Source organism: Shewanella sp. 4_MG-2023 (assembly GCF_030548015.1).
GTDB lineage: Bacteria > Pseudomonadota > Gammaproteobacteria > Enterobacterales > Shewanellaceae > Shewanella.
The window spans coordinates 1-57,671 of the sequence record NZ_JAUORL010000011.1; the positions used below are offsets into that span (position 1 = coordinate 1).

55 protein-coding genes, 1 tRNA gene and 1 pseudogene (1 of these 57 running past the window's edge) are annotated in these 57,671 nt (G+C 42.9%); 36 read left to right on the plus strand and 21 right to left on the minus strand.

What is annotated here, in order from left to right; all coding sequences use genetic code 11:
- Both Q4546_RS07880 and Q4546_RS07885 read right to left on the minus strand, forming a co-directional pair.
- Window positions 1-160: pseudogene (locus tag Q4546_RS07880) on the minus strand (IS256 family transposase); the annotation flags it as partial.
- A 73-nt stretch (window positions 161-233) separates the two neighbouring features.
- Window positions 234-791, minus strand: coding sequence for a hypothetical protein (locus Q4546_RS07885; protein WP_102475426.1), 558 nt, complete (start codon window positions 789-791; stop codon window positions 234-236).
- A 1,282-nt stretch (window positions 792-2,073) separates the two neighbouring features.
- On the opposite strand from Q4546_RS07885, the gene Q4546_RS07890 reads away from it, so the two are divergent.
- Genes Q4546_RS07890 through cydX form a run of 3 tightly spaced genes read left to right on the plus strand, consistent with a single transcriptional unit; the run spans window position 2,074 to window position 4,924 of the window.
- The gene (locus Q4546_RS07890; RefSeq protein ID WP_102438741.1) at window positions 2,074-3,630 is read left to right on the plus strand and encodes a cytochrome ubiquinol oxidase subunit I; all 1,557 of its coding nucleotides are present in this window, start codon (window positions 2,074-2,076) and stop codon (window positions 3,628-3,630) included.
- Window positions 3,631-3,645: 15 nt separating this feature from the next.
- The gene (gene cydB / locus Q4546_RS07895) at window positions 3,646-4,785 is read left to right on the plus strand and encodes a cytochrome d ubiquinol oxidase subunit II (protein ID WP_102438739.1); all 1,140 of its coding nucleotides are present in this window, start codon (window positions 3,646-3,648) and stop codon (window positions 4,783-4,785) included.
- A gap of 13 nt (window positions 4,786-4,798) precedes the next feature.
- Window positions 4,799-4,924, plus strand: a complete 126-nt coding sequence (gene cydX / locus Q4546_RS07900; RefSeq protein WP_102438737.1) for a cytochrome bd-I oxidase subunit CydX — start codon at window positions 4,799-4,801, stop codon at window positions 4,922-4,924.
- 126 nt (window positions 4,925-5,050) lie between these two features.
- Here the strand turns inward: cydX and Q4546_RS07905 are convergent, their stop codons facing one another.
- The 3 genes from Q4546_RS07905 to Q4546_RS07915 form a co-directional block, all read right to left on the minus strand.
- On the minus strand, window positions 5,051-5,533 hold the full coding sequence (locus tag Q4546_RS07905; RefSeq protein WP_303446061.1) for a DM13 domain-containing protein: 483 nt from the start codon (window positions 5,531-5,533) through the stop codon (window positions 5,051-5,053).
- Window positions 5,534-5,661: 128 nt separating this feature from the next.
- Window positions 5,662-5,910: a hypothetical protein gene (locus Q4546_RS07910; RefSeq protein ID WP_198589939.1), complete on the minus strand. Its 249-nt coding sequence runs from the start codon at window positions 5,908-5,910 to the stop codon at window positions 5,662-5,664.
- Window positions 5,889-6,098 carry an ATP-binding protein gene (locus tag Q4546_RS07915; protein ID WP_241901017.1) on the minus strand — a complete coding sequence of 70 codons (210 nt, stop codon included), beginning with the start codon at window positions 6,096-6,098 and terminating at the stop codon, window positions 5,889-5,891. The genes Q4546_RS07910 and Q4546_RS07915 overlap by 22 nt, the downstream gene beginning before the upstream one ends.
- A gap of 141 nt (window positions 6,099-6,239) precedes the next feature.
- On the opposite strand from Q4546_RS07915, the gene Q4546_RS07920 reads away from it, so the two are divergent.
- Complete coding sequence (locus Q4546_RS07920; RefSeq protein ID WP_102519877.1) at window positions 6,240-7,133, plus strand: LysR family transcriptional regulator; 894 nt, start codon at window positions 6,240-6,242, stop codon at window positions 7,131-7,133.
- A 50-nt stretch (window positions 7,134-7,183) separates the two neighbouring features.
- Here the strand turns inward: Q4546_RS07920 and Q4546_RS07925 are convergent, their stop codons facing one another.
- From Q4546_RS07925 to Q4546_RS07935, 3 genes are read right to left on the minus strand one after another with little or no spacing between them, the layout of a single operon-like run.
- The gene (locus tag Q4546_RS07925; protein ID WP_102475424.1) at window positions 7,184-7,750 is read right to left on the minus strand and encodes an LUD domain-containing protein; all 567 of its coding nucleotides are present in this window, start codon (window positions 7,748-7,750) and stop codon (window positions 7,184-7,186) included.
- A 1-nt stretch (window position 7,751) separates the two neighbouring features.
- A complete protein-coding gene (locus tag Q4546_RS07930; protein ID WP_102438728.1) occupies window positions 7,752-9,134 on the minus strand; it encodes a lactate utilization protein B in 1,383 nt (460 codons plus the stop codon).
- A gap of 11 nt (window positions 9,135-9,145) precedes the next feature.
- Complete coding sequence (locus tag Q4546_RS07935; RefSeq protein ID WP_076540150.1) at window positions 9,146-9,889, minus strand: (Fe-S)-binding protein; 744 nt, start codon at window positions 9,887-9,889, stop codon at window positions 9,146-9,148.
- A 374-nt stretch (window positions 9,890-10,263) separates the two neighbouring features.
- Between Q4546_RS07935 and Q4546_RS07940 the strand changes: the two genes are divergently transcribed.
- Window positions 10,264-10,737 (plus strand): LysR family transcriptional regulator, encoded by a 474-nt coding sequence (locus Q4546_RS07940; protein WP_198589297.1) that lies wholly within the window; start codon window positions 10,264-10,266, stop codon window positions 10,735-10,737.
- Between the two features lie 175 nt (window positions 10,738-10,912).
- On the opposite strand, the gene Q4546_RS07945 is transcribed toward Q4546_RS07940, so the two are convergent.
- The gene (locus Q4546_RS07945; RefSeq protein ID WP_303446062.1) at window positions 10,913-13,987 is read right to left on the minus strand and encodes an efflux RND transporter permease subunit; all 3,075 of its coding nucleotides are present in this window, start codon (window positions 13,985-13,987) and stop codon (window positions 10,913-10,915) included.
- Complete coding sequence (locus Q4546_RS07950) at window positions 13,984-15,102, minus strand: efflux RND transporter periplasmic adaptor subunit (protein WP_102475420.1); 1,119 nt, start codon at window positions 15,100-15,102, stop codon at window positions 13,984-13,986. The genes Q4546_RS07945 and Q4546_RS07950 overlap by 4 nt, the downstream gene beginning before the upstream one ends.
- A gap of 247 nt (window positions 15,103-15,349) precedes the next feature.
- Here Q4546_RS07950 and Q4546_RS07955 point away from each other — a divergent pair, with 247 nt between their 5' ends.
- Both Q4546_RS07955 and Q4546_RS07960 read left to right on the plus strand, forming a co-directional pair.
- Complete coding sequence (locus tag Q4546_RS07955; protein ID WP_303446063.1) at window positions 15,350-15,991, plus strand: TetR/AcrR family transcriptional regulator; 642 nt, start codon at window positions 15,350-15,352, stop codon at window positions 15,989-15,991.
- A 169-nt stretch (window positions 15,992-16,160) separates the two neighbouring features.
- The gene (locus Q4546_RS07960) at window positions 16,161-17,120 is read left to right on the plus strand and encodes a DUF6268 family outer membrane beta-barrel protein (protein ID WP_133126422.1); all 960 of its coding nucleotides are present in this window, start codon (window positions 16,161-16,163) and stop codon (window positions 17,118-17,120) included.
- A gap of 105 nt (window positions 17,121-17,225) precedes the next feature.
- On the opposite strand, the gene Q4546_RS07965 is transcribed toward Q4546_RS07960, so the two are convergent.
- The 4 genes from Q4546_RS07965 to Q4546_RS07980 all read right to left on the minus strand — a co-directional run bounded on the left by Q4546_RS07965 (window position 17,226) and on the right by Q4546_RS07980 (window position 22,845).
- Window positions 17,226-17,786 (minus strand): chalcone isomerase family protein, encoded by a 561-nt coding sequence (locus Q4546_RS07965; RefSeq protein WP_102438720.1) that lies wholly within the window; start codon window positions 17,784-17,786, stop codon window positions 17,226-17,228.
- A 61-nt stretch (window positions 17,787-17,847) separates the two neighbouring features.
- Complete coding sequence (locus Q4546_RS07970) at window positions 17,848-18,327, minus strand: DUF2947 domain-containing protein (protein WP_303446064.1); 480 nt, start codon at window positions 18,325-18,327, stop codon at window positions 17,848-17,850.
- Window positions 18,328-18,593: 266 nt separating this feature from the next.
- The gene (locus tag Q4546_RS07975; RefSeq protein ID WP_303446065.1) at window positions 18,594-20,156 is read right to left on the minus strand and encodes a PAS domain-containing methyl-accepting chemotaxis protein; all 1,563 of its coding nucleotides are present in this window, start codon (window positions 20,154-20,156) and stop codon (window positions 18,594-18,596) included.
- Window positions 20,157-20,535: 379 nt separating this feature from the next.
- Window positions 20,536-22,845, minus strand: a complete 2,310-nt coding sequence (locus Q4546_RS07980; RefSeq protein ID WP_303414351.1) for a peptidase U32 family protein — start codon at window positions 22,843-22,845, stop codon at window positions 20,536-20,538.
- A 125-nt stretch (window positions 22,846-22,970) separates the two neighbouring features.
- On the opposite strand from Q4546_RS07980, the gene Q4546_RS07985 reads away from it, so the two are divergent.
- Window positions 22,971-23,633 (plus strand): glutathione S-transferase, encoded by a 663-nt coding sequence (locus Q4546_RS07985; protein WP_102519873.1) that lies wholly within the window; start codon window positions 22,971-22,973, stop codon window positions 23,631-23,633.
- Window positions 23,634-23,770: 137 nt separating this feature from the next.
- On the opposite strand, the gene Q4546_RS07990 is transcribed toward Q4546_RS07985, so the two are convergent.
- Complete coding sequence (locus Q4546_RS07990) at window positions 23,771-25,183, minus strand: endonuclease/exonuclease/phosphatase family protein (RefSeq protein ID WP_303446066.1); 1,413 nt, start codon at window positions 25,181-25,183, stop codon at window positions 23,771-23,773.
- Between the two features lie 466 nt (window positions 25,184-25,649).
- Between Q4546_RS07990 and Q4546_RS07995 the strand changes: the two genes are divergently transcribed.
- Window positions 25,650-26,231, plus strand: a complete 582-nt coding sequence (locus tag Q4546_RS07995; protein ID WP_102519872.1) for a protein disulfide oxidoreductase — start codon at window positions 25,650-25,652, stop codon at window positions 26,229-26,231.
- A 106-nt stretch (window positions 26,232-26,337) separates the two neighbouring features.
- Here the strand turns inward: Q4546_RS07995 and Q4546_RS08000 are convergent, their stop codons facing one another.
- The 3 genes from Q4546_RS08000 to Q4546_RS08010 all read right to left on the minus strand — a co-directional run bounded on the left by Q4546_RS08000 (window position 26,338) and on the right by Q4546_RS08010 (window position 28,202).
- Window positions 26,338-26,670 (minus strand): YegP family protein, encoded by a 333-nt coding sequence (locus Q4546_RS08000; protein WP_102438708.1) that lies wholly within the window; start codon window positions 26,668-26,670, stop codon window positions 26,338-26,340.
- 209 nt (window positions 26,671-26,879) lie between these two features.
- Window positions 26,880-26,955, minus strand: a tRNA-Arg gene (locus Q4546_RS08005).
- A 56-nt stretch (window positions 26,956-27,011) separates the two neighbouring features.
- A complete protein-coding gene (locus Q4546_RS08010) occupies window positions 27,012-28,202 on the minus strand; it encodes a flagellar assembly protein T N-terminal domain-containing protein (RefSeq protein WP_303446067.1) in 1,191 nt (396 codons plus the stop codon).
- A gap of 272 nt (window positions 28,203-28,474) precedes the next feature.
- On the opposite strand from Q4546_RS08010, the gene Q4546_RS08015 reads away from it, so the two are divergent.
- Both Q4546_RS08015 and Q4546_RS08020 read left to right on the plus strand, forming a co-directional pair.
- The gene (locus tag Q4546_RS08015; RefSeq protein ID WP_102440681.1) at window positions 28,475-29,179 is read left to right on the plus strand and encodes a FlgO family outer membrane protein; all 705 of its coding nucleotides are present in this window, start codon (window positions 28,475-28,477) and stop codon (window positions 29,177-29,179) included.
- Complete coding sequence (locus tag Q4546_RS08020; protein ID WP_102475412.1) at window positions 29,176-29,631, plus strand: LPP20 family lipoprotein; 456 nt, start codon at window positions 29,176-29,178, stop codon at window positions 29,629-29,631. Before Q4546_RS08015 ends, Q4546_RS08020 begins: the two co-directional genes overlap by 4 nt.
- A 146-nt stretch (window positions 29,632-29,777) precedes the next feature.
- Here the strand turns inward: Q4546_RS08020 and Q4546_RS08025 are convergent, their stop codons facing one another.
- The 3 genes from Q4546_RS08025 to flgA form a co-directional block, all read right to left on the minus strand.
- Window positions 29,778-30,203, minus strand: a complete 426-nt coding sequence (locus Q4546_RS08025) for a flagella synthesis protein FlgN (protein WP_102440679.1) — start codon at window positions 30,201-30,203, stop codon at window positions 29,778-29,780.
- 74 nt (window positions 30,204-30,277) lie between these two features.
- Window positions 30,278-30,610, minus strand: a complete 333-nt coding sequence (flgM, locus tag Q4546_RS08030; protein ID WP_102440678.1) for a flagellar biosynthesis anti-sigma factor FlgM — start codon at window positions 30,608-30,610, stop codon at window positions 30,278-30,280.
- 72 nt (window positions 30,611-30,682) lie between these two features.
- Window positions 30,683-31,390 (minus strand): flagellar basal body P-ring formation chaperone FlgA, encoded by a 708-nt coding sequence (gene flgA, locus Q4546_RS08035; protein WP_102440677.1) that lies wholly within the window; start codon window positions 31,388-31,390, stop codon window positions 30,683-30,685.
- 319 nt (window positions 31,391-31,709) lie between these two features.
- Here flgA and Q4546_RS08040 point away from each other — a divergent pair, with 319 nt between their 5' ends.
- The 25 genes from Q4546_RS08040 to fliG form a co-directional block, all read left to right on the plus strand.
- A complete protein-coding gene (locus Q4546_RS08040) occupies window positions 31,710-32,630 on the plus strand; it encodes a chemotaxis protein CheV (RefSeq protein ID WP_102440676.1) in 921 nt (306 codons plus the stop codon).
- 141 nt (window positions 32,631-32,771) lie between these two features.
- On the plus strand, window positions 32,772-33,611 hold the full coding sequence (locus Q4546_RS08045; protein ID WP_102519869.1) for a protein-glutamate O-methyltransferase CheR: 840 nt from the start codon (window positions 32,772-32,774) through the stop codon (window positions 33,609-33,611).
- A 143-nt stretch (window positions 33,612-33,754) separates the two neighbouring features.
- Window positions 33,755-34,153, plus strand: coding sequence for a flagellar basal body rod protein FlgB (flgB, locus tag Q4546_RS08050; protein ID WP_076540181.1), 399 nt, complete (start codon window positions 33,755-33,757; stop codon window positions 34,151-34,153).
- A 2-nt stretch (window positions 34,154-34,155) separates the two neighbouring features.
- The gene (gene flgC, locus Q4546_RS08055) at window positions 34,156-34,572 is read left to right on the plus strand and encodes a flagellar basal body rod protein FlgC (RefSeq protein ID WP_102439333.1); all 417 of its coding nucleotides are present in this window, start codon (window positions 34,156-34,158) and stop codon (window positions 34,570-34,572) included.
- A gap of 24 nt (window positions 34,573-34,596) precedes the next feature.
- Window positions 34,597-35,394, plus strand: coding sequence for a flagellar hook assembly protein FlgD (flgD, locus tag Q4546_RS08060; protein WP_102439332.1), 798 nt, complete (start codon window positions 34,597-34,599; stop codon window positions 35,392-35,394).
- A gap of 75 nt (window positions 35,395-35,469) precedes the next feature.
- The gene (gene flgE, locus Q4546_RS08065; RefSeq protein ID WP_102439331.1) at window positions 35,470-36,834 is read left to right on the plus strand and encodes a flagellar hook protein FlgE; all 1,365 of its coding nucleotides are present in this window, start codon (window positions 35,470-35,472) and stop codon (window positions 36,832-36,834) included.
- Between the two features lie 269 nt (window positions 36,835-37,103).
- Window positions 37,104-37,847 (plus strand): flagellar basal-body rod protein FlgF, encoded by a 744-nt coding sequence (gene flgF, locus Q4546_RS08070; protein WP_076540191.1) that lies wholly within the window; start codon window positions 37,104-37,106, stop codon window positions 37,845-37,847.
- An 11-nt stretch (window positions 37,848-37,858) separates the two neighbouring features.
- Window positions 37,859-38,647, plus strand: a complete 789-nt coding sequence (gene flgG / locus Q4546_RS08075) for a flagellar basal-body rod protein FlgG (RefSeq protein ID WP_102439330.1) — start codon at window positions 37,859-37,861, stop codon at window positions 38,645-38,647.
- A gap of 24 nt (window positions 38,648-38,671) precedes the next feature.
- Entirely contained in the window at window positions 38,672-39,346 is a 675-nt protein-coding gene (gene flgH / locus Q4546_RS08080) for a flagellar basal body L-ring protein FlgH (RefSeq protein WP_303446091.1), read from the plus strand.
- 10 nt (window positions 39,347-39,356) lie between these two features.
- Entirely contained in the window at window positions 39,357-40,454 is a 1,098-nt protein-coding gene (locus Q4546_RS08085; protein ID WP_102439329.1) for a flagellar basal body P-ring protein FlgI, read from the plus strand.
- 17 nt (window positions 40,455-40,471) lie between these two features.
- On the plus strand, window positions 40,472-41,608 hold the full coding sequence (gene flgJ, locus Q4546_RS08090; protein WP_303446068.1) for a flagellar assembly peptidoglycan hydrolase FlgJ: 1,137 nt from the start codon (window positions 40,472-40,474) through the stop codon (window positions 41,606-41,608).
- A complete protein-coding gene (gene flgK, locus Q4546_RS08095) occupies window positions 41,608-43,530 on the plus strand; it encodes a flagellar hook-associated protein FlgK (RefSeq protein ID WP_102475409.1) in 1,923 nt (640 codons plus the stop codon). Before flgJ ends, flgK begins: the two co-directional genes overlap by 1 nt.
- 11 nt (window positions 43,531-43,541) lie before the next feature.
- On the plus strand, window positions 43,542-44,747 hold the full coding sequence (gene flgL, locus Q4546_RS08100) for a flagellar hook-associated protein FlgL (RefSeq protein WP_303446069.1): 1,206 nt from the start codon (window positions 43,542-43,544) through the stop codon (window positions 44,745-44,747).
- A 283-nt stretch (window positions 44,748-45,030) separates the two neighbouring features.
- Complete coding sequence (locus tag Q4546_RS08105; protein ID WP_303446070.1) at window positions 45,031-46,194, plus strand: flagellin; 1,164 nt, start codon at window positions 45,031-45,033, stop codon at window positions 46,192-46,194.
- Window positions 46,195-46,503: 309 nt separating this feature from the next.
- The gene (locus tag Q4546_RS08110; protein ID WP_303446071.1) at window positions 46,504-47,688 is read left to right on the plus strand and encodes a flagellin; all 1,185 of its coding nucleotides are present in this window, start codon (window positions 46,504-46,506) and stop codon (window positions 47,686-47,688) included.
- Between the two features lie 271 nt (window positions 47,689-47,959).
- Entirely contained in the window at window positions 47,960-48,355 is a 396-nt protein-coding gene (locus tag Q4546_RS08115; RefSeq protein ID WP_303446072.1) for a flagellar protein FlaG, read from the plus strand.
- 78 nt (window positions 48,356-48,433) lie between these two features.
- Window positions 48,434-49,801, plus strand: coding sequence for a flagellar filament capping protein FliD (gene fliD / locus Q4546_RS08120; RefSeq protein WP_303446073.1), 1,368 nt, complete (start codon window positions 48,434-48,436; stop codon window positions 49,799-49,801).
- A 101-nt stretch (window positions 49,802-49,902) separates the two neighbouring features.
- Window positions 49,903-50,235 (plus strand): hypothetical protein, encoded by a 333-nt coding sequence (locus Q4546_RS08125; protein WP_102519859.1) that lies wholly within the window; start codon window positions 49,903-49,905, stop codon window positions 50,233-50,235.
- A 6-nt stretch (window positions 50,236-50,241) separates the two neighbouring features.
- Window positions 50,242-50,646, plus strand: coding sequence for a flagellar export chaperone FliS (fliS, locus tag Q4546_RS08130; RefSeq protein ID WP_102439482.1), 405 nt, complete (start codon window positions 50,242-50,244; stop codon window positions 50,644-50,646).
- Between the two features lie 399 nt (window positions 50,647-51,045).
- Window positions 51,046-52,476, plus strand: coding sequence for a sigma-54 dependent transcriptional regulator (locus Q4546_RS08135; protein WP_102439483.1), 1,431 nt, complete (start codon window positions 51,046-51,048; stop codon window positions 52,474-52,476).
- A gap of 152 nt (window positions 52,477-52,628) precedes the next feature.
- Window positions 52,629-53,804 (plus strand): PAS domain-containing sensor histidine kinase, encoded by a 1,176-nt coding sequence (locus Q4546_RS08140; RefSeq protein ID WP_102439484.1) that lies wholly within the window; start codon window positions 52,629-52,631, stop codon window positions 53,802-53,804.
- Window positions 53,797-55,140, plus strand: a complete 1,344-nt coding sequence (locus Q4546_RS08145) for a sigma-54 dependent transcriptional regulator (RefSeq protein WP_303446074.1) — start codon at window positions 53,797-53,799, stop codon at window positions 55,138-55,140. Before Q4546_RS08140 ends, Q4546_RS08145 begins: the two co-directional genes overlap by 8 nt.
- Before the next feature lie 228 nt (window positions 55,141-55,368).
- Complete coding sequence (fliE, locus tag Q4546_RS08150; RefSeq protein ID WP_102439486.1) at window positions 55,369-55,710, plus strand: flagellar hook-basal body complex protein FliE; 342 nt, start codon at window positions 55,369-55,371, stop codon at window positions 55,708-55,710.
- 54 nt (window positions 55,711-55,764) lie between these two features.
- Window positions 55,765-57,459 carry a flagellar basal-body MS-ring/collar protein FliF gene (fliF, locus tag Q4546_RS08155; protein ID WP_303446075.1) on the plus strand — a complete coding sequence of 565 codons (1,695 nt, stop codon included), beginning with the start codon at window positions 55,765-55,767 and terminating at the stop codon, window positions 57,457-57,459.
- On the plus strand, window positions 57,449-57,671 hold the start of the coding sequence (gene fliG, locus Q4546_RS08160) for a flagellar motor switch protein FliG (protein WP_102519856.1). It continues 821 nt past the right edge of the window; the window shows 223 of its 1,044 coding nt (coding positions 1-223); the start codon lies at window positions 57,449-57,451; its stop codon lies off the right edge, out of view. Before fliF ends, fliG begins: the two co-directional genes overlap by 11 nt.

Below are 57,671 nucleotides of genomic sequence, written 5' to 3' on the forward strand. Positions count from 1 at the left end.
TATGGTGTTTCTCATAGCCCAGGTGGTCATCCATTTCGGCATTAAGAGCGGCTTCGACCGTTATCTTTTTGAGCATCAGACTGAATTGATTTAAGTCTTCTGGTGTTTTAATGCTTTTAACAGCTTCTTTAGCAAAAGCTTCAATATCTTTTTTGTTCATGAGTATTTGCCTATCCTTGACTCTCTATAGAGTACGTGTTGATAAGCAGTTACACAAAATTAGTTACAGTCTCTTAGCGGCAAATTGCGCTAATATCGCACCTTTTTCCTGTCGATTTAGAGTCCTTATCAAAGGCTATTTTAAGTTTTACCATTGAGTGTGTTACTGCTGCAGATAAGTTCACATTTTCAATCACGAAACAGCCTTTCGACTCGCATCTTTTATCAAAACCTATGTGTTCATCACCATGGGATCCTATTCCGTAGCTGTCAATAACGATAAAGGCGGGCGCGTTAAGTAGAATTTGCTCAATAGCATCACTGGTTAGCGCAGTATTCATAACGCCATAGTTTGGCGTGCCGTAACCATTTTGCTCAATGTTTGCGGTAAAAAGTACCAATGCTTTGTCTGCTAACGCTAAAGGCTCTAAATCATCCACTGACGGCATTTCGTGAGTACAATTTATAACAACGACATCGACTTCATACTGTGCTTCTAATGGCTCCGAATCGTAACAATCAATATGAGTACCTATGTGACCAAAAGCGCCGACGGCGTCAGACTGCTTTTTTGCCCATTCATAGGCAGGGTGGCCGCTTTCAATAACAAGGCTTAGCTTTTGTTCATGCATATGTCATCTCTTTAGGATTCATCGCCAACGAGTATTGGGCGGGGGCAACTAATGGGCAATATATAGATTATTATATGATTATATAAGCAGTAGTGTCCTAACTTATGTGTCCTAACTTATGTGTACTAACTTAGAGTTTATGGCTATGCATTGATTACTCTGTTGCAAGCGCCAATGATAAGCAAACTTTAAATTAGACAATAAAAAGCCCCTTAGAATATTAATCCTAAAGGGCCGATTATTGCTCTATGTTGCAAGAGCTGTTTTGCGCTAACAAAACATCAAGGGTAAACGTCCAACGGATTTAGCAAGCAATTGCATACTTAATGCGTCTTTAGTTTTATTGCTGCTAACACTCACCTAAATTGTAGGTATTGATGCTAGCAACAACATAATAGCGTTTAGTACGATTTGTGCATTTCAACAAAGATACGTTTGTAGCTGTTGATTACGCGATCAAATAATTTAGTCATCTTTTAAATCTCCACTCAGTAATAATTTCAAATTAGTAGAGTTGGGGATGTAACTTGAAATCCATTCTGTTCAAGTCCAATCGACCTTCTCTCAACACGGGGCGAATATTAAAGCCTGCCGATGTTTTTCTCAAACGAGTTAAATTAATCTAACGCATTAGTAAAACTAATGAGTGAGATGTGGCTGTCTGCTTTGTTTTTGAACTATTATTTTTATTTGTTATTTATATTCAATAGTTTAATTATTTAAATTAAAGCTGTAAGGGTTAAAATATATATCCCATGGTTTTGTTTTGATCTAATTTTGTTACTTAGGTTAAATTCATTAGCAAAACATGGATTAGGGAACACTATTTTAAAAAAATGTAAAAAAATCCCTAGCAATATTTGGAGTATTGGTCAATACATAAAAGTTGGTAGTTTGCGCTATTGCCCAAAACCCACAGAAAACCCATTAAGGGTGGCAAGTTTGATTGATTTGAATCAAATTTAGATGATATAAAATAGAGGTGTGCACCATTAATTATTTTTATAAGTAACTGTTTTTGCTGATTTTATGATTTTGGTGGGCTTGGTTTATTTGCGCTGTGTCACCCTTTGCTATCTTGGTGTGACAAACGTCTCACTATTGTGGTGCTAAGGCGAAATAAACTAAAAACGAAATTGAGTTACGGTAGTCTTAAAATAACAATTCATTAACCTGTTTTTTTGGGTGCTGCTTTAGATTAATAAATTTATTTCCTGCAATAACACTTTTGTTTTTGAGGAAGTCGACATGACATTTGGATGTACTGGGTAAGGAGTCGCCAATGATTATTGAAGAGGTTGTTGAACTGTCACGGTTACAGTTCGCGCTAACAGCCATGTACCACTTTATATTTGTACCTTTAACCTTAGGTCTAGCGTTTATTTTGGCTATTATGGAATCCGTTTACGTGATGACTAATAACCAAATCTACAAAGACATGACTAAGTTTTGGGGTAAGTTATTCGGAATTAACTTTGCTTTAGGTGTTACCACCGGTTTAGCAATGGAATTCCAGTTCGGTACTAACTGGGCGTATTTCTCACATTATGTGGGTGATATTTTTGGTGCTCCACTGGCGATTGAAGGCTTAATGGCTTTCTTCTTAGAATCTACCTTAGTGGGTATGTTCTTCTTCGGTTGGGATCGCTTTAGTAAGCGTCAACATTTAGCGGTTACTTGGTTAGTTGCTATCGGCTCTAACATGTCAGCTTTATGGATCCTGATTGCTAATGGTTGGATGCAAAACCCAGTAGGGTCAGTGTTTAACTATGAAACAATGCGTATGGAAATGACCAGCTTCGCTGAAGTACTGTTCAACCCTGTTGCGCAAGTTAAGTTTGTTCATACAGTCGCATCAGGTTATGTTGCCGGCGCGATGTTCGTCTTGGCAATTAGTTCTTACTTTATCCTTAAAGGTCGTGATTTACCGTTTGCCCGTCGCTCGTTTGCGATTGCTGCAAGTTTTGGTATGGCGTCAATCCTATCGGTAATGGTACTAGGCGATGAGTCTGGCTATGAAGTAGGTGAAGTACAGCGCGTTAAATTAGCGGCAATTGAAGCGGAATGGCACACTGAGCCAGCACCAGCGGCCTTTACTGCAGTGGGTTTCCCAAATCAAGAAACCATGCACACTGACTACGCGATTAAGATCCCATACGTAATGGGGATCATTGCAACGCGTTCTTTAGATGAGCAAGTGACTGGTATTATCGACTTAATCGACGAGCATGAAATTCGTATCCGTAACGGTATGATTGCTTACTCTTTACTAGAACAACTTCGCGCAGGTAATGAAACAGAGCAAATTCGTGCTGATTTTGAAATGACCAAAGGCGATTTAGGCTATGGTCTACTGCTAAAACGTTACACAGAAAATGTAGTCGATGCGACAGAAGAGCAAATTAAAGCTGCCGCTAAAGACTCTATTCCTAACGTTGCCCCTATGTTCTGGTCATTCCGTATCATGGTTGCGTGTGGCGTGATTATGCTATTGGTATTTGCTGCGGCATTCTGGCAAAGCACCCGTCATAAAATTGAAGAAAAACCATGGGTATTACGTGCAGCGCTATACAGCTTGCCACTACCTTGGATTGCAATTGAATGTGGTTGGTTTGTGGCAGAGTATGGTCGTCAACCTTGGACCATTTCAGAAGTCTTACCGACCTTTATGTCAGCATCAACGCTAACGCCAGGTGATATATGGTTCAGTATCATTTCAATCACTGTGTTCTACTCAATACTATTAGTGATCGAAATGTTCTTAATGTTTAAGTTTGCTCGTCTTGGCCCATCATGCCTTAAGACAGGTAGATATCATTTTGAAAACCAAGATGCTTAATCTGAGGACCTGATTATGTTTGATTATGAAATGCTAAGATTTATCTGGTGGGCTCTGGTTGGCGTATTGCTAGTTGGGTTTGCTGTGACAGATGGTTTTGATATGGGTGTGGGTGCGTTATTACCAATTATTGGTAAAGACGACACTGAGCGCCGTATCATGATTAACTCGATTGCCCCTCATTGGGATGGTAACCAAGTTTGGTTAATTACTGCAGGTGGTGCGTTATTTGCTGCTTGGCCAACAGTATATGCCGTGTCGTTCTCGGGTTTTTATGTGGCAATGATGTTGGTGTTATTCGCCTTATTCCTGCGCCCTGTTGGTTTTGATTACCGCTCAAAAATTGAAGATCCAAAATGGCGTAAGTCGTGGGATTGGGCCTTGTTTGTCGGTGGTTTTGTACCTCCATTAGTTATCGGTGTTGCTTTTGGTAACTTATTACAAGGTGTACCGTTTGAGTTCGATGAATACCTACGTGCAACTTATCAAGGTGGCTTACTAGGCCTACTAAACCCATTTGGTTTATTAGCTGGCTTAATCAGTGCACTTATGATGATGATGCAAGGTGCTTCATGGTTACAAATGAAAACCGAAGGTGAGCTACGTGTTCGCGCTGCTAAAGCATCACAAGTGTGTGGTTTGTTAGTGACAGTGTTGTTTGCTGCTGCGGGTGTTTGGTTAGTAAATGGTATTGACGGTTATGTGGTTACTTCAGTAATCGATACTGCTGGTCCTTCTAATCCAACGGCTAAAACTGTTGCTATAGAAGCAGGCGCATGGTTAGTTAACTATGACAAGTATCCTCTGACTATGCTGTTCCCAGCATTAGGTTTGTTGATGCCAATCTTGGTGATTCTAGCAAGTCGCTTTAACCGAAGTGGTTTTGCATTCTTATTTAGCTCACTAGCTATTGCAGGCATTATCGTGACATGTGGCGCATCAATGTTCCCATTCGTCATGCCTTCATCGCTTGATCCAAATGTGAGCTTAACGATGTGGGATGCAACCGCAAGTGAAATGACCCTTAATGTGATGACTTGGGCGGCGATTATTTTCGTACCGACAGTATTAAGTTACACCATTTGGACTTACTACAAGATGTTTGGTCGCTTAAACCGCGACTTCATTGAAAAGAACAAAGCATCACTTTATTAATTAAGGAGCCATTATGTGGTATTTCGCTTGGATTTTAGGTGTATTACTGGCCTGTGCTTTTGGCATCATTAATGCGCTTTGGCTTGAAAACACTGAAAACTTAGACCGTATTAGCGAGTCTGAAGCTAAAAATAAGTAAGTGTTTTAAGTTGTAAAATATCAAACCCTGCCTAGTGCAGGGTTTTTTATTGTTTAAAATTAGCTGATGGGTGAAATAAGGGAAGCAAGCTTACAAAGGTTGAATGAGTTATCGTTTTTAAAGCGCTTAAATAGACTGGTACTGGGCTGCGGTAATAAACTGACCAAAGCTTTCACACCAAATAATGATGGTGTTGTAAGTTGCGATATCCACCTCTTTTGGTATTGGCACTAAGAAATTGTTGAAGTTTTTGATGTCGGCAACTTGCACCATCGTTGATTTTAAACGGTTAAAATCCGCTTCTGTTTCTACAAACTCTTTGGCCAAATACACTTTAAAGTCAGGACCTGGTGACAGCTTGCCATTCAGTGCAATAAATTCATCGCCTAGGGTCACTTTGCCTTCGCCCCAATGCAATGCGTCGCTATCTTTGAGGTTACGGCTGAATTGACCTGTAAAGCGTTGCACTGAGTCAATTGACTGCACTTGCTCGCGACTTGGTGCATCTGGTGCAGTAAGAATAGGCAAAGCATAAATACCCGCGCCAAAGCCAATGGCGAGTACGAGTGCATGGGTTGAAAGCAGTGCGATAACGGTGCGTTTTTTCATTCTGTACCTGTTCTGTCATTAAAGTGGTAGTTAATCGTAACCTCATTATCAAATAAAGGGGCATGAACTTTACCGTTCATGCCCCTTATAACGACCTGAGTTAACAATCTTTTATTACAAACAAATGATTAAATTTTAAAGAAGTTAATCTTGGTTTTTAGCTCTCCTGCTAGCGCTGTTAGCCCGTCAGCGACTTCAACGGTTTCTCCGGCGCGCTCTTGCCCTTCATTGGCAAGGGACGACATCTGATGCAAGTTGCGGGTGATTTCATCAGCAACGGCGCTTTGCTGCTCTGTGGCGCTAGCGATACTGCTAGAGAAAGTGGCAAGTTCACCAATACTGGCTGTGATTTGACTTAACTGCTCACTGGTTTGCATTCCCTGTTTGGCTGAAACACCTTGTCTTTCTCGCTATCAGAAATACCTGGGCCGTTATCACTAATGATAAAACCGTTGGCGGTTAGCTCAACGTTAATGGCGGCATTAACGCCTGCGTATTTAGTGGCGTTTTCTAATAGATTATATATGGCCCGAAACAGCAGTGTGGCATCCCTTTGAATAGACAAGCGCAGGTTTTTTTATTGTTTTTTCCTTGTTCTAAATTAGTAGGCTGCTGATTCTCATTATTTCCCCAATAAGGCCCATAACCCACTAGGTGACAGAGGGACTTTTTATTACAATAGTTATTTCGCTACCAGAGAGTTGATATGTCCAATAATGCCGGTGCCGAGATTGCGCTAATCCATTTGTTTGTGCATTTAGTCAATGCGGGTAGTTTTACTCAAGTGGCCAAAGAGCTGCAAATGCCTGTGGCTACCGTAAGCCGCAAAATTTCGAAGCTTGAAGCCCACCTTAATACGCAGCTGATTATGCGTAGTACTCGGCGAATTCGCTTAACAGAAGAAGGCGGGGCATTGTTTGAACGCTATCAAGGGGTGATAGCGCAACTTGATGTGCTAAACCATCCATCGAAAGCGAAGCCCGAAGGTACCCTGCGTTTAGCTACGCCAATTTCTATTACCTCGATGTTGCTGATGGAAGCGATAACCGAGTTTTCTATCGCGTATCCTGATATTCAATTGCACATTAGCCAAAATAACCAGACCATTGATTTAATTGATGAAGGTGTTGATGTCGCCATTGTAGGCGGAGCGCAGCCAGATTCATCTTGGGTGTCTAAGTTATTTGGGGTGCTGCATTATGGTTTGTTTGCCGCGCCTAGTTATTTAGACAAAGCGGCAGCAGTGAGCCATCCTAAGCAGCTAGTTGAGCATAATTTAGTAAAAATGTGGCCGCTGTTTAATTGGGTTTTAATTCATAAACAGTTGGGGGAGTTTTACTATGAGGGCCCGGCAAAACTGACCTTATCGGATATTCACGGCGCGGTGAAAGCAACTGTAGCAGGAGCGGGGATCATGTATGGTCCCACTAAGTTTGTTGAGCAAGAAGTGGCATCTGGGGCGTTAGTGCCAGTGCTACCTCAGTGGCAGGGTGAGACCCGGCGTATTTCGCTGTTATACCATCAGCGCAGTCATCAGCCACTAAAAGTACAATTGTTTTTAGATTTTATGTTGTCAAAGTCAGCCTCTATATTTGGCTAGCAACTGAACTGTTGCTAGCCAAAAACAGGGTGTAGTTTGTCGATAGATACTTAAACTAAGTAAACATCTAAACTACAAGCCCCATGGGCACCGACGACTAAGGCTTGCTCAATATCGGCTGTCTTTGAAGGGCCTGCAATAAACACCCCAAATGACGGTACAGCACTATTAATTAACTTCATCGCTTGATGCATGTCTTGTACTATGTCATCGGCAGCAATGGTGATAATCAGGTTTTCACAGATAAACGGCGTCACTCGATGGCTTTGGGGTAACGATACCCAAATTGCGCCATTTTCAGCTACTGCTATCTCGCCTTTCAGTACGGTAAAGTCAATGTCTTGCATCGCATGGGCAGTGTCAGGCTGCTGACGGTTGCCGCTGACGCCATCAACCATTGATAACACTTGTTTACCTTGGCTGATCAGCTCATGGGTATAGCTGTTTAAGGCAGCAATACCACCTTGTTGAATCAGTTTACCGGCAACGGCGCTGAGGTTAGTGTTAAATGCACTGACTAAGTCCATATCTCGTAATGGGATATCGATAACTGGCATAGTGGCTGTTGCCACGGCAGATTTTTGCAATGCTGCCAAAATGGTATTTTTACTGGACATATTATTGGCCTCTATTACGTTTAAACCAAGCTTCAAAGCTCGACTTTGGTGCCTGTGGTAATTCGCGGTATTTACCCCAAGCGCCAGAAAATGGCTTTAATAAGCTATGGGGTAAAATACGTAATGATGTTCTTGCCGCGCTCATTGAGCAGTTCATCGCTGTGGTACTACTCATAAATTTACCGACTAATGGCATGTAATGCTTTTTGCCATAAGGTAAGCGGTTTTGCTCGGCTTTAATGCGGCGGTGGCGGGCAATAATTTTATCCAGCGGCACTTGTGTTGGGCAGACAAAGCTACAACTGCCACAGAGAGTACATCCCCAAGGCATAGAGTCCGTTTTGTCGTGCTGCGCGCCTACTGCAATCCCAATAGGGCCAGGGATGGTGTAGTTATAGCTATAACCACCAGAGCGGCGATACACAGGGCAGGTATTTAAACAGCCACCACAACGAATACACTTCAGTGACTCGGCTAAAATACTGTCTTGCATCATTGCGCTGCGGCCATTATCAACAATAATAATGTGCATCTCACCATCTGGCTTTGGCGCGTTGTAGAAAGACGAATAAGAGGTAATAGGTTGGCCAATGGCATTTCTAGCTAAGGTTCTTAATAGTACCCCAGCACTGTCTAAATTGGGCACGACTTTATCAATGCCCATAGAATGCAATTGCAGCGCAGGTAAGTTTGCCCCCATATCAGCATTGCCTTCATTGGTGCACACCATGACGCCACCTTGATCGGCAATGGCCATGTTGACCCCTGTCATTGCCGCATCAGCAGATAAAAATTGCGCTCTTAAATGGGCGCGAGCTGCGCGGGTCAGGTAAGTGGGATCAGACTCACCAGCAGTGGTGCCAAGCTTGTGGTGAAATAGTTCACCCACTTCTTCTTTTTTCATGTGAATAGCAGGCACCACAATATGTGATGGCGGCATACCGGCAAGCTGAATAATGCGCTCACCTAAATCGGTATCAATAACTTCAATGCCGCGCTCTTCAAGGTACGGGTTTAAATGACACTCTTCAGTGAGCATTGACTTTGATTTGACCAGCTTTTTGACATTGTGCTTTGCCAAAATACGATGGGCAATTTCATTATGCTCAGCGGCATCTTTAGCCCAATGAACCTGCACGCCATTTTCAAGGCATTTAGCTTCAAATTGCTCAAGATATTGGCCAAGGTTACTTAAGGTATGCAGTTTAATTTCAGAACCTAATTGGCGTAATTTTTCCCACTCAGGAATTTGCTTTGCAGCGCGATCGCGCTTTTCTCTGAGTAACCATAAGGCTTTTGAATGCCAATCGACGCGAGACTCATCGCGGCAAAAAATGTCGGCCTTTCTAGCGTGAGTCGCTTCAGATGAATGATTGTTTGACATAGCAAAGCCTCCTATAGAACTGAGTTAATGATTTGCGCGATATGGCGAGTTTGGATCGGTAATTGTTGGCGGCGGATCATGCCATCAAGGTGCATTAAACATGATGGGTCAAACCCCACAACAAATTCAGCTTGGGTGGCTGCGTGGGCTTGGGCTTTATCTTTGCCCATTTTTGCCGATACTGCGCCTTCGTCTACGGCAAAGGTGCCGCCAAAGCCGCAGCACTCATCACGGCGATCGGGATAGACAATGGTTAAGCCGTCAATATTTTGCAGCACTGCTTCGACTTTATTAAATTGTCTGCCCATGCTTTCGCTTGGAGTGGCAAGACTCAGCATTCTGATCCCGTGACAGCTCATTTGTAGGCTAACCTTGGTATTCAGAGGTTTCGAAAATTGCTTAATTGGGGCAATGTCATGTAAAAATTCGGTCAGTTCATACAGCTTGCTGATAACCTTTTGGGCTTCTGGGCTATTGTCAAACTCATGGAAATTTTCTTTTGCAGCCACTAAGCAAGATGCAGCAGGGCAAACAATGGCATCACACTCAACATTTTTAAAAGCGTTAAGTAGCTTCATGGTGGTGTTTCTTGCTTCGTTAAAGCAGCCTGAGTTGGTCATCGGTTGGCCGCAGCAAGTTTGACCTGAAGGCAATATCACTTCATGGCCAAGCTTTTCTAATAATTCAAGCGTAGCAACGGCGACTTCTGGCAGCATTTGATTGACGAGACAAGGTATAAACAGTGCAATTTTCATAGCATATTCTCTGTTAAGAATAAGAGTAACTGATAGGTCACAGCGCTAATTAAGGTCATAAAAATAGCGCTGTGACATTTAGGAGGATTAATGTACTGTTTTAAATTTGCAAAAAGTAGAGGTAAAAAAGCAAATGTGCGGGTTTACTTTCTCAAAAATGCAATAAGTAATCGATGAGGGTTAGGGCATTGCTAATTAAGTAATTGGTTTATAGTCGCTTTGCCAAATACCTGATGATTTTACTCTATGATCATTTCTGTTTGGTTTTAACAAGATGACTGTTGTTTAAGTGTCAAAAGTCACTTGCCTTGGTTCATGTGTGCGATTTTGTGTTTATCGCTTATGCTCTTAAGGTATCAACTTGGGATCTTGCTATGAACTACGATGTCTCTTTGCTCGACATAAAACTGTTTTTAATGACGCACCAGTTTGGCAATTTTTCTGAAGTTGCTCGCAGGCTAGATATGACGCCGTCTTCAGTGTCACGCAAAATGAATCAATTAGAAGAGAAGGTCGGTACTAAGTTACTGCACCGTCATACGCGGGCTATTTCATTAACTGAAGAAGGTATTGCTTTTGCTAAGCACAGTGCTGAGATTATCCGTCAGTATGATTTAGTATCTCAGCGGATAGAGCAAAAAGCTGATAGCCCCCGCGGCACTGTTAAAATTAGCGCGCCAGTGGCTTTTGCTCGGTTACATATTTCTCCTTTTTTATCCGAGCTGTTAGAGCTGTATCCACTCTTGAATCTGGAAATACATCAAACCGACAGTTTTATGGACCCCGCCCAAGAGGCCATTGATTTACTGGTGCGCATTTACTGGTACGTATTTACTGGTACGTATTAGGGGGGTGCCGCAAAACTCATCAATGCGGATGAAACAATTTGCCACCCTAAACTATGTCATGGCAGCAAGCCCAAGTCATTTTAAAATTACATTGTGAACCGAAATCCTAGAACAATTAAACATAAAAAACGGCGCTTAATAGCGCCGTTTTGTTATAGGTATAACCGCCTTTATATTAGACGCTTATTGGCTCAAGGCTTGGTTGCTGCAAGGCTTTTTTCTTCATTAATAATAGGTACATAGTTGGCACCCAAATTAACGATAACAAGGTGGTGAGTATGGTGCCGCCAGCAATCGCTATTGCAAAGGGAGGCCAGAAACCGCCGCCTGCGATAATCAGTGGCAAGAAGCCGCCAATGGTGGTGATGGTGGTTGAGCCAATATGTCTGCCGCAGCCGCTAACAATGTTGATGATGGTTTCAAGGTTGCCAAGTCTTGCCTCTGGCATGTCTTCAAGTTCTGCCAAAATAACGATAGCGGCATTAATGGCCAGCCCCATTAGGCCTAATAAGCCGATAATCACGGTAAAGCCAAACGGAAACCCAAACACATACACTGCCAGCAGACCAAGTCCTGCTGATTGAAATGCGCTTAATAAGATAATCGCAGTTAATCTAAATGAGTTAAAAGACAGCACCACTGTTGCCAGTAATAAGGTCACCACCACTACGATGTTTGACAGTAAATTGCCCACCGCTTCATTGCGTTTGGCGCTTTCACCGCCGATCTCGATATGGTAACCCGCTGGCAACTCAATTTGGGCGAGTTTATCTTTAACATCATTTAAAACTTTTCCGGGTAATACGCCACTGACAATGTAGGTTTCAATGGTGTTAACCCGCTCGCCATTGCGTCTTGGGATCCCGCCGCGACTGACATTGATTTCATTGTGGGAAATGGCTGACAGCGGAATAATATTGCCATTATTAGACAGTAAATTAAGCTCAGATAAACGAGTGGCTTGCTCTCTTGAGCTATCAGCTAACCGTACTCTTACTGGCAGCGATTCAGTTTGCTCTAAAATACTGCCGCCAATGATACCTGTGGTAGACATTTCAATTTGTTTGGCGATATCAGTTAAGCTTAAGCCGCTCATTAAGCTGGCATCTTCATTGATTTGCATCCACACCTTTGGTGAACCTGCACTTAAGGTGGCGCGGGTATGGATCACATCTTTGGTTTGCATAAACAAGCCGCGGGCCTGTTCACCTAGCTGAGTTAATACATCTAATGATGGCCCGTAAATGCGTAATTCAACTGGGGCGTTAAATGGTGGGCCCTGTTCTAGTTTTCTCACTAAAATTTGCGCTTGGGGAAAAGCATCATCAAACTCAGCTTGTAGCGATAAAATCAGTCGATTCGCCGCATCAAAGTCGGTCACTTTGACCATGGCTTGGGCGTAGTTAGCCGCCCCTTGTTGGCGCTGGGTCAGGTTGTAATAAAACGATGGCGTATTGCCGCCAATGACCCAAGTGCTCATTTCAACATCTTCAAGCGCCCGTAAACGCTGATCAATTTGTTCAACTTGCTGACGGGTATTGGCTAAGCTCACATATGGCGCTAAATAGACTTCAATTTGAAACATATCCCGATCCGATGGCGGGAAAAACTGCTCGGTCATTTTAGTTGAAGCAACAAAACCGACAACCGGCAAAATACCAATCAGCACAGCGGTGATCACGGGTCTTTTTAAGCCAATGCGTAAACTGGTTTGAAAAGCATGACTAAGACGCGGGAAGGCCATGCCTTTTTGATACCACGCCATAGACGCATTATCTTGGCTAAAACGCCCCGCCAAACCAGCAATGATGGTGTGTGAAATTAAGTATGAGCCCAGTAGAGCAAACATCACTGAAATGGCGATACCACCAACAAACTCACCTGCTGCGCCGGGCATTAAAACTATCGGAGCAAAGGCCAACATGGTGGTAATGGTTGAGCCCGCAAGCGGCAGCCATAAGTGGTGCAAGGTTTTACTCACGGCTTCAAGTTTATTTAAGCCTTGTTTGCGGCGCTGGGCAATAGCATCAACAATTACAATGGCGTTATCCACCATAATCCCCAGTGCCACCACTAAACCAGTGACTGACATTTGGTGGATGGGCAGTCCGGTGTACTTCATACAGGCGAGGGTAAACAAGGCCGTTAGCGGCAGTGATAATGCCACAATCAGCGCATTTCTTAGCCCAAGGGTGAGCATCAGTACCAGTAAAATAATCACAAAGCCTTGGATTAAATTAATGACTAAATCCCCTAGGCGCACACTGGTATAGCCTTGTTGATCAAACAGCCATTGCACTTGAATGTTAGCCGGTAAGTTAGCGCTAAAGTCATCGACCACTTGGCTTACTTGCGCTTGCCATTGATCAACTCGGTTATCGTCAAGCATTCGGGCCGACACCAATACCCCTTCAGCGCCATTAATCAGCGCAATGCTGGTGGCAGGTGTTTTAGGTTGACGGCTAATATTGGCGACATCACCTAGGCGAATGATCTGACCATTAGTATCAATTTTTAACGGCACTTGGCCCACGCGAGTGATTGAATCAAGCTCGCCTGATACTTCTATCAGCGCTTTAAAGGTAGCGTTATGGATTTCACCAGCTGATATTTTACTGTCTGCATTAGACAAAATAGCGGCAATAGCAGCGGGAGTTAATTTAAGTTGACTGATTTTATTGCCATCAAGCTCAACCAGAATTTCTTCATCTGGGGTGCCAGACAAGTTGACGAAGTCAGTGCCATTAAGTACCCGTAACTTGCTTTGCAGCTCTTTAGCATAACGCTTGAGTACGTCAGTTCGAATTGGGCTGTCGTTTTGCCACACTAAGCCTAAAATCGCGGTGTTGGCGTAACCTGTTTGGTCATCCAAAATGCTGTTTTGCGCCGGTAGCGGCAGTGTAGATTTACTGTCGGCGACTAAATCACGGGCTCGAGACCAAACCGGAGCTGTGTCAGTTACCGTGTCTTTAAGCTCTAACTGGATAACGGAAATGCCCGGGCGCGAGGTAGATTGCACTAGCTTTAATTCTTCTAAGCGGCGCAGTTGATTTTCTAACACTTCAGTGACCAAAGCTTCCACTCGCTCAGCCGATGCGCCGGGGTAATGAGTCACCACCGAAGCAAAGCGGTTGGTAATGTTAGGGTCTTCAGTGCGGGGTAAACTGCTAATGGCGCCTAACCCCGCCACCAATAGCAGGGCAATCATTAAACTTGCTAGCCTGCCATTTTCAACAAAGGCCTTAATCATAATGACCTCGCAACAGCTTGTGAGCTTGGGCTAACAATTTGGCCAACCACCAATTTATGTAAGCCCTGAGTGACTATGACATCATTTTTATCAATCGCGCCATTAATAAAGGCTTGTTGCTGGTTGGTGTAAATAATATCAACGTCGCGGCGCTCTAGTTGGGCTTGTCCGTCAGCATTTTTGGTGACCACAAACACATTCCATAAGCCTCGCATACCATCAGTGAGTGCGGAAATGGGCACCCAGTAACCGGCGCTATTGACCTGTTGTTGGTATTCAAGATAAGCGATTTCACCATTGATCATGCGGCTGTTATTGGGTAAGTCTACCCGCAGCTGCACAGTGCGAGTGACCGCATCGATTTCTGCGCTGATCCCGGCAATGGTGCCAGTGTAGGTTTGATTGCCAACAGTGATGTTGACGCTTTGATTGGTTTGCATGGTCATAGCGACCGTGTTTGGCACCCCAATATAAGCCTGCTGCTGGTTGTTACCAATTAAGGTAAACACCGGACTACCCAAGGCGATAACTTCGCCGATATTATGGTGACGCTTACTGATGTTGCCATCAAAAGGCGCCACTAATGTGGATTTTGCTAGCTTTAATTCGGTGGCATGAAGCGAGGCTTGTAGGCGTTTTTGATTGGCTTGCAGGCTGGCGACTTGCTGCTGGCTTTCATCAAACTGCTGCTGGGATACATACTGCTTTTTCTTCAGCTTAACGGAGCGATTAAAATTACTTTGCGCTAAATCTAAATCGGCTTGGGTTTGCAGTAGTGACGCCGCTAATTGTTGCTGCTCAGCCTGAAGTAATTGGGTATTAAGCTTGGCCAGTTGTTGCCCTTTAATGACGCTATCGCCACTATCAACAACAATGTCGCTTAATTTGCCCGCCAGTTCAAAGCCTATGGCGGTGGTATCGCTTGAGCGCACAATACCCGTGTATCGCTGCTGCTGAAGGTAACTGCTACTGGCATTAAGTGGCTGGGTCATCACATTAGGAATAGTCACTGTTGCCGTATTGGATATTGCGGCCTCATTACAGGCCGTTAACAAAATCAAACTGATGATAATGCCAAGCTTATTGACGCGACGCTGTACGGTGACTTTATTCATGGTGAACATTCCTATTGCTATTGCAACTTCCTTAATTTCAATAAAACCAAAGCTTAATAGCATTGACCAATTGAATACATCATGTGATGCTGGGCTAATAATGAACTAGACTGTCTAGTCTATTTGGGTTTTAGTTTATTTCTATAAAACTAGACTGTCCAGTCTAATTTGTGATTAAATGTTATTTATTGTTAAGGCGTGGTTGCGCTTATGGCGAAAACAAACATAAATACAAGAAGATGTGATTATGATAAATGAGGCAAACTCAGCACCGTGCAATCATGGTGCGGTGAAAACTCGTAGCGAACAAAAACGAATGCGGATTTTAGATGCAGCCATTGAGCTTTTTTGCGTGCAAGGTTTTCCTAATACCAGTATGGATTTGGTCGCGAAAAAAGCTGAAGTCTCTAAGCAAACGGTGTATTCACACTTTGGTTCTAAAGATGAGTTATTTGTCGCGGCGATAGAATCTAAGTGTGTGGTGCATCAACTGACCGGCAACTTATTAAGTGACTCACTCAATGCTGAGCAAACAATAGTTACCTTTGCGAAACAGTTTAGTGATTTGGTTGTGAGTGAAGAAGTATTAGCAGTTTTCAAAACTTGTCTTGCTCATGCTGATAGCCATCCTGAGTTATCAAAGCTGTATTTTGATGCCGGCCCTAAGCATATTTTAGCCTTGCTGGCGGATTACTTTACCGCGGTGAATCAGCACGGTGAGTATTATTTCCCCCAGCCCCATGACAGCGCCGTTCGCTTAAGTTTAATGCTTTTTGGTGAGCTGAAGCTGCGTTTAGAGCTGCGCCTAGATGCCACAGACTTAATGCCTAAACGGGCGCAATATATTGAAGATACCACGCAGATGTTTTTAAAAGCCCATCGAGTGTAGCAGCGGTAAGCTGGGTTATCGCAAACTGGCTTAGATAACATGGTTTTCAGCGCTGAAAAGTGTCATAAAATATTGAAATAGTGATCCAATTTAAAAGCGTTCCAGTATAGACGTTATGATTTATACCTGATAATTTCGATCGATATAATAATGAGAAAGGAAGCGATTAATGAAAACGATTTCAAGTTTGTCCCTCGTGCCAGAGCAAACTGCCTTTGAAGTTAAAAAGCGTTATTCAAAAAGGCTTTCTATTCCCTATGTTGCCAAGCTAGCAGCAGTGTCTAGCTTAGCGTTTAGCGCAACCGCTTCTGCCTACGATTACTCACCGTTTAAGTTTCATGTATCGCGCACTTCAACTGAAGCGGCTCAAGTCGGCAGCTCAGATACCGAACTGCAACGTGATGTATGGCGCATGAAGCTGTCGGCATCGATGCCTATTGGCAAAGAGTGGTCTATCGGCGCCAATGTCGGTTATGACAACCTCGATTATGGTTTTAAAAATGTTGGCGCAGGCCTACTGCAAGGTAACGTTACCCCTTGGAGTTCCATCAATAAATACAGTGCCGGTTTATCATTAAGTTATCGCCCTAATGCCCAGTGGATGTTTTTATTCGCACCGAAATTACAATATTCCTATGCTAATACGGCATCGTCTTCAGATGCGCAAAGTTATGGGGTTGTGGCTTCAGGTATGTACCGCTTTAAGTCAGGTAACATGCTTGGGGTTGGGGTGGCGTACTTAAATGATATCTCTGAAGTAAAAACCATTCCTTACCTAGCGGTAAAATGGAACATAACCGACAAACTGTCGTTAAGTAATCCATTCCAAGCAGGCTTTAGTGGCCCAGCAGGTTTGGAGCTATCTTATAAACTTGATGACAAATGGAATTTTGGTTTAGGGGCTTCAAGACGTACCGAGCGCTTTCTAGTGACTGATGCTGAGCAAACTATTGAAGTAGAAGAGTGGGTTAGTTTTATTCGTGCGGGCTGGAATATCAGCAAGAAAGTATCGATTAATGCCTATGGTGGTTACTTCTTTGCTGGTGAAATGGAGCTAAGTCAACCTAAGGTGTCTGATGATATTGAAAATCAAGCGGCAGCAGGTTTAGCCATTGATATTAAGTTTTAAGCTTTATTAACTAGCCTTTTGGCAAAGGTGTTACATAAAACTAGCTATAAAAGCGACCATCAGGTCGCTTTTTTGTGGCTGTGGATTAAGCGCTATTAACAGCGTTTATTTTGCCAACATGTTTTTGCGTAAGCTTTTTTGAGCAGGCTCATCGCCTAGCCAAATCTTGATTAACGCTTGTCTAAACGCTTCATTGGCAATTGTGGCTTGTTCTTGACCATTTTTAAAGCTGGTTACCCCAGCGTCTTTATGGGTGACAAAGGTAAATTGATCGCCTTTGCTGACTTCTTCGTTAAATAGTCCCATAAACGCATCAATACTGCTTTGAATGGATGCGCTATCGCCATTGGTGGCTGCATCAAAACCTTCGACAATGGCATCAGTCATTTTATCTGCGGTGATCATTCCAGAAGTGATATTGAGCCTAATCACTGATATCGGCTGGGCGATAACCGCATCTACATTGGTTGCAGGTGTTGCTAAGTACAAGCTGCCAACATATAAGTCCATAAAGAACTTGCTGCGCACCCCTGCGCCATTAAGGGCAAGCTGTTGCTCTGCAATCGTCATATTATCCGCCAGCTCAACACCTGAAACGGTTTTAGCTTCAGCCATTTGTGGTAACACTAACGCAGCGGTGAGGGCAATTATTGAAAGTCGTTTCATGGGCAACTCATTTTATAAAGTGTGATTTATACGGGCTGTATGCTGATTTTGCACAACAAGACTACGAACGCGTTCCTAGCTTATATTGGCCACTTTGCTCGAACATAATGGCTTGTTTCTTTTTCGGGGCGATCAAAATTGGACCATCATCGAAAAACAAAAAGGCTTTCCAGTTTTGAGCAAACACTGCCCAGGTGGTTTCGATGATTTGGTATTTTTCATAACAGAAAAATACTTGGGTATCGTCACTCCAGTCAATAAACTCAGCAATCGGTTCTGGCAGGGTATTATCTTCAGAGTCCCATGCCGCTTGCCAGTGCTCGGTTTGCTTCCAAGCATCTTGCTTAGCGGCCCAGTCACCCTTAGAAAATAATTCAGCACGATTACACTTATTACTTATCCATTGATTCCAAACCATCATGGCACTTTTGTCCGTTAACGGTTTGATTAATGCTTTGTCTTCATCAGCAACAGGCAAATCTTTATGGTTAAAAATCCACTTGCGCTTATACACATCTAGCGGGATGTAAGTGTGTGCCAAAAATAGCTCCTAGGGTTTAAAGGGTAATTAAGTGGCCAATTATAACTTTTCGCTATAAATAGTGCTAGCTATTGCCTAGCTTTGGGATAAGAACACAGAGAAGGGCTTTATTGAGGCTGGCTTGTTTTGGGAACAGCCTGTATTGCATCGCTTGATATTGAAACAGGCAGATTGAAGCAGGCTCATTACACAAGCTTGCCAAGAGGGGTATCATGACTTCAGTGCGCCCAATACAGCGCACTGAGATCAGTTTTCCCTATAGCGGCTTATAATTTAAAACGGCGAATAAGAGAGTGAAATACCTTGATGGTTTTTTCTAACTCTTCACTGGCATTGAGTGACTTATTGGCCGCAGAGCCCGTATCTGTTGCCCCATCAGCAATTTCAATAATTTGCTGGTTAATGTGCTCTGCAACAGCGCTTTGCTCTTCAACTGCTGAGGACATTTGAAAGGTCATATCGGTAATATTCGTCACCGCACCTTTTATTTTTTCCAGTGATGAGCGAGTTTTCTCAACTACTTCAAGGCCATTTTTAGTGGCAATTTCACCTTGGTGTGACATATCAACAGCGGCATTAGTACGAGCCGACAACTGCTTAATGACACTGTGGATTTGGTCGGTTGATTCACGGGTTTTTAAGGCAAGGGCGCGCACTTCATCGGCGACAACACTGAAGCCACGGCCTTGCTCTCCAGCCCGAGCCGCTTCAATGGCAGCATTGAGAGCCAGTAAGTTGGTTTGTTCAGCAATGGAGGAAATTAAATTGGCCGCTTGACCGATTTCTTCAGTTGAGGTGGCTAACTCTTTAATCGTAATAGCAATGCTGTCAACCGCATGACTTAGCTGGTGGATTGAGCTTAGGGACTCATCGGCCAGCGCTGCGCCAGAATCAACAAAGCTAATGGCATTTTCTGCACTGTGAGAGTTTTCTTCAATTTTTTGGGCGACTTCTTGAATAGCTTGGGACATCTGGGTGATAGCTGAGGCAATTTGTTGAGTCGCTACGCCTTGATGCTCTACCGCTGCTTGAGTCACTGACACTTGAGTTTTACTGATATTGGAAATTTTGTCTAAGCCACTAACTGACTCATCGATACGAGTTAATGCTGTGCGGCAGCGGGCTATTTCACTAATGAAAGCCATTTTAGCTTGGGCGCTGGTGCCAGTATCATCAAAGTAGGTTTGGGCAACAGTTTCATTGGCAAATGATTTAGGGCTAATTAATAGTAGTTTATTCCACTGACTAGCTTGTTGCTGCAAACTCCAGCCAAGGCTTACTAGTCCAGCGATTAAGCTGGCTGTAGCCGCGACGCTGTTACCTTGCCAAGCAAGCATTAAGGTGAGTATTAGTGAGGGCAGTATAATTGGTAATGCTTTAGTGAAGCCCAATTTTAGGCGACTGCGCAGCGATGATGCTGACTTGCCAGCATTGATGCGCGCATAAGCACTGCTCGCACGTAGTTTTTCATCGGGTTCAGCTTGCACACGTACCGACTCATAGCCCACCAGTTTATTACCATCATAAACTGGAGTGACAAAAGCACTCACCCAGTAATAGTCTCCATTTTTGCGGCGATTTTTTACCAGCCCCATCCATACCTTGCCAGACTTTAATGTCTGCCACATAGTTTCAAATACCGCTTTGGGCATATCTGGGTGGCGAACAAGGTTATGCGGCTGACCAATTAGCTCTTCTCGGCTATAGCCACTGGTGTCGATGAATGCTTGGTTACAGTGGGTAATAACCCCTTGTGGATCAGTGCTGGAAATTAATGCTTTATCAGGTGAGAACAGATATTCTTTATTACTTGTTATACGTGCTGTCATATTTTTTCTTATTATTTTGTGACTAAGATCAAGTAAACTTGGGTGGTGTGATTCTGACCTCACTTTAAGGTAAATGCAATTTAAGCAACAAATAATAACAGTGTAAATTCCGTAAGTTACGACGCTAAAATCGAGAAGGGATTTAAGGTGTATTAAAAGCAGCCATTAAAACAAGCGTTTAAATATTTTGATAACATTCAACGCGCGATTCAAATTGTTACATTTAACGTGGTAATATTTGGATTTTTTTAGCATTAGTTGCTGATTTTAAATACCTTACCTATCCCCAAAAATCATATTGTGAAGACAAAAAAGCCCTGATGTCGCGAGCTACATCAGGGCTTTGTTACTGTGTTATCAATAAATCAGCGGGTTGGTATTACAAACCGTTGATGTACTGATCAACCGTTGACTCTGGCACCATAGTGGCAAGCTCTGATTTAACGTTTTGATTGCCTTGTAGCAATTGCTCAAACTGTTTTATCAATGCCAGCTTGTCAGGTGAGACTCTATCGCCTGCCCCAATGTTGGTTAAATCAATCATGAAGCCGTCAAATAAATCAGCTAAATCGTCAACGATATCCATGTTCAAGAATTGGTCTTGATTATAAATACTTGGGTAGCCAGCTTTTTGCTTATCAATGGCAAAAGAGTCACCTTTTAAGTTTTTAATGCTGGTGGATTTATCACAAGACAGCATACAGCCATTATCAATACGTGGTTTTTCACAGCCAACACTTTGTTGGAAGAAGCATTGTCTGCTGGCCATTAACAAAATTGGATGATAAATGCTGTAAAGCATTTTAAAGTCTTTAGGTCGGGCTAATTGCTTCATTTGTTGGCGGTTAATTTCATTTGAAATAAACGCACCGCTACAATCAAAGCCTTCTTTTAAGGCTAATAAAGCGTATGAGTTGGTGGTATTTAAAAATGGTCCAGCAATCCATTTAACACCTAGCTTTTGGGCGTGATAAGCAATACCTGTATTGTTAGTTACGATAAGCTCAGGTTTTACTTGTTGTAAAATATTAAGCGCTGCATCGTAATCTTTACCAATCAATACTGGCGGGAACCATGGAATTAAGCGTGGGTTTTGCTTGAAGAATTCCACATATTTAGTGCAGCCACGTTTATAGGCATCTGGCAGTTTGAAATAAATATCAGCATCGGTTGCTTGGGCTAGTGCCACATCCGCTTCATCACAAATCAAAATAGATAACTGTGGCTGGGCTGTTTCAGCGTCAGCTTTTACTGCCACTTTAGGGTGGCGTTCAAGTTTTGGTAACTCAACCGTTGGGATCACTTCAATGCCATCGTTTAAATAAGCTAACAGCTGATTTTTAAGGGTGGTGATCTCGCGATATGGAATACTTAAGCCATCTGCTAAACCACTGCAATCTAAGCTGATTAATTCATAATTGGCGTTATTGATATTTTTAAAACGCTTTTCAATGGCTTCTTGGTCAACACTGAGTTTTTCGCTTGGCAGCATACTACTGCTTGAATGCAGCACTAAGGTTTGCTGCTCTGCCGAGGCCAGTTTACTGCTCATTTGTTCAGTGGTAACAGTCAGGCTTAAGGGCTGACCTTGTTCACTGGCAAAGGCCAATGATAGCTTGATTTTCTCAATACTTAAGTGGGCAATTTTATCATCCACAGAGGCATTAATTTGCTGCTTATCGATTTGCAATTGCTGCTGGGCATCGTGGATTTGCACCACTGAAATCGACTCACCTTTTTCTGCTTTTAATTGGTCAACCAAATGATTTTTAGAGTTATCCCGTGGGTTATCAATAAACATTGATTGGTTTAAATCGCCGCGTAAAAAGGCGTTGGTAAAGTCGCGGTTAAATACTTTATATAAGCGCTCGCCATCTTGGGTCAATTCACCTGTTTCAACATAGCCATCAATTTGCTTACGGAAACTATCAATCACAGTATGTACGTAACTGGCACCTTTAATACGGCCTTCAACTTTAAATGAATACACTCCAGCTTCAATTAACGCCGGTAGGTCAAAAAAGGCGGAGTTATCTTTAATGTTTAGCGGAAAATTATTACCTGATTCAGTGGTTTCATACTCTTCACGACAAGCTTGGCTACAGCGGCCTCGGTTACCTGAGTTACCCGCGCTGGCTGAGGTTGAGTAACATAAACCTGAAAACGCCACACATAATGAGCCATGGACAAACACTTCAAGGAGCATGTCATGTTCGCGGCCAACTTCAGCAAGAGTGGTGATTTCACGTAGGTTTAGTTCACGGGATAAATTCACCCGCTCTGCGCCTAAATGCTTTAAAAACGGGATTTGGCCTGCATTGTGGGTGGTTAACTGGGTTGAAGCGTGAATAGCTAAAGTCGGAAAATGTTTTCTCAGTACATACAGTAAGCCCAAATCTTGCACAATAACGCCGTCTAAGGTGGTATTTACCAACTTATTAAGTAACTTCATTAAGGTTTTAAATTCTTGCTCAAGAATAACGATATTCAAGGTTAAGAAGATTTCGCAGTCGTACTGATGGGCAAGTCGAATGATCCCAACCAATTGGTCAAAAGAAATATTAGCAGCGCGATTACGAGCGTTAAAGGTATCTAAGCCGCAATAAACAGCATCTGCACCAGCAATAATTGCGGCTTTAATCGCCTCGACATCACCGCCAGGGGCTAATAATTCAATCTTAGGTTTCATGTTTTAGACTTGCTCCGTTAATTTTAATGCAGGGATGTTACCCGTATATTTTACTAATGAATATGGTTAAAGTAGATAATTAATTAGCCAGTGTGCATATATGTAGTTGGGATTAACATATAACAATGAATAAAATCATAGACTTACCTGTACTCTATTCTCTAAGGAATTGCCCCTTTGCCATGCGAGCAAGAATTGCCATTTATAAGTCAAATCAGCCTATTTGGCTTAGAGATATTGTATTAAGTGACAAACCCGCTGAAATGTTAGCTGCTTCCCCTAAGGCCACAGTGCCGGTGATCGTGACCCCAAAAGGGCAGGTGATAGAAGAAAGTTATGAAGTGATGTTGTGGGCATTAAGCCAAAGCGATCCTGATGATTTACTGTTTGCCACTGACGCCGCTAAATTTGATTCGATGCTTGCGCTTATCTATCGTTTTGATAGTGAATTTAAGTCCTGCCTTGAAAACTACAAATGCGCCAAACGCTATAGCGAATCAAATATTGTGGAATGTCGTCTGGCCTGTGAAGTCTACGTACAACAACTTGAGCTGTTGTTATCCGAGCATGAATTTTTGTTTGCGGATCGTGAGAGTTTAGCTGATATCGCATTGTTACCTTTTATCAGGCAATTTGCCCGAGTAGAGCGGCAATGGTATTTGCAGTCGCCATATCCACATGTAAGAGCATGGCTTAATGCTTATCTGCAAAGTAAAATGTTCAGTAAAGTGATGACTAAATATCCTCTATGGCTTGAAAGCCGACAAGATGTAATATTTCCTGATTAACACTTTTAGCTGCTATTGAGCGCATAGTTAAAAACAAAAAGTTAAAACAAAAAGCCCGCAAATGCGGGCTTTATCTGTAGTTAACACAAGTGCTTAAAGCACTCATGTTAAACCAGTTGAGCTAATATAAGTGCTAATTAAAGCTCTACGTTAATCCACACTAAACGGTGATCAGAAGAAACAGACTTTCCACCGCCGCCATATTCACCAACGCGCTCATCATTCATCATTAAACGACCTTCTTCAAATGTCGCCGGCCAGAACACCCCTGAATCAGTGACATTCAAGTCACTTGAAGGGATAACGTGGTCTAAGCGTAAACCTGAAGTACTGGTTACCACGTCAGGGTACTTAGTGCCCCAGTTTGCTTCTTTACATTCGCCGTTAGACAAACACTCTGGTCCGCCTAAGCTACTTGGTGCGTAAATTCCGTGAGTAGCAAGTTGGTTAACTTGATCGCTATACATTAAGTCTTTAATGGTATCTAAATAGCCGTCACCGCTTTCTGGATCGGCATTTAGATCACCTAAGATAACGAATGAGGCGTCATCTTTAAGGCCACCTTTTTCGCCTTCGTCATCATAAATGTAACTACCATCTCCAGAGGTGTAATCGTCCCAGAACTTAATCTCAGCGCGGTTAAGTGATTTATTGTTATCCGTCAGCGTATCAAAAATAGGTGGTGTTGGGTGCGACATTAATAAGTGAATCACTTTATCGCCATCTGCTGTAGGAATAATAATAGGTGCATCAACATGGTTTTTAGATGACATTGGTCTTTCTGCCCAAGCTTCAGCAGTGTACCACTCATCGCCACAAGCCATTCCTTCCGGAATTGGATTGTTTTCATCGTCACAATTAATAATTGTTGGGTTAGTTTCACCAGGCATATCCTTCCATTTAAAATCTTGGAATGTGCGGATATTATCTGTATCAATTGGGTACTGAGACAATAAGCTGAATGCATATTGACCGTGGTAGAAACCGAAGCCCCAGGCGTCATCAGGTAGCGCCACTTTGCCATCACGGTTTAAATCGTGACCACTTAATAGGCCTGTATTAGTGGCGAAGTTTTCAAAATAACCAAACTGGATTGGCTCAAGGGCTTTAAATTCTTCAGACGTTGAACCTAAAGCATTTTGTGGCACAGTTAGGTAGTTTAAACGGAAACCTTGGATTGCTTGTTGGTTTTCTGCTGTACCATCGTTATTGAATTCACCCATCCATAAGATTGCAGGTCGTTCAGTTTGGATAATTGCTGCAACGTTACGAATTTGAATAACCTTTTCTGCCACAGCGAGTTCTTCGTCGCTAAGTGACTCATCGAACCATTTATTCATTAATTCATCTTGCTCAGCGACGGTTAACGCCATTTCAGCGACAAGATCTTCATAAGTAAAACGATCGAAAGACAAGTTATAAGCACCGATGCGTACATCAGTTGTTTCAGGTGCTGGTTCACCTGGATAGTAATTATTAGTTTCGTCATTGCAACCAGCAAGTAAAGCAACACTCACTGCCATGGCAGCAGCTGTTTTTAACACTTTCATTTTTAACCCCATTATTATAAATATATGCCTCCTTTCTTGGAAGCTAAGGGATTTTAAACACCTGAAAAGCTGGCTAACAAGTATAAATTGAAGCTGTGACTAGCTTGTTGCCACAGGGCTTTTTATTTTAAAGTTACGTTTCGCGCTTGGTGTTATTGTGTTTTTGTTTGGTTGTATTTGTTGGGGTTTATCAGCAGTAACTAAACTGATACATACTGACATTAGCTTTTAGTATGCTAGCGTATAAGCGAAACAAAGCGCTTTAATGAAAACTACTTTCACTTTTAGATGCTGACTTTAAAACCCAATGAGCTGCTAATTAATATTTTTTAGCTTATGTGACAATAAATAATGTAAATTTCCGGCTGCTTATTCAGCAGCGCGAACGATTTAATTAATGATTTTAGGTTGCACCATCAAGTGCCTGTCATTTCCCTATTTTGTAAAACATATAAAGAGGTAAATCATGAGTCGCTTGTTTTCTTCTGATAGCAAACAACATCAGAGCCAGCTAGATAGTAAGTTGCCAGATGCTAGTAACAAAGTGCCTTTAGGGAAAAAGATCTTCGGCTGGTTAAAGCAAATCGTCATACTGATTGTGTTCGTGATGGTCATTACGGGTTTAATGGATTTATGGCGCGGCAAAGACATTCAGCATGATAACTTACCTGAATTACAGGGAGTAACCCTTAAAGGTGAAAGGGTCGATGTATTGGCGATTAGCCAAGATAAGCCGGTGTTGGTGTATTTTTGGGGAAGCTGGTGCCCAATATGCCGCACAGTAAGCCCAGCCGTTGAAACCATGTCGGCTTATTATCCGGTGATCAGCGTGGCAATGGCGTCAGGCAACAATCATGAAATACAAGCTTACCTTGATGATAAAGGCTATAGCTTTGAAGTGATAAACGATCAGCAAAGTGAACTCAGTAATGACTGGTCGGTACAAGTCGCGCCAACCATTATGGTATTTAATAAAGGTAAACTCACATCCTATACAACAGGGATGACTAGCGTAGTGGGCCTGTGGTGGCGCATGCTGCTGGCATAATTTAGTTGTTGATAGCTAATCAGTTGTAGATAGTTAATCGGTTGTAAATAGTAAAAGCTCCCAAAGCAAAAGGTTCGAGAGCTTTTATTATGATATTTAAAACGAGTTAACAGAGATCTTTTATGGTGGTAGAGCTACCATTATCCATCACTGAACGAATACCATTATCTCGTGATGCGACACTGGCATACATCTGACTGGTACCAATAATTTGATGATTAGCCGCTTTAAGGTTGAAATAGGGCTTATCATTTTTAGCGGTTTCTTTAGTGAATTTATCTTCGCTTTGAGAATTGACTTGCACCGAGGCGATACCATTATTAGCGCCACTTTTAGCGGCATATAGCTCACTGGTCAGTATCACCTCGCCATTGCCAGCCTTTAATGCAAACTTGAACTGACCATTATTGCCTTTGCTTAACTCGAACCATCCAGACATAACACGCTCCTAATTACAGTGCACATAGTACATATAGTTAGTGCATACCAAAAATAGTATGCACATATGTTTTATGAAATTAAGTCTAGTAAAAAGAACGTTTAGCGGTAGCAACTTTAGTTGGAGTTTCAGCTATAAAATGGAAGGTGCTTGAGCGTTACAAACTTGAACTGAAAATCCGAAGGATAGCGAACGATCAATAAAAAATATGGTCTCCCCACAAGGACTCGAACCCTGATCGATCGCTTAGGAGGCGACTGCTCTATCCTGTTGAGCTATAGGGAGACTAAGCGCAATTATACAAGTTTTAATCTTGATTAAAAGGCTTTAAATTTAGTTGCTTAAATCTTAATCACGATATCTTGTATTTGAATATTCCCTGTTGCGTCTATGCCTTGTAATACTGCGGTGGCACTTTCTTCTGATACTTGATCAATGGTGACTGTTGCGCGGTTTGGTGTGGCAACGGCGCGCATTAAATTCACTCTGTCAGGGATGTTTTGTTGCAATACAATTTGAAAGCTATCACCGGCTCTCACATGGTGCTTACGGCCTAAGTTAATAATTATTCTATTGCCTTGTTTAGCCACAATTTGTCCCAGCAGTGGGCGACAATTTAGCAAATTATCAATGTCAGCAGTGCTTTGCTGCATAAGCTGGTTAACCGTTTGGCCATAGCTTGAGCGCCAAAAACGTTTAGTGGTGGGTGATACGGTTTCGTCACGTTCAAACTCCCACTGCGCCTGTGCTGAGTAATCTTTACTCCAGACTTTTTCACCGCTAATAGCGTGATACAAAGTTAACTTAAAGCTGATTTGTCTTTGTGGATAGCTTGTAAATAAGCCAAATAAAAGGCTAGAGCTGGGCTCGGTAGAGATATCAAGAATATCAGGTTGCAATATGTATTGGCTGTCGGTGATTTCGCCTAACCAACTTGGGATGCGATTACCTTTAAAATTGATTAACTCATTGCTGTGATCGAGTGCTTCATCGGCGTGAATGCGGGCAAAGCTATTATGGGAGTGACTATTTAGTAGCACGCCATACTGTTGTGATAGTGCTTGAGTAAAGTTTAATAACTGACCATAACGTAATTGAGCGCGATCTTGAATACTGGCCTGAGGCACCATTATTGCCGCTCTTAATTGCTGACCTCGGCATTGCTGAGCTGAGTCGTCTTGAAGATCTAATCTTAGTAATACAGTAATGTCAGTGCTGGTGAGCATTTCAGATACCAGTTCAATATTATTGTCTTGTCCTATATGACTAAACTGAAATGCATCTTGGCTTAACTGCCCCTGACCCGAGATGTATTGACTATTAACGTTAACACCAACCCCAGCTTGCATGCTGGCATAGCTTAGCGCTTGGCTGATCGCCACTTCACGCGCCTTATCTACATTGCCATTAATGATATTCGCATGGCCTGTTACTTCAATAATTTCAGCTTTTAACGGCAGACTCAAGATACTGACAAACAGCAATATGGCTGCGGAGTAGAGTCGCTGGGTTGTTTTACTGCATATTTTCATATTAATCACTTGCTTAAAGATAACGATGAACGACTAATACAGTGCCAAGTTTATGGCGTTAAAGTACTAGGAGCGATTGTTTGAGAATAAATGCAAAGAATGTGCCTGTTATTGGTTTTCAATATATAAGTCGTTAAGCCAATGCTGAAAGGGATTAATTATCTAAAGTTTTTATCCTGATTGCCGATAGTGTTTTTAGAATTCATTTTTAACCTTTAGGCCTCAAACGCCTTAGCCCATAGCAATGCTTGAGTTAAATACAGGAATGCAATATGCGCCGAATTGGTTTACTTCCAATCATGATGTTGATGACAGCTTGTGCTGGCTCACAACCGACAGAGTATGATGATTTATCTTATGTCAATGAAGGCTATGAGATGAATTTTTGGTATGAGTCTGAGCCCAAAACGGATCATGTTATTCACTACGATATTCAGCAGTCAGGCATAGCGCCCAAAGCTGGGGTTAACCGCTTGGCGGAAAAAATTGTCAATGAATTAGTGCTACAAAACGACAGCTTACGAGCTGATCAACCACTGCTGATCACCACACCTGTCATGCTTGATGATTACGGACAAACTAATTTGCTGGGGCAGCAATTGCAGCAAGGCATGTTGACTGCATTTCATGCCAATGAATTTAATCTTGTTGATATGAATGTGGCTAGTTCACTTCGCGCCACTGCGGAGGGTGAGTTTATTTTAAGCCGCGACTGGAAGCAGCTTGCCACAGATTTAGCGGTATCCCATGTGGTCGTAGCCACCATGGGCACTACCTCAGAGGGGGTGGTGGTCAATGCCAGAATTGTCAATACTAGCAATAATCGAGTAGTGTCAGCGGTACAAACCTTTGTTAAAACCCACAGCCTGCCAGGCTATTTAACACCTGCCAATAAGGTGATTTCAAAAGACGGCATCTTGTATCGAAACGAGCATGCAGGTATGGCAAGCGTGACTATTTTAGGAGATAACCAATGAAGGCAATACTGTTTGCAGCCCTGACAGCAGCACTCACCTTGTCCGGGTGTGCGGTAAACGACAAGTATGTGCAATGGGAAACCGAGGCGCCTAAACAATTTCCTAAACTAACCGCTATTGGTTATGCGCCGTTAACAACGCAACCGGCAACAGAGCAATCTCACAAGGTGTTAATGGCGATGCAAGCGTCTAAAATTGCCGCTTATCGTGAACTGGCTGAGCAAGTGTATGGCCAGCAGATTGATGCCAGTAGCCAGGTCGATGATTGGTTGCTGAATAAGCAAACCGTTACCGCCAGTGTCTCGGGCATGATTAAAGGCGCTAAAGTGGTCAAAAGCTATCCGGCTGGTGATATGTATGTGACTGAGTTAGAACTGGATTTTTCACAGGTATGGAGCCTATATCAGCAGCAAAATAGGCCTAGAACGATTAAGCATGTGACTTACTTTTAGTTAAATTTAATTATTTAAATCCAGTCATTTAAATCCAGTCATTTAAATTAACTTAACTGAAGAACAAAAAAAACCGCTCTTTGAGCGGTTTTTTGGTTTTTAAAACACAATCTAGCAACTCGCAGGGCAGTTAATTACCGCCTCGATTATGCTTTAAGGTTTTGCCCTAAAGAGGAAATCGTTGAAGTTCGGCCTTTGTCATTATAGGTCAGGCTTGATGCATTACGGCTCATTTGCAGCGCTTGAGAGAAGCGATTAAGGCTGGCTATATTAAGCTCAATTAAGCTGGCATTTTGACTATTGATGGCCTTGCACTCGTCTAGAATCGCTTTGGCTTCTTCGACTTTAACAATGAGTTCTGGCTCAGCGTTTAATAATGCTTTTTCTGGGTGAGAGGCTAACTTTTCATCATTAAGTTTGAGGTTGTTTAGGCAGTCAACCTTGTCTTTTGCCAGTGACAGTAGTTTATCTGCGTCACGTTCAGTAAGGGCTAATTTTTCTTCAGATACAAGTAATTTCAGCGACGACAAGGTGTCGTGCTGAAAAGATAACAGCTGTAGTAATTCAGTCATAAGTTACTCTTTATTAAAACCCACATTACCCGTTAAGTAATGTGTGGCCGATAATATCAAGAGTAACGATGAGGTTACTCTTGGTCGAAATTTAATCCGTCAAGATCAGCTTCAAAGCTAGCAATGTTAGCAGCTAACTTTTCAGGATCGACTTTGTAGCGACCTTCTGAAATTGCTAATTTAATTGCATCAACTTTGCTTTGGTCAACTTCTGGTAAAGATGCCATATTACTCTGCACTCCCTGCAGCTGCTGCGCTTGTGCAGTAATACTGACCGAATCCGTTTTTACTGGGGCAGCCGTGGTCTTAGCCGCTGAGTCAGCTGTTTGCGTTGTTGCTCCTGCGTCGCGATTGGTGCGCAACTGAGCATGAGAAGCTGTTTTTAGATGGTTAATATCAATTGCCATGTGAGGCTCCAGCGTAATGTTAGGGTTTTCCAAACAGGTTATCGGCCTTGTCAGAAAAAACTTTAGAATATTTTACATTCTAACTTCAACTTCGCCAACGCCTGTGACAATGACATCTAATCGCCTGTTAGAATTGCTATTTCTGACTCTAATAGCATCGCCAATATTACCATCTCTTAGTGCTTCTCCGGCAGTTTTTATTTCAAATGCGTTTGTTTTAGCATAAATAGATACCGAATCTCCTTTGCAAACAAAGCATAAATTATTGTTTAGCAAAGGCGCTTTAGCTGACACACGCCTTTTTGAGCGGGTACCGAGTAATTGTGAGATCTCAGAAAAAAACTGCCCGCGGATACTGTGTTGGTCAACATAGTTAATTGCCACATTATCTGCTGTGATTAACTCACCTTTTTCAATAATTCCCAATGCTGTCACCACTGGATACATAACCTCAACTTTAACCGAGATAAACATTTGCCATGGGTAGTCATAGTCAGGGCTGATACAGCTAATTTTGACTGTGTTGGTGCGGCTAATTTCGCGGTCACTGGCCATTTCAACACTAATGGGTGGCAAACATCTTGGCGGTGTTAATCGGCCATCAAGATTTTGCGGGCTAATGTTGATCACCGCATTGGGCTTTTTAGCAATTTTTTTTGCTACTACCTCTTTAGCTAATTCAGTAATGGTCGATAGAGAGTAAGTTATGGTGGCATCTTCACTGGCGTTAACCGGTAAAGATAAAAAAATAATGATCAATAGTAGAATGTTTTTCTTCATAATATTCTAACTAGCTTGATTGGCCAGGTTACCTCTAAACTTCAATTTTAATTAGCAATGATAAGGCTAAACATTCTCAATGTTATCTTTGTCAGAAGTTTGACTTTTTTCATTGAAATCGTCGCTTAAATGCGATGTGACCACAATCAAGCAAAAACTATGCCTATAGCTAAATTTAAGCGCTAAACCAGCAAATTGGCATAAATTACTGTGTTACAATTTGCGAAAATGGTTTTACTGTCGCTTTAAAACACTGATTAACAGTGAACTCTAATAATAAATCCCACTAGGGAAAGCATTCATAAAACAAGGCAGGGTTATGTCGAGCATTCTTGATTCAGTTAATAAACGTACCCAACTGGTAGGCCAAAATAGACTGGAGTTACTGCTTTTTAAACTTAATGGTCGCCAACGTTTCGGTATCAACGTTTTTAAAGTAAAAGAAGTATTACAGTGTCCTCCACTGACAAAGTTACCCCGTTTAAGCCCAATGATTAAAGGCATTGCTCACATTCGGGGCTCGACTATTTCAGTGATTGATTTAAGTGCGGCAACTGGTGGCCGTCCGTTGGCATCGACTGAAAATTGCTTCATCATTATTGCTGAGTATAACCGCAGTATTCAGGGCTTTTTGGTTAGCTCAGTAGAGCGCATTATTAATATGAATTGGGAATCAATTATGCCACCGCCACAAGGGGCTGGGCGCAACTCTTATTTAACTGCAGTAACCGAAATCGAAGGTGAATTGGTTGAGATTTTAGATGTTGAAAAAATTCTTGATGAAATATCACCAGTAAAAACGGAATTAAGCCAAGCTGCCAGTGATGCTATTACCATTGATAAAGAGCAGCATTACCATATTATGGTGATTGATGACTCTGCAGTTGCTCGTAAGCAAATTATCCGTTCATTATCGTCATTGAACCTGCAAATTGACACCGCTATTGATGGTAAAGATGCCTTAGAGAAATTAAAAGCGATTGCCACTGAGATGGATAATGTTGCCGATGAAATTCCACTGATTATTTCAGACATTGAAATGCCAGAAATGGATGGCTATACCTTAACGGCGGAAATTCGCGACGATCCAAAACTTAAAGATATTAAAGTGGTGCTGCATACTTCATTAAGTGGCGTGTTTAATCAGGCCATGGTTGAAAAGGTCGGCGCAAACGACTTTATCGCTAAGTTTAATCCCGATGAGTTAGCGTCAGCGGTCAACAAACATCTCATTTTATAATAATTCAATCGAAAACCTAGGGCTGATGATTCACCATAGGTTGTAGATTTCACGTTTGTTACCAAGCGCTCGGTAACCAAACAAAGCGGCGGCTTTAGATTGCAAACAATGTAAAGCGCCTCTTTAAAATAGGATGTAAAAGTGCCGAACAAATCACTTGCTGAAGCAGAATATAATCAGTTTAAGCTTTTTTTAGAGCAACACAGTGGCATTGTATTAGGTGACAACAAGCAATATTTAGTAAAAAGTCGCTTAGCGCCTTTAATGGGCAAGCATGATTTGCCCTCATTATCGGAAGTGGTTAAGCGCTCAATGAAGCCAATGGAGCGGCATTTACGGGCGGAAGTGATTGACGCTATGACCACAAATGAAACTCTGTGGTTTAGAGACAAATACCCGTTTGAATTACTTCATGATGCTTTATTACCTGAATATAGCCGCTTAGGTCGGCCGTTAAAAATATGGTCAGCCGCTTGCTCGTCAGGGCAGGAGCCCTATTCATTGGCAATGACTATTTTAGAGTATCAGCAGCGTAAGCCGGGGGCATTGCCTGGTAGCGCGACGATCCAAGCCACCGATTTATCACCTTCAATGCTAGCGCGTTGTAAAAAGGCCGAATATGACAGCTTAGCCTTAGCCCGTGGGCTATCAGATGAGCGAAAGCGACAATTTTTTGATCCAATGCCGTCAGGTCATATGAAAGTGAAAGATAATGTTCAGCGGTTAGTGAATTTTAGAAGTCATAACCTGCTTGAAAGTTATAGCTTATTGGGTAAGTTCGATATTATCTTTTGTCGTAATGTGTTGATTTATTTTTCTCCAGAGGCAAAAGCTAAAATTTTGCGGCAATTTGCTGCCGCCCTTAATCCCAATGGGATTTTATTTTTAGGGGCGTCAGAATCTATCTCAGGTTTAAGTGATGAATTTACGATGGTGCGTTGTAACCCAGGGATTTACTATCAAAAGAAAAATATATTGTAAGTTTATGAATTAATATGTTTTTAGTTAATAAAATGCCGACTTACGTCGGCATTTTTCATTTTTATCCTTTCTCATCTTAAAACCGCAATATTTTGGCATAAGGTTTGCTTTGTTAGTGACAGTTAGCTGATGGAGGCAATTTTATGGCGATTAATTTTGAAAATGGTTTAGGGGTACATCAATACTCGTTGGGCATACGTGCTCAAAGGGCTGAAGTGCTATCTAGTAATATCGCCAATGCCAATACCCCGGGTTACAAAGCTCGTGATGTAGACTTTGCCTCTGCCATGAATAGCGCCCGCTCTCATCAGCAAGGGCTGCAAATGAGTCAAACAACTGACAAGCACTTTGACCTTAAAGCGTTAAGCCAAGAGCATGTGCAGTTTCGGGTGCCAAATCAGCCAGACACAGGTGACGGTAATACGGTGGATATGCAAGAAGAGCAATCTGCATTTATGCAAAACTCTTTGGAATATCAAATGTCACTGGGCTTTCTTGAAAGTAAGTTTTCTGGCATGCGTAAAGCCATTAGAGGTGATTAATTATGAGTCTTTTTAATATTTTTAATGTGTCAGGCTCGGGTATGTCTGCGCAATCGGTGCGCTTAAATACCACCGCCAGTAATATTGCTAATGCCAACACAGTATCAAGCAGTGTCGGTGAGACCTATAGAGCTCGTCATCCTATTTTTGAGGCTGAAATGGCCAAAGCCAGTCATCAGCAAAATAGTTCTCATAGTGTCAGTGTTAAAGGCGTTGTAGAAAGCGATAAACCGTTATTAAAAGAATTCTCACCTAATCATCCAATGGCTGATAACGATGGGTTTATTTATAAACCCAATGTCAATGTGATGGAAGAAATGGCCGATATGATTTCTGCTTCTCGGTCATATCAAATGAATGTTCAAGTGGCTGATGCCGCCAAATCAATGTTGCAGCAAACGCTTCGTATGGGTAAGTAATATGAATTTAGTTGGAGGTAAACAATGAGCCTCGTTAATCCTTACAGTAGTCAGTCATTACCGCAGTTGCAGACGTCTACCACGGCTTCCACCGTCTCCACTAATTCAGTGGCGACAAACTCACAAACTACACAGGTATCAGACAGTAGCTTTTTAGATAGCCTAACTGCTGCGCAATCAGCTAGCACCACCGAAACTGGTGAAGCTAAAAGCCAAGAGCTAACCCAATCGGATTTCTTTGCGCTTTTGAGTCAACAGCTGTCAATGCAGGACCCGTTTAAACCTGTTGAAAACGATCAGATGATCGCACAAATGGCGTCCTTCGCGACCGTTGATGGTATTGCCAACTTAAATGCTGAAATTTTGAATTTGAACAGTGTGATGAGCTCAAGTCAGGCATTACAAGCCTCGGGCTTAGTGGGGCAAAAGGTGCTCATTCCATCAGATATTGGCCATGTCTCAGAAGAAAACCCAGTCATTAACGGTGTCATTAGTACGCCACAGCCAATCGATACCATTACCGTCACCATTGAAGACGAGTCAGGCCAAGTGATTAAAACCTTTGAGGTTGATGGCTCTGCAGGCGGCAACATTGATGTCAGCTGGGATGGCCTTGATAAAGATGGCGAACCCGTAGAAGAAGGCATGTATGCCATTAAAGCTAACGGTAAAGTTGATGGCAACGCCGAAGATTTAGCGGTTTCAACTTATGCCCATGTCACTAGTGTGTCTTTAGGCAGTGTCGCCAGCGGTCCGATCCTTAACCTCAGAGGCCTAGGTGGTATTCAATTGTCTGATGTACTGGCAGTGGCAGAAAGTTAATAACACAAACAATAATAAGCTGCCAGAAATCTGGCAGCCACACAGAACCTAATTTAAAGCGCTAAGAGGTGATTTATGTCGTTTAATATTGCATTGAGTGGTATCGCAGCTGCTCAAAAAGATCTCAACACCACGGCTAATAACATTGCCAACGTCAATACCATTGGTTTTAAAGAGTCTCGCGCTGAATTTGCCGATGTTTATGCTAATTCAATTTTTTCAAATGGTAATACCGCAGTGGGCGGCGGCGCAACCACAACTCACGTAGCGCAACAGTTTCAGCAAGGTAGCTTACTGTTTACCAACAACTCCTTAGATATGGCTATTAGTGGCGGTGGTTTCTTTGTTACTTCATCTGAAGCGGGCAGCCAAGATCATGCATTCACCCGTGCAGGTGCATTTAAAGTAAACTCAGAAAGTTTTATGACAGATTCAGCCGGTAACTATTTACAGGGTTTCCCTGTGGATGCTGATGGTAATTCGACTTCAGTGAGTTTAACCACCACCCAACCGATTAAAATCCCCGATACTGCAGGTAGCCCAGTGAAAACCGGTAACGTTGGTTTTCAAATGAACCTCAATGTTGGTGATGAAGAACTTGATCCAGCAAACTTTGATCCAGATGACGCAGATACTTACAATAACTCAACCTCAGTAACGATTTATGATTCACTTGGTGAGGCTCATATCTTGACCACTTATTTTGTTAAACCAGAAGGTGGTTCCCATACTGGTGAGAATAACTGGGTTGCCTTTTATGCTGTTGATGGCAAGCAAGTGGATATTGATGCGCCAACGGGTGGTTCATTCCCAACAGATACTACTGGTGATGGTATTGCTGATTCAACTGGTACCGCTGAAAACGCATCCGGCTGGAAAGGCTCAGTACTTACATTTAATGATGCCGGAACTTATACAGGATCTGATCCAGCGGTAGTGTCTACGGTTGAACTAGGTAGTAATGGCGCAGGTGTTATCGGCACCGGCGCTGACGGCTCGCAAAAGGTGAACATCGATTTTAATAATCCTACTCAATACGCCTCACCGTTTGAAGTGACAGAGTTAACCCAAGATGGCACCACAGTCGGGCGCTTAACCAATGTCGGTGTCGGCGATGACGGTTTAGTAACAGCCAGTTACAGTAACGGTTCAACCGTGCCATTAGCTCGGGTAGCATTAGTACGCTTTTCTAATGAGCAAGGCTTAACTCAAGTAGGTAATACCTCTTGGAAAGCCAGCTTAGACTCAGGCCCAGCACTAGCAGGTGAGGCCAATAGCGGCACTTTTGGTAGTATTCGCTCGTCAGCACTTGAGCAATCAAATGTTGATTTAACCACCGAGCTGGTGGATTTGATTTCAGCTCAACGTAACTTCCAAGCCAACTCACGTACCCTTGAAGTGAACAATACCCTTAACCAAACGGTATTGCAGATCCGCTAATTAATCTCGCGCTTTAGTAAACTCGCGCTTTAGTAAACTCGCGCTTTAGTAAAGAGTTGCCGCCATGGCAACTCTTTGCCTTATTGTTCACCTCATTCTTCACCTCGTTACCACAGCCATTAACCTGCCCAATATTGCTTATCTTGTAAATTTCCCCGCTGTTTATAACTGCAAATTTCATCTAAAACTCAAACCCTTAATTTTTTGGCACGTTGATTGCTAGTTCTGTGTATATCTTTTGTTATGAAGAAAGTTTGACGGAGCGGTAAATGGACAAATTACTTTATGTTGCCATGAGCGGCGCTAAGCAGAATATGAATGCTTTGGCGGTGCGAGCCAACAATTTAGCTAATGTGAATACTGACGGCTTTAGAGCTGATTTGGTTCAAGCACGCTCTATGCAAGCTTTTGGCGAAGGTTTACCGACTCGTGTTTTTGCAATGACAGAAAGCCCCGGGCATAACTTTGACTCAGGCCCACTTAAAACCACAGGTCGTGATTTAGATATTGCCGTTAAAGATAAAGGCTGGATAGCTGTGCAAGCTGCTGATGGCGGTGAAGCCTATACCCGTTCAGGCAGTCTAAATTTTGACACTACCGGCTTACTCACTAATGCGCGTGGCAATCCGATTATGGGGGAGGCTGGGCCAATTGTGCTGCCACTGCCGGTTGAAAAAGTGCAAATCTCCCCTGACGGTATTATCTCGGTTAGACCCCAAGGCGCCACAGCCGACATAGTCGAAGAAGTTGCGCGGATTAAATTGGTTAACCCCAACAACGCCGACATGATGCGCGGTGAGGATGGCTTGTTTCGTTTAACCACAGGGCAAAACATCCCTAATGATCCCAATGTTCAAGTTGAAAGTGGCGCAGTTGAAGGCAGTAATGTCAATGCGGTATCTGAAATGGTGGCGCTAATTGATATTCAGCGCCAATACGAAATGCAAGTGAAGATGATGAAAAACGCCGAAGATCTTGATCGCGCCTCGTCAGCTTTAATGAGAATTAGTTAGGAGTAATTATTATGCATCCTGCTTTATGGATCAGTAAAACCGGCCTAGATGCCCAACAAACCGACATTTCGGTTATTTCTAACAACGTGGCCAACGCCAGTACCATTGGCTATAAAAAAAGCCGCGCAGTGTTTGAAGATTTGCTTTATCAAACCGTTAACCAAGCGGGCGGCGTCAGTGCTGATAACACCAAACTACCTAATGGCTTAAACCTCGGTGCGGGTACCAAAGTGGTTGCCACGCAAAAGATGTTTACCCAAGGCAATATGTTAACCACAGACAATGCCTTAGATCTAATGATTGAAGGTCCAGGCTTTTTTGAAGTTGAAATGCCAGATGGCACCGCAGCTTATACCCGTAACGGCCAATTTAGCCTAGATGAAAATGGCCAAATTGTGACCCCAGGTTCGGGTTATGTCATCCAGCCTGCCATCACCATTCCTGATGATGCCACTTCAATCACAGTGTCATCTGAAGGTGAAGTTTCAGTGAAACTTTCAGGTGCTACAGAAAATACCGTCATTGGTCAGTTAGCCATGAGCGACTTTATTAATCCATCAGGGTTAGACCCACTAGGGCAAAACCTTTACACCGAAACCGGTGCCAGTGGCACGCCGATTCAGGGCACGGCTTCATTGGATGGTTTAGGGGCTATTCGTCAAGGGGCGCTTGAAACGTCAAACGTTAACGTGACTGAAGAACTGGTTAACTTGATCCAAAGTCAACGTAATTACGAAATGAACTCGAAAGTGATATCAGCTGTTGATCAGATGATGTCTTACGTAACACAGAACTTATAAGCTTTGATGATAAGAGAGGGGATGATGAATAAGGTTTTAGTCTTAGCATCAGCATTTGTGATGCTGGGTTGCAGCTCAACTCAGCAAAAACCCATAGCCGATGATCCATTTTATGCGCCTGTTTACCCAGAAGCGCCGCCAACCCAAATGGTGTCAACGGGTTCAATTTACATGGATCATCAATCATCCAGTTTGTACTCGGATATTCGTGCCCACAAAGTGGGTGACATTATTACCGTATTGCTTAATGAGTCGACCCAAGCGAAGAAAAGTGCCAATAACGAAATTAAAAGAGGCTCTGATTTAAGCGTCGATCCGGTTTATGCCGGTGGCAGCAATCTGTCGATTAAAGGAATTCCGCTAGATTTTCGTTATTCAGATGACATGAATACCAAGCGTGAGTCAGATGCCGATCAGTCAAACAGTTTAGACGGCAGCATCTCAGCCAATGTCATGCAAGTGCTTAACAATGGCAATTTAATTATTCGCGGCGAAAAGTGGATTTCAATTAATAATGGTGATGAGTTTATTCGCGTTACTGGCATGGTACGTAGTCAAGATATCACTCCTGATAATACCGTTGAATCCACCCGTGTTGCCAATGCTCGGATTCAATATAGCGGTACCGGCACTTTTGCCGATGTCCAAAAAGTGGGTTGGTTAAGCTCCTTCTTTATGGGCCAATGGTGGCCTTTCTAAGGAGTTAACCATGAAAATCAAATCCCTCATTTTATTATTGCTCAGCATGGTGTTGCTGTCACAGCCAATTCAAGCCCAGCGCATTAAAGATATTGCCAATGTCCAAGGGGTGCGAAGTAACCAATTAATTGGTTATGGCTTAGTGGTGGGGTTACCCGGCACAGGTGAAAAAACCCGTTATACCGAACAAACCTTTAGAACCATGCTAAAAAACTTCGGCATTAATTTAGCCGATAATGTTAACCCTAAAACCAAAAATGCCGCTGTGGTAGCCGTGCATGCAGAAATGCCTGCCTTTATTAAGCCCGGTCAAAATCTTGACATCACGGTATCAAGTATTGGTGAAGCAAAAAGCTTACGTGGCGGCACCTTGCTGCAAACCTTCTTAAAAGGGGTTGATGGTAATGTTTACGCCATTGCCCAAGGCACCTTGGTGGTCAGTGGCTTTAGCGCAGAAGGTCAAGACGGTTCACGGGTGATACAAAATACTCCTACCGTTGGGCGTATTCCTAGCGGCGCTATTGTGGAGCGCAGCGTGATGTCACCTTTTGCCAGTGGCGATCACCTCACCTTTAACTTGCGCCGTGCAGATTTTTCAACCGCCAAAAACATGGAACAAGCCATTAATGATTTGCTTGGCCCCGGTATGGCAAGGGCGCTTGATGCTACCTCGGTGCAAGTGAGTGCGCCTCGTGATGCATCCCAAAGAGTGTCATTTTTATCGACCCTTGAAAACATTCAAGTTGATATGGCCGATGAGTCAGCCAAAGTGATAGTCAATTCGCGTACGGGCACCATAGTGGTGGGGCAAAATGTACGCTTAATGCCAGCAGCTGTGACCCATGGTGGCTTAACCGTCACCATTGCTGAAGCGACCCAAGTATCACAACCTAATCCGTTTTCGGATGGTCAAACGGTTGTTACAACCGATAGCACCATAGATGTTGCCCAAGACGATAGCCGAATGTTTTTATTTGACCCTGGCACCTCGCTCGATGAGCTAGTCAGAGCGGTAAATTTGGTGGGCGCTGCCCCTTCAGATGTACTGGCAATATTAGAAGCGTTAAAGATGGCAGGCGCTTTGCATGGAGAGCTTATCATCATCTAAAAATTGTCGGTATGACTATGGAAAAGCTGTCAAATTCATCGAACTATCTGGATCTAGGGGGACTAGATTCATTACGTTCCAAGGCCCAGAAAGACGAGAAGGCGGCATTACAAGAAGTCGCCAAACAGTTTGAAGGGATATTTATTCAAATGCTGATGAAAAGTATGCGTGAAGCTAACGCAGTCTTTAAATCAGACAGCCCGATGAACAGTGAAACCACCGAATTTTTTGAAAACATGCGCGATCAACAAATGTCGGTGGATTTATCAAACAAAGGTATGTTGGGCATCGCAGACATGATGGTGCAGCAACTTTCTCCCCAAGAAAGCGGTTTTACCCCAGCCTCAGTGCTGCGCGGTAATATTGACGCTAACAGTACACAGTCATTAGTTAACTCTACGAATAAGCCGGTAGATTTTCTTAGCACAGTGGTGAGTGCAAATTCTGCCCCTGAGCGCTCAGAGGCTGATCAGTCAATGTTTAACCACACAATGCCTAATCACTCAATGTCTGATCACTCAACTGTTAATATCTCAACTGCGAACGCTGCAATGGCTAAGCCGATAATTGATAGCCAAGAATTAGATCAAGTTTTGGCTGGTGATCGTGTTGCCACTAGTGGCAATAGCTTGCCGCAATCGATGGCACCAACGCCGAATCAGTTTGACAGCCCGCAACATTTTGTCTCAGTGCTTTATCCCCATGCTGAAAAGGCCGCGAAACAGCTTGGCACCACCCCTGAAGTATTACTGGCGCAATCGGCATTAGAAACTGGCTGGGGTCAAAAAATGATCCGTCGTGATGACGGCACAGCCAGCAACAACTTGTTTAATATCAAAGCCGACAGACGCTGGGACGGCGATAAAACCTCAGTCAACACCTTAGAGTTTGAGCAAGGGGTGGCAGTAAAACAACAAGCAGACTTCAGAATGTACGACAACGTTGAACAAAGCTTTAATGACTTTGTGTCATTCATCTCCAATGGCGAGCGCTACCAAGAAGCCAAAAAAGTGGCAGCACAGCCCGCCAAATTTATTCATGCCCTACAACAAGCAGGTTACGCAACTGATCCTCAATACGCCAATAAAGTGTTGAAAGTCATGGAGTCAGTAACCAATGGACTTAAGTCCGTATTACCAAAAGAGACTAACTAATGGCTATCGATTTATTAAACATTGCCCGTTCAGGTGTTATGGCAGCCCAATCGCAAATGGGCGTCACCAGTAATAACATTGCCAATGCCAATACCGTGGGCTATCACCGCCAAGTTGCAGAGCAATCGTCATTAGGGTCCCAACAAATCGGTAGTAGCTTTTATGGTACAGGTACTTACGTATCTGATGTGAAAAGGGTTTATAACGAATATGCCGCAAGAGAGCTGCGCATTGGCCAAACCTCCATGAGTGGTGCTGAAACCCGTTACAGCAAAATGAACGAAATGGATCAGCTGTTCTCGCAAATTGGCGCCATGGTGCCAGCCAGTTTAAATGACTTTTTTACCAGCATTAATAATGTTGGCGATTTACCGACAGATCTCGGTATGCGTAACAACATGCTTAGCTCTGCCGGGCAAGTGGCTAACAGCCTTAATCAAATGCAAAGCCACCTTGACTCGCAAATGAAGCAAACCAATGCGCAAATCGGCGCGGTTGCTGATCGCATTAATGAGATCAGTACTGAGCTTGCCAACATCAACCTCGAGATCATGAAGTCGCCAGGGGCTGACAGCCAATTATTAGACCGACAAGATGCGCTGATTTTAGAGCTAAGCGAATATTCTGAAGTTAATGTTATCCCGCTAGATAATGGCGCTAAAAGCGTCATGCTCGGCGGCTCAGTGATGCTAGTGTCCGGTGAAGTGGCGATGCAAGTCGGCACCACTACAGGCGATCCCTTTTCGAATGAGCCAAGGCTAACCACATCAACCGGTAATAGCACGTTAGTGATTGACGGCTCTAAATTAGGTGGCCAATTAGGCGAGTTATTTAACTTTCGTGATCAAACCTTAATTCCAGCCTCTCAAGAGCTAGGGCAACTGGCCTTAGGCGTGGCAGATGCCTTTAACCAAATGCAGCAAAATGGTTTTGACCTAGACGGCAATATTGGCAGCAATATTTTTACTGATATTAACGACCCCAGCATGGCCGCAGGTCGAGTCGGTGCCTACAGTACCAACACTGGTGACGCCAATCTGAAAGTTAATATTGACGATGTAGGCCAATTAACCGGCAGCGCATACGAATTATCTTTCACTGCGCCAAACACCTATGAGCTTAAAGACACCCAAACAGGCAAAGTTGAGCCACTAACCCTTAATGGCAATCAGCTTGAAGGCGGCAATGGTTTTAGTATTGAAATTGATGCTGGCAGTTTTGCTGATGGCGACCGTTTTGAAATTAGACCTAATGCGGGCGCTGCAGCAGGGCTCAATGTGGCAATGACAGATCCAAGAGGCATAGCTGCAGCAGGGCCTAATATCTCAGCTGACTCAGGCAACTCAGGTAACACCAGTGTAAAGCTCACAGACATTGACCGAACTCATGCCAGCTTCCCTGAAACGGGTAGTGAGCTTACCGTTAAAATTGATACCGCTAAAAATACTTTTCAAGTACTGGATGCCAACGGAACTATCGTTGGGCCATCAGCGCCGTTTACCCCGCCGCAAATTGACACCGGCTTTGGTTTTAGTTTTGAAATTAACGACTCATCTTCAGCAGGTGTCACTGACAGCTATAGCTTTGATTTGTCCTTTGCCGAAGGCGACAACAGTAATGCGGTTGCTATGGCGCAATTGGCCGATGCCAACATTATGAATAATGGCTCAACCACCTTAACCGGGGTGTTTGAAGGCACCAAACTGGATATCGGCAGCAAAACGCAAGCTGCAGCGGTGAGCTTGGCCTCAAATGATGCCATGTATCAGCAAGCCTATAACCGAGTGCAAAGTGAGTCTGGGGTAAATTTAGATGAAGAAGCGGCCAATTTAATGCGCTTTCAGCAATCGTATCAAGCTTCAGCTCGCATCATGACAACTGCCCAGCAGATGTTTGACTCATTACTTAGCTCAGTTCGCTAGGAGAATTAATTATGCGAATTTCAACGGCGCAAATGTTTCAGCAAAACAGCTACAGCATAGCCAAAGGCCAATCTGAGACCAGTAAAATCCTTGAGCAATTAGCCACAGGCAAAAAAATTAATACCGCCGGTGATGACCCCGTGGCCGCCATTGGTATCGATAAGTTAAACCAGCAAAATAACTTAGTTGATCAGTATTTAAGAAATATTGATTACGGTGAAAACCACCTTAATCAAACAGAAACCTTACTGGGGGATTTAGATAATTTAGCTGGCAGCATGAAAGAGCAATTATTGCGTGGCTCAAACGGCAGCATGACCGACAACGAGCGGCAAACTATTGCCGATGAAATGCAAAAAACGCTCGATCAAATGTTGGCCATTGCCAACAAAAAAGATGAGTCAGGCAATTACTTATTTGCTGGCAATAAAACTGGCAGCGCACCATTTGAGTTTGATGCCAATGGTCAAATTATTTACAACGGCGACTCAGGCACCCGCGAAAGCATTATTGCCTCAGGGGTACTCACTGATACCAATATGCCCGGTGATGCTGTTTTTATGAACGCGCTCAATGCCATGGGCGATTATAGCGCCAATTATATGGCAGGCCAGCAAGGTGAGTTTAGCGTCGATAGCGCCAAAATTACCGATAGTGCAGCACATATTGCAGATACTTATCAGTTTGCTTTTATCGACAATGGCGCAGGTGGGGTGGATGTTGAAGTCAGAGATAGCGCCAATAACGTACTGACAACAGTGGCAGATTTTGATAGTTCAATGCCAATTAAGATAAATGGCATGGAAGTAAAGCTAGATGGCGAGCCGATGGCGGGCGACAGTTTTACCCTTGAGCCTATGGCTGAGGTCAGTATTTTAGACAGTTTTAGCCAGGCAATTAGCTTGCTGCAAAGTGGCGACAAGATACAAACCCCACAAGGTAAAGCGGAGTTGGCACAGTTGTTGAATAATATCGATAGTGGTGTCAATCAAATGAGCGCTAAGCGCGGTGAGGTTGGCAACAGCTTAAAAGTAATGGACCAGTACAAATCGAATCACACCGACGAGAAGGTGATCAACGCATCAGCCTTGTCGATGTTAGAAGATTTAGATTATGCCGAAGCCATTATTGAGTTTGAAAAACAGCAGTTAGCACTTAATGCCGTATCAAGTGTTTTCAGCAAGGTGGGTTCAACGAGCTTGTTTGATTACATTTAACAAGCGCGATGAAACTGCAATGTCAGTCATTGGGTAAGGGTGTTTTATAGGCTGATATAACTAATCGTTTTATCAATAAAAGCCCAAATAAAATAGCAACCAATACCCAAAAGCTAACAACAACTTTTAATGTTAATTTATTCATTTAATTTTGTTTAAAGGTTATTGAGTCAACCGTTTTCAGCCGCAAATCAATAGGGATAGAGCGGCTGGGTCAATAACTTTATTAACAAGTTTAGCCAAGCGCTTAGCCTTGGCAATGCTACTAAAAAAGGAAAGTATCATGGCTATTTCAGTTAATACCAACGTCACCGCAATGAAAGCGCAAAACAGTTTAAATGGCGCTAATGGCAACCTGCAAACCTCAATGGAGCGTTTATCATCTGGCCTGCGCATTAACAGCGCTAAAGATGATGCAGCAGGCCTGCAAATTTCAAACCGTATGACCAGCCAAATCAATGGTATCGGGGTGGCAATGCGTAATGCCAATGACGGTATCTCAATTGCGCAAACCGCTGAAGGCGCGATGCAAGAATCCACCAACATCTTGCAACGTATGCGTGATTTGTCACTGCAATCAGCCAATGGCTCAAATTCATCAGCTGATCGTGATGCAATGCAAAAAGAATTAGGTGCATTGCAAACAGAGTTAACCCGTATTGCTGATACCACTTCTTTTGGTGGCCAGAAATTATTGAATGGTAATTACGGCACACAATCATTCCAAGTGGGTTCAAATGCCAATGAAACCATTTCAGTAAGCCTTAGTGATATCTCTGCTGATGCAATTGGAAAGGAAGGTAAGAGTGTTGTTGGTACTTATGATGCTACAGAAACTACAGCAGTCATTGCTGATACAACTTTTTCTTTTGCATATAAAGTAAATACTACTGCTGCAACTGAAGATTTAGCCGTTGACTTTTCGAAAGTAACAGATGCGGCTGGTGCGGTCGACGCAATTAATAATGCTTTAAATGGAGCGTCACAGGCTACAGGAGTGTTTGCGGAGCTTGATGCTGCAGGTACTGGATTCAGTATGAAAGGTATTTTAAATAATGAAAGTACATTAGCTTTGACTGAAGCTACGGCCCCTTCAGCAGCCTTTACTATCGGTGCAGCGGATTCTGGTAATACTGCCGTAAATGACATTGATATTACATCTTATGCGGGTTCACAAAATGCGGTCACAGTTATTGATGCTGCCATTTCTGAAATTGATGGCCAACGTGCCGATTTAGGTGCGGTGCAAAATCGGATGAACTTCACCATTAATAACTTAAGCAATATTCAAGCTAACGTAACTGATGCCCGCAGTCGTATTCAAGATGTGGATTTTGCTTCAGAAACGGCGCAGTTAACTAAGCAGCAAATTCTGTCACAAACCTCATCAGCGATGTTGACTCAGGCAAACCAGTTGCCACAAACTGCCTTGTCATTGCTAGGTTAATAACTATTTAGCTAGCGAGTTAAGGAATAACTATAAGCGCAGTGTAATCGCTTTAATTAATTTGCTGAGCTTAAAATCAAAGCAGCCTTTATAGGCTGCTTTTTTGCATTTAAGCTTTTTAAATGCTGTTGCTAAAATAGTCGTTTAAGCGAGTTTATTGCGCGTTAAATCGCCTTTTTTAATTGAATTTAATAAAAAGTTTTAATTTTTTGCTAAAGCTTTTTTAGTCGCCGCCGTTACAGTATTTGTCGAAGATAAGTATCGTCTGACCTGAGTGGCAGGCACTATTAAATATAAGAGAGGCAATACATGGCTATTTCAGTTAATACTAACGTCACTTCAATGAAGGCTCAGAACTCATTAAACGGTGCCAATGGCGGTCTGCAAACCTCAATGGAGCGTTTATCATCAGGTTTGCGCATTAACAGCGCTAAAGATGACGCCGCCGGTTTACAAATTTCAAACCGTATGACTAGTCAGGTTAACGGTATTGGTGTCGCAATGCGTAACGCCAATGACGGTATCTCAATTGCGCAAACTGCTGAAGGCGCTATGAGCGAGTCAACCAATATTTTACAGCGTATGCGTGATTTATCATTGCAATCGGCTAACGGTTCAAACTCTGCTGCTGACCGCGAAGCAATGCAAAAAGAAGTAAGCTCACTGCAAACTGAATTAACCCGTATTGCTGATACCACTTCTTTTGGTGGCCAGAAATTATTGAATGGTAATTACGGTACGCAATCATTCCAGGTTGGCTCAAATGCCAATGAAACCATTTCTGTGACTTTGGGTGATATCTCTGCAGATGCATTAACAACAAGCCAAGACGCAGTCAACTCAACGGCTTCAGTTGTTACTGATACCAATTTAGTGACTATTTTTAATTCTGGAACTCCACTAACAACTGAAAAATTCACTTATACAGATAAAGATGGTAATACAACTGACATGACTGTGGATTTTTCTAAGATGGCAAGTGAAACTGATGCGGCAGCAGCTGCTGATGCATATAACCAAGCTTTGAATGGTTTTTCTGAACCTTTAGGGGTATACGCAAGAGTTAATGATGCTGGTGACGGGGTAGTGTTTGAGGGCGCGTTAAACATGGACCCTTCAGATACAACAGATTTGGCTTTAGCCGGTACAGGAGCTTTTGCACTTACAGGTACTTCTGATGATGTGAGTGTAAACGACATTGATATTTCTGATTATGCAGGCTCGCAGAATGCTATCGCTGTTATTGATTCGGCACTAGCAACCATCGATAGTCAACGTGCCGACTTAGGTGCGGTGCAAAATCGGATGAACTTCACCATTAATAACTTAGGCAATATTCAAGCTAACGTAACTGATGCCCGCAGTCGTATTCAAGATGTGGATTTTGCTTCAGAAACGGCGCAGTTAACTAAGCAGCAAATTCTGTCACAAACGTCTTCAGCGATGCTGTCGCAAGCTAACCAGTTACCGCAAACGGCATTGTCTCTTTTATAATGACATCGAAGCGTTAATTAACATCGCGCTAATAACGCACTAGCATTACGCTAAGATTAGAATTAAAGGGAGACTCGGCAACGATTCTCCCTTTGTGCTTTTTAGCAAAGTGAATGATTGGTCACTTGTTTGGGTGACTGTTTATGTGTGGCAATTATCGCATTGGTAACTAAGTTAAATCGATTGTGGTTTTTCTACTTGTTGCCTTTTATCGCCACCCTCTTGGTTGGCACATTAATTGCTTGAGTTATTGAGTTTGTTGAGGTGCATCATGGATGTCAATATCACCAATGTGGCCAATGCTGCAGTGCGTAAAGATAGTTTAGCAACCCTTGCGGAAAAAAATGCCGCCCAAGCATCAACCGCACTGGCTGAAGAGGGCATTCAAAAAGCCGGCGATGTGGCGCGCACCACAGATAAAGTCAATGAAACGGCTAAAGCCGACGCTGAACAATTACAGCAAGCAGTTGATGATATTAATCAGCAATTATCGCTAATGCAAAAAAGCTTAGCCTTTAATATTGATGAAGAGTCAGGGTTGGCGGTGGTTAAAGTTATTGACGTTAAAACTGGTGATTTAATTCGTCAAATTCCCAATGAAGAAGCATTAAAAATGGCGAGCAAGCTCACAGACATTGCCAGTATTTTTATGGAAACTGCAGTGTAGTCATTGTTTTAAAACAATAATCATAAAAGTTATGATTATTCCAAATTAGATAGCAGATATTGCATTAAAGAGGTCGCAATGGGGTTAACATCAGTTGGTATTGGTTCTGGTATGGATATCGCAGGTATTGTTACTGCGCTTGTTGATGCTGAAAGTGCCGGTAAAATTGCCACCTTCAATGCAACTGAAGGCAAACTAAATGCGCAAATATCCGGTATTGGGTTACTAAAAAGCTCACTGTCAGAGTTCCAAACATCACTTAAAGTGCTGACAGAATCTGCAACCTTTGACAGCCATAAAGTGTCGCAATCCAATAGCGATTATTTTAACGCCACGGTAGATGAAAGTGCAGTACCGGGTAAATATCAAGTCATTGTCGAGCAATTAGCCCAGAGTCAAAAAGTTGGCTCAGCTGCTGTTGTAGATGCTGATAGCCCCATAGGTGAAGGTTCGTTAAGCATTGGTGTCGGCAGTGACAGCTTTGATATTGAGGTCGGCGCTGAAGACAGCTTAACTGACATCATGGAAAAGATTAACGCATCTGAAGATAATGACGGGGTCACCGCCACCATTATTAACGGTGATAATGGCCCGCAGCTTATTCTAGGTGCTAAAAATACTGGCACTGACAATTTAATTACCGTTACCGCAACTGACACCGATGGCGGCACCGGCCTAGCTGATGCCTTTACCATGACTGAGCTTACCCCAGCCCAAGATGCTGTATTAACCGTTGATGGCGTTACGATTACTTCTACTTCAAATGATGTCAGTGATGTGATAACGGGTGTCAGCCTTGAGTTAACCGATGCTGATATTGGCAAAACCACCACCATTACCGTGGATGAAGATACCGATAAAGCTACCACTGCCATTAATGATTTTGTGGAAAGTTATAATGCCTTAATGACCACGATGCAGGATTTGTCTCGTTATGATCCTGCTACTGAAGAGTCCGGTATTTTACAGGGTGATCCGTTAACTCGTACATTACAAAGTCAGTTAAGAAATATTATTTCCAGTAGTTTTGAAACCAGCTCAGGTAGCGGTTCACAAATGCTAATGAATATTGGCATTACCACCACTCGTGAAGGCTTGCTAGAAATTGATGATGATAAATTATCAGAGGCCATTGAAGCCGATAAAGGCGGCATTAAAGAGATGTTTATTACTGAGGATACTGGCCTAGCGTCACGCTTAGATACCTTTGTTGAAAGCTATTTAGAAACAGGTGGCATTATTGATGGCCGCGATGAAACAGTTAATAATCAGTTGTCTCGCCTTGAAGATAGTCGTGAAGCGTTAAATCTAAGGATGGAGTCATTAAGTGATCGCTTATATAAACAATTTAATGCGATGGATTTAGTGGTGGCAAGCCTTAACTCCCAGTCGAGCTCTTTGTTTAATGCCTTAGATTCAATGCCTGGTGTGGTGAAGAATACTTAATACAAATTCAATAGGGCTACTTTGGCGATGCTTTGACGATGTAACTCGCTTTTGAGCCCTAAATACTGCTTAACATTATTTCCCCTACGTTGGAGTACTCAGTGAATCCCATCCTTAGTGAACTTGAACAACTCAATTCAGCAGCGTTTTCCGCTATTACGCAAATAGAACAGGCTAAACCGGAAGATGAACAAGTTGATGAGTTGGTATCACAATTGCAGGTACTTATTCAGCGGCGTGAAATTGTCATTCAAGCGTTAGTTAACGATGATAGCGTTACTGATAGAGCAGTACTTGAAAGTCAGTTTGATTACACTCAATCTTTATTTATAAAGGCTACGAGAGTGTTAGAGCATCGCAAGCTATTACTTCAGGCTGGCAATGCGGCTAAGCGCCAAATAAACGTATATAAATCTATAGATGCAAATAGGTAGGTAATTATGAGAGGTTCACTGCAGACATATCGCAAGGTATCAATCGAAAGTGGCATGGCAGTGGCGTCGCCACACCGAATTATACAAATGTTATTAGCAGGTGCACTTGAAAGACTTGCTCAAGCAAAATATGCCATTGATCAAGGTGATATCGCCAGCCGTGGTGAGTTATTGGGTAAGGCTATTGGCATTGTGTCTGGGCTTAATGGCAGTTTAAATATGGAAGCCGATGGTGATGTCGCCGGAAATTTAACTCAGTTATATGACTTTATGTTGCGCAGATTATCAGATGCCAACATCAATAATGATGCTGAAGCCATTGATGAAGTAGCGGGGTTGTTACGAACCATTAAAGAAGGTTGGGATGCTATCCCAGAAGAAATGCACCAAGTAACCTCTGAAGCTAGTTAAGTGTTGATTAACAAAAGGCGCTTTTAGCGCCTTTTGTCGGTTTTCAATGCCGTAAAGCCGGTAACAGTTTGTTTGCATCTGTTTACTAAATCATCTGTTAATTTATTAAATCAATGAGATGCTGTAATTTTGTGGTTTGTCACTTGATTCTCACTGGCTGATAATACAATATTCATTTTATAAAAACGTTTAAACTATATTGCGCAGATGTCCGTGTTTACACTATGTGTAACCAAAGCGTATAGGTAGGATGTTGTATTAATGTATTTGTGGTAAGTTTGTCACCAAATATTTATCCATATTGCATATAATAATCACAATCAAGTCGCACTTCCGTTTTATCTCGTATAGCGTGATAATGGCTGTGAAATAATAATAACTCGAGCTTTGGCCTTCTTAATGATGCAAATAGAACAACGAATATTAATTGTTGCTGACCCTTCTGAGCGTGTCTCTCGTCTTTGTTGTATTTTTGATTTTTTAGATGAAAAGTATCATCTAATTACTAAAGACGATCTTGCCTCATTAACCGCAGACTGTCGTTATCGGGCGTTAGTGCTTGATACCCAGTCAGTCACGGCTGAGTTTATTAAAAGCGTGAAGTCATCAATGCCTTGGCAGCCAGTGCTATTATCAGGTGAAAGTAACCTTAATGGTGGCAACGTATTAGGCACCATTGCTGAGCCAATAAGCTACCCGCAATTGACCGAATTACTGCATTTTTGTCAAGTCTATGGCCAAGCTAAACAGCCGCAAACACCCACCAGCGCTAACCAAACTAAACTGTTCAGAAGTTTAGTGGGCCGCAGTGAAGGTATTGCCAATGTCAGACACCTTATTAGCCAAGTGGCCAGCTCTGACGCAACCGTGCTGGTACTGGGTCAGTCTGGCACAGGTAAAGAAGTGGTAGCCCGTAATATTCATTACATGTCTGATCGCCGCGATGGACCATTTATCCCGGTCAACTGTGGTGCCATTCCGCCTGAGTTATTAGAAAGTGAACTATTTGGCCATGAAAAGGGCTCATTTACTGGGGCGATTTCAACCCGTAAAGGCCGCTTTGAATTAGCTGAAAATGGCACGCTGTTTCTTGATGAAATCGGCGACATGCCACTGCAAATGCAAGTAAAGTTACTGCGGGTATTGCAAGAAAAAGTATTCGAACGTGTCGGTGGTTCTAAAACCATCAATACCGATGTACGCATTGTTGCGGCCACTCACCGTGACTTAGAAACCATGATCAGCGAAAATGAATTTCGAGAAGATTTATATTATCGTTTGAATGTGTTTCCAATAGAAATGCCTTCATTAAGTGAGCGCAGTGATGATGTGCCATTATTATTGCAAGAGCTTGTGAGCCGTGTTTTTAACGAAGGCCGCGGTAAAATCCGCTTTACCCAGCGCGCAATCGAATCATTAAAGGCCCATAATTGGTCTGGTAATGTCCGCGAACTGTCGAATTTAGTCGAGCGTTTAACGATTTTATTCCCTGGTGGCTTGGTTGATGTGAATGACTTACCAAGAAAATATCGTTATATCGATGTGCCAGAGTATTGTGTTGAAGTCAGTGAAGAGCAGCAAGAGCGTGATGCATTAGCATCTATCTTCAGTGATGAGGAACCCATAGAGCTACCTGATACCCGCTTTCCAAGTGAATTACCGCCTGAAGGGGTAAACCTTAAGGATTTATTGGCAGAGCTTGAAATTGACATGATCCGCCAAGCGTTAGAGCAACAAGATAACGTGGTTGCCAGAGCCGCTGAAATGTTAGGCATACGCCGAACCACCTTGGTTGAAAAAATGCGTAAGTATGGCATGGGTAAGGATTAAATTACTCACGAGTATAAGTTCTTTAATTAATTGAAAAAGAAAAGAAAGCATGCCTTATGGCATGCTTTTTTGTTTTCAGAAATATAAATGTTCTGAAACTGGCATACCTCATGCATTAGCTTGTGAAAAGTTATTATTTTGACGGAGTGACCATGTATTCAGCGCAATCACTAGTAGAACAGCCGCAGTATTGTGATAGCTACAAACTAGCCGAGCCTGCAGCAATTGTCAGCGAGGCGCCAGCAGCGCCAATTACACTGCGTCAATCAGTGAACCTCGATCTGCAAGCTGAAACATCACGTCCGCAAAAGGCAGCTAATATGTCTAATCAAATGGCGCATATTCTTCAAGCTATGCCTTCAGGTGTAGTGATTATCAATGGTGACGGTATTGTGACCTTGGCCAACCCAGTCGCAACTGACTTATTAGGCCGGCCGCTGCAAGGGGCCAAGTGGTTTGACATTATTAACCGCGCTTTTTCACCCCAAGATGATGACGGTTATGAAGTGTCACTAAAAGATGGCCGCCGAGTAAAGCTGGCGATTACTCCGCTGTCGCCAGAGCCTGGGCAGTTAATTGTGTTAACTGACTTAACTGAAACCCGCTTATTACAGAAAAACCTCTCTCATTTACAGCGCTTATCAGCACTGGGCAAAATGGTGGCAACCTTGGCGCATCAGGTCAGAACGCCATTATCGGCCGCGATGTTATATGCATCAAACCTTGCTAGCCCTAAATTAAATGATACGGCTAAAAAGCGTTTTCAAGGCAAGTTAGTCGATAGGCTTAATGAGCTAGAGCGTCAAGTTAATGACATGCTACTGATGGCAAGAAACAAACAAGATGGCGCCGCAGAGTCGACATCTACTGCAGATATTATTGAGCCTGTGCTGGCAAATTGTGAGCCCATTGTTGAAAACAAACAGTGTAAATTACACTTTATTGATCAAACCGATAAACACATTATGGCTAACACGAATGCCTTAAGCTCGGCGATTAACAATCTGGTGATGAACAGCCTAGAGGCCAATGCCACAGAAATTCAGATTGTGACTGGCGAAGATGAACACGGCATTAATATCGATGTGATTGATAACGGTAAGGGTTTATCAAAAGAGATGCAGCAACAAGTATTGGAGCCTTTTTTTACCACTAAAAGCCAAGGGACAGGCCTAGGCTTAGCGGTAGTGCAAACCGTGGTGAGAAATCATGGCGGCAGATTACAGGTGACATCGCAGCCGCACAAAGGCAGCTTAATTCGACTATCATTTCCTATGGCTAAAGACACGGAACAAGCCAAAAAAATAGTGGAGGGATCCCATGAGTGAAGCCAAGTTACTGTTAGTTGAAGATGATGCTGCGCTGCGTGAAGCCTTACTTGATACCTTGATGTTAGCCCAATATGACTGCGTTGATGTGGGCTCTGCAGAAGAGGCCATTATTACCATGAAAACCACGACGTTTGATATGGTTATCAGTGATGTGCAAATGGAAGGTATTGGCGGGCTAGGGCTATTAAACTATTTACAGCAAAACCATAGTAAAGTCCCCATTTTATTAATGACCGCTTTTGCCACCATTGACAGTGCGGTTAGCGCCATAAAACTTGGTGCGGCGGATTATCTGGCTAAACCTTTTGCGCCTGAAGTGTTGTTAAATCAGGTATCTCGCTACTTACCCCTTAAACAAAATTTAGGTCAACCCGTGGTCGCCGATGACAAAAGCTTGGCGCTACTGAATATTGCCCAGCGGGTGGCAAGCTCTGATGCTTCAGTGATGATCATGGGGCCAAGTGGATCGGGCAAAGAAGTGCTAGCACGTTATATTCATCAAAACAGCCCTCGAGCAGAAAAACCTTTTATCGCCATTAATTGCGCAGCAATACCTGAAAATATGCTTGAAGCCACCTTATTTGGCTATGAAAAAGGCGCTTTTACAGGCGCTTATCAGGCATGCCCTGGAAAATTTGAACAGGCTCAAGGCGGCACCATATTGCTTGATGAAATTTCTGAAATGGAGCTAGGGCTGCAAGCCAAATTGTTGCGAGTACTGCAAGAGCGTGAAGTTGAGCGTTTAGGTGGCCGTAAAACCATAGCTCTTGATGTGAGGGTACTTGCCACTTCAAACCGTGATTTAAAGTCCATGGCAACATCGGGCGCATTTAGAGAAGATTTATATTACCGCATTAATGTATTTCCACTAACCTGGCCGGCATTAAACCAACGACCGGCTGATATTTTACCCTTAGCAAGGCACTTGCTGGTTAAGCATGCTAAGGCATTTAATGTCTCACCAGTGCCAGAGTTAGATGAGATAGCTTGTCGTCGTTTATTGGCTTATCGCTGGCCAGGTAATGTCCGTGAGCTGGATAATGTTATTCAGCGCACCTTGATACTGAATAATGGCGAGGAGATAACTGGCGCGGATATTATTCTTGAAGCTGAAGATGTTACTTTGAGCCCCAATGAGCAACCCGTGGCCGCTGCTGAAACGGACGGGCTTGGGGGCGAACTGCAGGCTCAAGAGCATGTGATTATTTTGGAAACCTTAAATCTATGTAATGGTAGCCGTAAAGACGTAGCTGAGAAGCTGGGAATTAGCGCCAGAACATTGCGCTATAAAATGGCTAAAATGCGTGACTTAGGTATTCAAGTCCCTGCTTAAATATCGACGTTTAGTTCATTGTTATACTTAACTCTAAATTCTAAAATATTAGCTTAACCGCTTTGATGATACTAAAGCGGTTCTATTTTGTGTATTTTTCACCCTTTCAAGTTGTTTTTAAGCTCTTTTCATGGGCTTAAGTGTATTTAAGCTATTGTTGGCATCCTACTTGCTAAATCTATTGTAACTGTTTTTAAGTCGTCAAATATCCGACGAATGGAGTTTACAATGCAGATTAGTTCAAATCCTTTTTTACAAGAAATGCAATCCTTAAAGGGTGAGATTTCGCCTAATCTTGGCTTACCTATTCAAGCGGATATGATTCAAAAAGTCGGTAATACTTCTGGTGCTGACTTTGGCCAATTGTTATCTCAAGCGGTTGGTGGCGTGGCTGATTTACAATCAAACTCAGCTAATTTAGCCACCCGATTAGAGATGGGCGATAGCACTGTGACCTTATCTGATACCGTGATTGCCCGTGAAAAAGCCGGGGTTGCATTTGAAGCAACGGTGCAAGTGAGAAACAAACTTGTAGAAGCGTATAAAGAAATTATGAGTATGCCTGTTTAGGCTTTTGTTAATAGTATTGTTGTTGATATTCTGGTATTGAAGTAGGTAAATATTGTGAGCACAGATCTAGTATTAGATTCAGATAAAGTCGATAGCACAGGGATTCAGCAGGAAAATAAACCTGGCTTGAAAAGCTCGTTTGGTAGTGCTGACTTTATGCGTCAAATCACTATGATATTGGCTTTAGCTGTATGTCTTGTGCTGGCAGTATTTATGATTATTTGGGCGCAAGAGCCTGAATATAGGCCGTTAGGGCAAATGGAAACTGCTGAAATGATCCAAGTATTGGACGTTTTAGATAAGAATAAAATTGTCTATAAAATCTCCGGCGATGTAGTCAGTATTCCTGAAAACAAATATCAAAATGTCAAACTGCTGCTGGGCCGTGCAGGCGTTGAAGCCAGTAGTCAACCAACCGATTATTTAAGCCAAGACAGCGGTTTTGGTGTTAGTCAGCGCATGGAGCAAGCCCGCCTAAAACAAAGCCAAGAAGTTAATTTAGCCAGAGTGATAGAAGAGCTAAAAAGTATTAGCCGCGCCAAAGTGATATTAGCTATTCCCAAAGAAAATGTGTTTGCCCGTAATAAATCTAAACCTAGCGCTACCGTAGTTGTGAGCGTTCGTCGTGGTAGCCTTGGCCAAGAAGAAATTGACTCTATCGTTGATATTGTCGCCTCAGCAGTACAAGGCTTAGAGCCAAGCCGGGTGACAGTGACCGATTCAAATGGCCGCCTGCTAAATTCAGGTAGCCAAGATGGCGCCTCCTCAAGAGCCCGCCGCGAGCTTGAATTAGTGCAGCATCAAGAAGCAGAATATCGTAACAAAATCGATTCGATATTAATGCCTATTCTAGGCCCTGAAAACTTCACTTCTCAAGTGGATGTCAACATGGACTTCACCGCGATTGAGCAAACCGCGAAACGCTTTTCGCCTGATTTACCCGCTGTACGCAGTGAAATGACCATAGAGCGTAATTCAAGCGGTCAATCAATGGGTGGCATTCCAGGGGCATTAACCAATCAGCCTCCTATGGATTCAGATATTCCACAAGAAGCAGGCGCAGAGCAAACTACAGCCGTTAATGGCAATAGCCATCGAGAAGCAACCCGTAATTTTGAACTTGATACCACCATCAGCCATACCCGCCAGCAAGTGGGTGTGGTGCGCAGAGTCAGTGTGTCGGTGGCCATTGATTATAAACCGGGACCAGCTGATGAAAGTGGCATAGTGACCCGCATTCCGCGCACCGAACAAGAGCTAACCAATATTCGTCGCTTACTTGAAGGGGCGATGGGCTTTACCAGTCAACGTGGTGATAGCTTAGAAGTGGTCACAGTACCGTTTATGAACCAGCTTATTGAAGAGCTGCCCGCCGCTGAAATGTGGGAGCAGCCTTGGTTTTGGCGCGCGGTGAGATTGGTGTTAGGGGCGTTTTTAGTCTTAGTGCTGATTTTGTTTGTGATTCGCCCTATGTTAAATCGTTTGTTTAATAACGACGAAGTCGAGATGCCCGAAGAGCCGCGCTTAGGTCATGAATTGGCTGAGATTGAAGATCAGTATGCCGCCGATACCTTGGGTATGCTCAATAGCCAACAAGCAGATTATAGCTATGCCGATGATGGCTCGATTCAAATACCAAACCTGCATAAAGATGATGATATGATTAAGTCGATAAGGGCATTAGTGGCTAATGAACCTGAACTTTCTACCCAAGTAATTAAGAGTTGGTTACAAGAAGATGGCAAATAATACCCTGGTAGCACCCGTAGGCGAACAGGCTACTCTTGAAGAGCTGAGTGGCATTGATAAAACTGCTATTTTGTTACTGAGCTTAAGTGAAGCAGATGCCGCCTCAATCTTAAAGCACTTAGAGCCAAAACAAGTGCAAAAAGTCGGTATGGCCATGGCCGCCATGCAAGACTTTGGTCAAGAGAAAGTCATTGGGGTGCATAAGCTGTTTT

Bases quoted from the DNA above. Each gene is read 5' to 3' on its own strand.
- Q4546_RS07960 (WP_133126422.1), top strand. From the start codon at position 16,161: ATGAAAACGATTTCAAGTTTGTCCCTCGTGCCAGAGCAAACTGCCTTT.
- Q4546_RS07905 (WP_303446061.1), bottom strand. From the start codon at position 5,533: ATGAAAAAACGCACCGTTATCGCACTGCTTTCAACCCATGCACTCGTA.
- Q4546_RS08025 (WP_102440679.1), bottom strand. From the start codon at position 30,203: ATGACTGAATTACTACAGCTGTTATCTTTTCAGCACGACACCTTGTCG.
- flgB (WP_076540181.1), top strand. From the start codon at position 33,755: ATGGCGATTAATTTTGAAAATGGTTTAGGGGTACATCAATACTCGTTG.
- Q4546_RS07955 (WP_303446063.1), top strand. From the start codon at position 15,350: ATGATAAATGAGGCAAACTCAGCACCGTGCAATCATGGTGCGGTGAAA.
- flgF (WP_076540191.1), top strand. From the start codon at position 37,104: ATGGACAAATTACTTTATGTTGCCATGAGCGGCGCTAAGCAGAATATG.
- flgK (WP_102475409.1), top strand. From the start codon at position 41,608: ATGGCTATCGATTTATTAAACATTGCCCGTTCAGGTGTTATGGCAGCC.
- Q4546_RS07910 (WP_198589939.1), bottom strand. From the start codon at position 5,910: ATGCAAACCAGTGAGCAGTTAAGTCAAATCACAGCCAGTATTGGTGAA.
- Q4546_RS08085 (WP_102439329.1), top strand. From the start codon at position 39,357: ATGAAAATCAAATCCCTCATTTTATTATTGCTCAGCATGGTGTTGCTG.
- Q4546_RS07885 (WP_102475426.1), bottom strand. From the start codon at position 791: ATGCATGAACAAAAGCTAAGCCTTGTTATTGAAAGCGGCCACCCTGCC.
- fliE (WP_102439486.1), top strand. From the start codon at position 55,369: ATGCAGATTAGTTCAAATCCTTTTTTACAAGAAATGCAATCCTTAAAG.
- Q4546_RS07925 (WP_102475424.1), bottom strand. From the start codon at position 7,750: ATGTCCAGTAAAAATACCATTTTGGCAGCATTGCAAAAATCTGCCGTG.
- cydB (WP_102438739.1), top strand. From the start codon at position 3,646: ATGTTTGATTATGAAATGCTAAGATTTATCTGGTGGGCTCTGGTTGGC.
- Q4546_RS08105 (WP_303446070.1), top strand. From the start codon at position 45,031: ATGGCTATTTCAGTTAATACCAACGTCACCGCAATGAAAGCGCAAAAC.
- Q4546_RS07975 (WP_303446065.1), bottom strand. From the start codon at position 20,156: ATGACAGCACGTATAACAAGTAATAAAGAATATCTGTTCTCACCTGAT.
- Q4546_RS07995 (WP_102519872.1), top strand. From the start codon at position 25,650: ATGAGTCGCTTGTTTTCTTCTGATAGCAAACAACATCAGAGCCAGCTA.
- Q4546_RS07950 (WP_102475420.1), bottom strand. From the start codon at position 15,102: ATGAATAAAGTCACCGTACAGCGTCGCGTCAATAAGCTTGGCATTATC.
- Q4546_RS07965 (WP_102438720.1), bottom strand. From the start codon at position 17,786: ATGAAACGACTTTCAATAATTGCCCTCACCGCTGCGTTAGTGTTACCA.
- Q4546_RS08140 (WP_102439484.1), top strand. From the start codon at position 52,629: ATGTATTCAGCGCAATCACTAGTAGAACAGCCGCAGTATTGTGATAGC.
- Q4546_RS07945 (WP_303446062.1), bottom strand. From the start codon at position 13,987: ATGATTAAGGCCTTTGTTGAAAATGGCAGGCTAGCAAGTTTAATGATT.
- Q4546_RS08015 (WP_102440681.1), top strand. From the start codon at position 28,475: ATGCGCCGAATTGGTTTACTTCCAATCATGATGTTGATGACAGCTTGT.
- Q4546_RS07985 (WP_102519873.1), top strand. From the start codon at position 22,971: ATGAATAAAATCATAGACTTACCTGTACTCTATTCTCTAAGGAATTGC.
- Q4546_RS07940 (WP_198589297.1), top strand. From the start codon at position 10,264: ATGAACTACGATGTCTCTTTGCTCGACATAAAACTGTTTTTAATGACG.
- Q4546_RS07935 (WP_076540150.1), bottom strand. From the start codon at position 9,889: ATGAAAATTGCACTGTTTATACCTTGTCTCGTCAATCAAATGCTGCCA.
- fliD (WP_303446073.1), top strand. From the start codon at position 48,434: ATGGGGTTAACATCAGTTGGTATTGGTTCTGGTATGGATATCGCAGGT.
- Q4546_RS08020 (WP_102475412.1), top strand. From the start codon at position 29,176: ATGAAGGCAATACTGTTTGCAGCCCTGACAGCAGCACTCACCTTGTCC.
- Q4546_RS08000 (WP_102438708.1), bottom strand. From the start codon at position 26,670: ATGTCTGGATGGTTCGAGTTAAGCAAAGGCAATAATGGTCAGTTCAAG.
- flgL (WP_303446069.1), top strand. From the start codon at position 43,542: ATGCGAATTTCAACGGCGCAAATGTTTCAGCAAAACAGCTACAGCATA.
- cydX (WP_102438737.1), top strand. From the start codon at position 4,799: ATGTGGTATTTCGCTTGGATTTTAGGTGTATTACTGGCCTGTGCTTTT.
- flgJ (WP_303446068.1), top strand. From the start codon at position 40,472: ATGGAAAAGCTGTCAAATTCATCGAACTATCTGGATCTAGGGGGACTA.
- flgD (WP_102439332.1), top strand. From the start codon at position 34,597: ATGAGCCTCGTTAATCCTTACAGTAGTCAGTCATTACCGCAGTTGCAG.
- flgG (WP_102439330.1), top strand. From the start codon at position 37,859: ATGCATCCTGCTTTATGGATCAGTAAAACCGGCCTAGATGCCCAACAA.
- Q4546_RS07980 (WP_303414351.1), bottom strand. From the start codon at position 22,845: ATGAAACCTAAGATTGAATTATTAGCCCCTGGCGGTGATGTCGAGGCG.
- Q4546_RS07890 (WP_102438741.1), top strand. From the start codon at position 2,074: ATGATTATTGAAGAGGTTGTTGAACTGTCACGGTTACAGTTCGCGCTA.
- flgM (WP_102440678.1), bottom strand. From the start codon at position 30,610: ATGGCAATTGATATTAACCATCTAAAAACAGCTTCTCATGCTCAGTTG.
- Q4546_RS07920 (WP_102519877.1), top strand. From the start codon at position 6,240: ATGTCCAATAATGCCGGTGCCGAGATTGCGCTAATCCATTTGTTTGTG.
- flgC (WP_102439333.1), top strand. From the start codon at position 34,156: ATGAGTCTTTTTAATATTTTTAATGTGTCAGGCTCGGGTATGTCTGCG.
- Q4546_RS08040 (WP_102440676.1), top strand. From the start codon at position 31,710: ATGTCGAGCATTCTTGATTCAGTTAATAAACGTACCCAACTGGTAGGC.
- Q4546_RS08115 (WP_303446072.1), top strand. From the start codon at position 47,960: ATGGATGTCAATATCACCAATGTGGCCAATGCTGCAGTGCGTAAAGAT.
- Q4546_RS08010 (WP_303446067.1), bottom strand. From the start codon at position 28,202: ATGAAAATATGCAGTAAAACAACCCAGCGACTCTACTCCGCAGCCATA.
- Q4546_RS08110 (WP_303446071.1), top strand. From the start codon at position 46,504: ATGGCTATTTCAGTTAATACTAACGTCACTTCAATGAAGGCTCAGAAC.
- Q4546_RS08145 (WP_303446074.1), top strand. From the start codon at position 53,797: ATGAGTGAAGCCAAGTTACTGTTAGTTGAAGATGATGCTGCGCTGCGT.
- flgE (WP_102439331.1), top strand. From the start codon at position 35,470: ATGTCGTTTAATATTGCATTGAGTGGTATCGCAGCTGCTCAAAAAGAT.
- Q4546_RS07930 (WP_102438728.1), bottom strand. From the start codon at position 9,134: ATGTCAAACAATCATTCATCTGAAGCGACTCACGCTAGAAAGGCCGAC.
- Q4546_RS08135 (WP_102439483.1), top strand. From the start codon at position 51,046: ATGATGCAAATAGAACAACGAATATTAATTGTTGCTGACCCTTCTGAG.
- flgA (WP_102440677.1), bottom strand. From the start codon at position 31,390: ATGAAGAAAAACATTCTACTATTGATCATTATTTTTTTATCTTTACCG.
- flgH (WP_303446091.1), top strand. From the start codon at position 38,672: ATGAATAAGGTTTTAGTCTTAGCATCAGCATTTGTGATGCTGGGTTGC.
- Q4546_RS07990 (WP_303446066.1), bottom strand. From the start codon at position 25,183: ATGAAAGTGTTAAAAACAGCTGCTGCCATGGCAGTGAGTGTTGCTTTA.
- fliS (WP_102439482.1), top strand. From the start codon at position 50,242: ATGAGAGGTTCACTGCAGACATATCGCAAGGTATCAATCGAAAGTGGC.